This window comes from Actinospineispora spinosispora DSM 44797 (assembly GCF_000429025.1).
Taxonomy (GTDB): Bacteria; Actinomycetota; Actinomycetes; order Mycobacteriales; family Pseudonocardiaceae; genus Pseudonocardia; species Pseudonocardia spinosispora.
In genome coordinates this window covers 1-57,671 of the sequence record NZ_AUBB01000029.1, presented here as the reverse complement: position 1 = coordinate 57,671, position 57,671 = coordinate 1, and the positions used below count along the sequence as shown (strand labels likewise).

At 70.9% G+C, this 57,671-nt stretch carries 1 protein-coding gene (running past one end of the window); it reads right to left on the bottom strand.

All coding sequences use genetic code 11. The features are described from left to right. Positions 1–57,502, bottom strand: the 5' portion of a protein-coding gene (locus G406_RS46865) for an MFS transporter (protein WP_037076671.1). It extends 6,008 nt beyond the left edge of the window; the window shows 57,502 of its 63,510 coding nt (coding positions 1–57,502); its start codon is at positions 57,500–57,502; the stop codon falls past the left edge of the window. Positions 57,503–57,671 lie beyond the last annotated feature (169 nt).

The following is a 57,671-nucleotide window of genomic DNA, read 5'->3' as shown; positions in this document are numbered from 1 at the left end:
TCCGCAGGGTGTGTCCTCGGGCGGTCAGGCTGTAGACCTGCTGGCGGTTGTGCACGTCGGGGCTGGGGTCGCGGCGCTTGCGTACCAGCTCGGCTCTGATCAGCGTGCTGAGTCGCTCCCAGGTCATCTCGGCAGTGCTCTTGGTCAGCTCGACCAGATCCGAGCTTCGGTGTTCTCCCGGCGTGTCGGCGAGTGCATCGAGGAGCCCGATGATCGAGCTGTGCATCGCTTTCGTTTCAGCGGGCTTCCCCGTCGTCGGCAGTGTGTACAGCCAGCTGCGCGCGTGGGCGTGCGGGCGCGTGTCGGGTAGGCGATGCAGCACGCCGTCCCGCCACAGGACACGCAGAGCCTGCGCGGTGTCCTCGTACCGCCGCCCCGTTCGCGCCGCCACCTCGGCGACTGCCACCCCATCGGACAAGTTGGGCGAGGTGGTGACTGCTTCGAGCACGTTTCCGAGTACGAGCACTCCGCGCCGTCGGCCGTCCAGCACGGCTAATGCCTCATTGAGCAAGGACCGGATGTTGTCGGCATCGGTGTCCGGATCGGCGAGCAGGTGCCCGATGTGGGTTCGAATGCTGGGGCTCAGCACGCGTAGTGCCTGGTACAGGTGCGCGGAGCGCAGGGTCCATGAACGGTCGATGGTGTCCTTGACCTGGTAGTGGATGAGCTCGGTGCCCAGACGGGGCAGGCCTTCGCGGACGAACAGTTTCTGCGGCGTCCCGTGGCCCAGAACGAGATCGCCGCTGTCGGCGGCGCGCGACATGCGTGCCAGGTGCGACTGCAGCACCGCGAACGCTCTGCGCTGTTCCGCGTCGCTGACCCGGTTGGTGAACACCATGCCGTCCGGGCCGCGCAGCCAGGTGTCGGTGAACAGCGCGGGGAAGCGCCACTGGCCGGCGTAGCGCAGGTCGTCGTCGTGAGTGCGGCCGTCTCGGATGGCGGCGCCCTTGAGGTGGAAGGTGACCTCGTGGTTGAACACCTCGGCCCAGAAGCGGGGGTCGCGGTTGATGCGCAGCGACTCCGGGGACAGCACGGTGTGCGGTCCGGTGTCGTCGACCCAGGTGAACGCATCCAGCCCGGTGATCGGCCTGCCGAGCTTGCCGGTGGCCAGTCGCTTGAGCGTCCGGGAGGTCATCACCTCGACCCAGGGCGGCAGGTTCTCGGGCAGTGCCGCACGCTCGGTCCGCGTGACCGCGCGGCGCGGCAGCGTCGTGAACCGCAGGGCGAGCCAGTCGCGGTCCTCGGCGCGCAGCGGCGCCTCGGAGAACGCACCAGGGGAGTGCCCGTCCACCGGCGGGGTGCTTCGGGGCCTGACCATGTCGGCGACCAGCCAGGCGAGGGGCGCGACGGCGATGGCGAACTGGACCGTGCCGATATGGGCCTGGTGCTGCCAGACCGACCAGAGCACGGCCGAGCCGGTCAGCAAGGACACCGCGCGGGCGAGCGCGCGGGTGCGGCGGCCGAGCGTCGCGCTGATCCTGCTGCCTGCCACCGCGTATCCGACCAGTGCGCCGCTCACCGGCTGCATCAGGTCGACGAGGTTGGCGTGGTAGGTGGTGCCCGGAGCGGGGATGAAGTCGGTGACCACGTGGTCGGTCAGGTCGTCGCTGTGCGGTGGGGTCAGCGCCGTGCGCATGGCGACGAACTCGGTGTACAGCTCGCGGGCGGTCGCGGCCAGCTCGGCCGCTGAGGCGAGAACGGCGGCGGGGCCGCCCAGCGCGGCCACCAGCGCCGCGACGGCCCCGATACCGGTGACCCCGGCCAGGACGCCGAGCGAGACGGCACCGGCGTCGGTACCCGAGCCGTCCTCCGACCGGGCCACCTCCGTCGACGACGAGTCGATGCGCAGACGCCGCAACTCCCCGGCGAGCGGGCCGTACTCGGGGTGCCCGTCGACCCACCGGGCGAACCCGGACCAGTGTCCGTCACCCGGGAGCGGACGGGTGTACTCCACAGACGCCTCGGCGAACGCCAGTGCCGCTTTCAGCTGCCGCGCATCGAGCGTGCTGGCGAACACCCGCAGCTCGAAGGTGTCCGGATGCTGGATGTTGATCGCTTCATCGCGTTCGGCGTCGTACGGGTCGTTCAGATAGTGGTGCAGATCGTCGAGGTGGTGGTTGTCGAACTGGGCGTAGGTCGACGTGCGTCGGGCGAGTTCGGTCACCTGTTTCCGGTTGCCGTACACCAGCCGCATCCAGCGGACGGCGTGCTCGTCGGAGTCGAAGCCCGCCCGGCTGAGGTGAACGTGCAGGCCGAGTTCGACCGGAGACCCGCCGATGGCCGCCAGCTCGGCGAGCATCCGCCACGGGAAGTGCTCCACGGCCCAGGAGTAGCTCATCGGATGGGTCACGATCTCGAACCCGTGCCGGATCGAGCCGTCCCGCTCCAGGTAGCCCAGCGTTCCCAGGTGGCCGGCGACGAGCCTGGCGGTGCGGCCGTACCGGAACAGCCGGACGTTGATCTCCAGCTCCACACCGAGATGCAGCGGGCCCTCGCCGTGGAACACCGGCGCAGGTGGGGTCTCCGACTCGTGGAACACGTAGTGGCCGGGTGCGCTCCGCTGCCACGGCGGACCGTGCCGCCAGATCGCGTAGAGCAGCGCGGCGAGCATCGAACCGGCGAAGAACAGGACCGGTGCGATGTCGGAGACGGCCTTCGCCACGAGGGTGAACGGCACGGCGAGCAGCGACCCGAACACCGCGGTGCCCGTGGCGATGAACCCGGCGTCCCGTGAGGGCCGACGGTGGCCCTCGGCGACGGTGCGGCGGTAGTCCTCGATCCGGTCGCGTGCCTCCGGCCGCGCGGGTGACAGTCTCTCCACCAGCTGGACCCGGTATTCGGTGAGGAACTCGTCGCGGCGGGCGCCGGCGTCGAGCAGCCGGTCGTGCAGCTCGGTGAGCAGCCGCTGCACGGAGGCGTCGGCCGAACCGAAGAGCACGTCGCGCGGCAACGCGTCGAGCAAGCTGTGCAGCAGCGTGACCCGCTGGTCGAGCACCGACAACTCGACGACCTGAGCCGTGGTGATCTTGCCGTGCGCGCCGAGCTTCTGGTGGATGCGCACCGCCCGTGACTCCAGCCCGACCAGCTGGGTGTGCAGCGCCCAGGTGCCGCCGCGCCGCACCTCGCCGACCAGCTCACCCAGCAGGGCCACCGCCAGGTCCAGCTTCCACAGCCGGGACAGCACCGACTCCGGTTCCTTGGCGACCGCCTCGTCGACGAGGTGCGCTCCACCGATGAGCCGGTCCAGCTGATCGAGCCGGCCCTGGTGCTCCTCGACGGCCAGCCGCAGCCGAGCGGCCAACTGTTCGCCCGCCCACCACAGATCCTGGTAGTCCTTGGCCAGCGCCAGCTCGTCGCCCGGGTCGGGCAGCGCGAACGCCAGGCGCAGCACGGCGTCCCGCGCGGTGGCGTCCAGGTCGGTGGCGAGCGGCTCAGCCCTGATCGCGGCCTTCATCGCCAGGTCGAGGGTGTGCCTGGCCTCGGTCAGCTCAGTGGTCCCCGACGGGAGCCACTGGTCACGCAGCTGCGAACGTGCGTCGAGCAGCATCGAGTACGCCCGCGCCACCTTCTTCAACGGCTCGCGCAGCGCCACCGCGTCGGTGCCACCGGATTCGGGGAAGAACGACTCGTCGAGCGCCAGGACGGCGGTGATCCGGGCGACGGCGGGCTCTTCCCGGTCGGTGCCCACCTCCTGCCAGGTGTCCTTGCCGTTCTCCCCCTTCCGCCGCATCCGCAACGCGGTGACCAGCTGCTCGTAGGCGTGCAGCAGGCCGAGGGACGCGGGGGAGAGCCGGTCGGTGCCGGAGAACTCGAAGATCAGGTAGGTGAGCTGGTGACCGAGCGCGCTCGCCTCCAGGTGCCAGCGTTGCACGGGAGAGGGAACGGAGCTGGTCGGATCCAGCAGCCGCATGAGCCCCTGGGTGTCCCGGAACCAGTCGGGGTTGAGCTGTTCGAGGCGCTGCACCGTGTTCACCGTCTCGGCCCACCTGGCCAGCTCGGTCGCCAGCTCGTCGCTCTCCGCATGCAGCGCGGCGGCGCGCAGCGGTTCCACCGTCCGTCCGGCCGCCAGGTAGGTTTCGGCCAGCCGCTGTGTCCGGTCGGCGGGTGTCGGGTCTGCTGGTGTCGAGTCGCGATCGGCCGGGCCGAACGGCTCGCGCAGCCGCTGCAGCGCTGTGTGTACCGCGCGGCGGACCAGCGGGGCATGGCGTACGGCCAGGTAGCCGACCAGCAGCGCGGCGCCCACCGCACCGGCCGCCGCGACCAGCGACGACGGGCGGTCGATCGAGGACCCGTCGACGAACATCGGAAGGCGGATCATCTTCGCGCCGGGGAGTTCCCAGCTCGGTGTCGGATCGACCGACGCGGTCAGGTTCCGCCAGAGCCTGCCCGCGCCTCGGATGAGCCGGCTCATCAGGGTGCCCACGACCAGCCCGGTGCTGAGGAACACGACCAGGGCCGGGACCGTCTCGCGCAGCTGACGTGACACCCAGAGAGCCACCCTCGGCGGTGTCCTCACCGACGACCGGTAGGGGCGGGTCTCCCAGGCCGGGGCCAACCCCGCCACGATCCCGACCGGGGCGGCCAGCAGTGGCCACCAGCCGTGCCCGGACATCGCCAGCACCGCGGCGGCGACCAGCCCGGCGCCGTTCCCCACGATCCACGTCACGCCCGACGCCACGTCGGTGGCCCGCGCCTTCGGAATCCGTCGCCACTCGACGCCCGCGTCCAGCCTGCTGATGACCGCGGTCAGCGCGGCCACCCCGATCGCCGTCGCACCGAGGAAGGCCAGCGCGAACCCGGCCACCCGGACCGCGATCGGCAGGCTGTACCAGCCGGACTGCCCGGCAAGCCAGGTGATCGGCCCGCCGAGGCCGATCGCGGTGATCAGCGCAAGCGAGGCGCCACCTCGTTCGGTGGGCCGGTAGGCGGCCTGGACGCGGCTGGTCCAGCGACTCCACCGGCTCGGCGGGCTCGGCGCATCGGGGACCGTCTCGCCCACGAGCCCGAGCTCACCGAGGAGTTCGGTGACGCCCAGCTCGCGGGCCTGCTCGCCGACGATCCGCACCAGGTGGGCCGCGATACCCCGATCCCGCCACTCGTCGAGGACCTCGGTGGCGACCGCCGCGCGACCGTCGTCGGTCACGAGGAGGTGGAGAATGCCGATGGGCTGCCACCCGGTCCTGGTCTTCCGCTCGGCCACCAGCCCGATCCGGCCTCGGCTGTCGAGGTCGAGCAGCAGGCGCCGCCACGACTCGACCGGTCCGGTTTCGGCGAGATGGTGCAGGTAGCGGCCCGCTGCGGCCATACCGGCGAGTACCCGGTCCAGCGTCGGGCCGTCGTGGCGGCCCATCTCCCGGACCCGGATGCCCCGCCGCGGTCCGCGCCAGGTGCGCGCGCCGCGACCGGCCACCAACGTCACCTCGTCGCCGCGGCCCGCGATGATCAACGCCATGTTCGTCAGCGCGGGCGAACCCGGGCGGAAGTAACTCAGGTGCGGGTACTCGATCCCGAAGCGACCGCCGTAGCGTCCTCCGGTGCCGGCGTCGAACCTGACGGCGCCGAACCCGTGGTGGACCGGGTCGGCCCCGTGGACCGGGGTGACGCTGCCCAGGTGGTCACGCACGGCCGAGGCCACCCACAGCCGGGTGAGGGAGCCCAGCAGCAGGTCGGCGGTGTGCGCGGCGTTGATACCGGGGCTGCCCGCGACCACCCAGTCGGCGACGAGCCGCCGAACCAGGTCGGGATCCGAGGCGAAGGCGATGGCCAGCTCGTCGACGAGTCCCGGCGACACGGGGGTCATGGCGAACAGCGCGGCGCCGATCTGCGTGCCGTAGGAATGGGTGACCAGGCTGACGTGCACATCGGGGCGGCTGGTGGCGTGAATCCCCAGCAGGAAACGCAACAGCTTCGGGGCCGCCTGGTTCGCGTACAGCTTGAGCATCGCCTGAGGCAGGATCTGCGGCTCGTCGAAGCCCCAGTGCGCGATGACCGCGACACTGGGCTCGCCGGTGGCCACGATGGCGCGGTACAGGGCGTCCGCGCTGCGGATCCCGTCGCCGATCGAGGCCAGGCGGTTGCCCATGCCCGGCACGTACACCGCCACGTGGGCCGCGGTGCCCGGGTCGTCGCCGATCTCGATGATCGCGTGTCCTCGGCCGATCGTGTCGAAGCCGAGCAGATACGCCTTCGCGGAGGGGTCGCTCGCGACCTGGTCCAGACGTTGTTGCAGGGCGCGGATGCCGGTGAGCATCTCGTGGATCCGGGCCAGCTGCCTGGCTCGCCGACGGGTGTCGGGCCGCTCGTGCTCCGGCCGGGTTGGCGCGTCCGTCGCCAATGCCGGGCGGGTTGGTCCCCGGCGTCCGGCTGTGCCCCGGGGCCGCGACAGCCTGCGCTCCAGGCCGGTGAGCTCGTCGGCCGCCCGGGCCAGGGCGATCCGGTTCGCCTGGTCCCTGGTCGGCCTCGGCACACCGTCCAGCGCGCCGATGACCTTCGGTGAAGTCTCGAGGTATGCCTGGCGCTGTCCGTCGGACAGCGTGTCCCACCACGACCTGACCTGCTCCGGAGCGGCCTCGGTAGGCACCGAGGGCGGCCCCCTGGCGGTGATGACCGACCGGACCGGCTGATAGCCGGCGATGGCCAGTGCCGCGAGCGCGACCGCCCCGACAACCATCGGGCTGGTGAACAGCTCGGCCAACGCGCCACCGAGCGTGCGGTCGGTGCCTGCCGGGAGCGTGCCTAGCAGCCCGAACGCCGAGGTGGCCGCGAGCGTGACCGCGAGCAGGGCGGCGGGCGTGCCGTGGCCGCGGTCGTCCCTGGCGGTGCTCGGGCCGTCCGGCTTGTTGCGCCGATTGTAGTCGGTGAGCAGATCGTTCAGCCTGGTCCCGCTGACACCCAGCTCGGCGGCGAGCTCGTCGCGGCGGGTGCGCAGCAGCCGGTCGCGGTCGGCCACCGCTTCGTACAGCGCTGCGTTGACCGGGCCGAGCACCGGCTCGGGCCGGGTGGCCTGCTGGTAGGCCCAGTGCAGCAGATCGAGCAGCTGACGCTGAGCCAGCCGGTCCAGCAGGGCGCCCGCGAAGCGCCCCGGATGTGCAGTCTGGTCGGCGGTGTGATCCCGTTCGAGGCCCGAGCGGACCTGCTGCGCCCGCTCGAGCAACGCATCCGGGCCCGCGCCGTCGAGGAACGTCGCTCGGATCTCGGTGAGCAGGGTGATCCGGGAGTCGCGCCACAACAGGCCACGAGACGCCGAGGACACCTCCGTGAACCTGCCGAACAGCTCATCCTCCGCGCCGCGGATCAACCGCTGCAGGTGCTCGGCCGATTCGAGCAGTGCCGTACGGGCGTCGGGGGAATACACGAGGTCGAGTTCCAGCAGGGCCGCGATGAGGTTCCCGGCCGCGTCCCGCACCTCGCCACTGGTCGAACCGTGCGACTGGGAGGTGCGCAGCGCGGTCACCGCGGCGGCGAAGCCTGCCAGCTCGGCGCGCGGATGCAGCGCTCGCCCGCCCTGTTCGGTGTCGGTGAGGACAGCGACGATCTGACGCAGATAGTCCTCGTTGCGGTGCCACCGGGTGTCGACGCGGGTGAGACGCCGCAGCGCCTCGATCGCGGTGAGCCACGGCCTCGGATCCGCTCCGTACCGGGCGCCCAGCCCGGTGGCCAGCTGGGCAGCCGCGGACGTCCGCGCCATGGCCAGCAGCTCCGCGAGGGTGTCCTCGGTGGTGCGGACCGGCGCCCCGGCGGCCCGCATCCCGAACTCGGTGACCTCGACCGGCAGCTCGGCGCGCAACGCGGCCGTGAAGACCAGCGGGGCGGGGGCGTCGGTCAGGCCCGCCAGCTGCTCCAGGGTGATCCACCCGGCGTTGTCGGCCAGCGCGGACCGCAGCCGTCGGGTGACCTCGTCGACCAGCGCGGGCAGCTCGCCCGCCCTGGTGTAGAGCAGGTCGATGCGTGCCCTGAGCTTGGCCAGCTCGACCCTCGACTGCTCGTCGGAGTGCAGCGGTCGAGAGGCCAGACCGGCGAGTGCGCTACCGGCGGGGGCGAGCATCGAGGCCAGCGGGCTCAGCACGAACAACGCCTCGTTGAGCGCGTCCGGCATGGTTTCCCCGTCGGCTCGCTCGATCGAGGTGTACATCGTCTCGGCCCGCTCGACCAGCGCGCCGGCCCGGTGCAGTGTCTCGGCGAGGGAGGCGCGGGCCGCCGCGTCGAACCATTGCCGCAGCAACGCCGAGGCCACCGCCCTGGTCCGTTCGCCCTCGGGGTCGCCCTCGCGCAGGGTCAGCGCCTCGTCCCACCAGTCCTCCGGCAGCCAGCCCTGCTCCTGGTAGGCCTCCATCAGATGCAGGACCCAGCGGGGGACGACCACCGCACGGTCGTGCCCGAGGTCGGCGGCCAGCAGCGAGTTCATCGGCCAGAAGAACAGCAACATCGGTTCGAGGCGGCTGTTGACCCAGCCCAGCCCTCGTGTGTGCAGCTCATCGGCGGCGCTGTCGGTGTCCCACATCCACACCCCCAGCTCCGGGTCGATCTTGAGCAACCGGTGCTCGCGCAGCTGAGCGAGCAGCTCGTCGTCCACCTGCAGAATCCGCGCGTCGGCGTGCTCTCCGGCGATCAGCCCGCTGGGGCGCGGGAGGGTTGGCTCCTCGTTCGCCACGTACTCCGCGGCCTCCCGCAGCCGGGTCATCACCTCGACGTCCCCCGATGTCTCGCTGTGTGGTGTCTCGGTGTGTGGTGTCTCGGTGTGCGTCTCGGTGCCCGGCACCGACCGCCTGGCCAGCGCCACCGCGACGACAGCGACCACGACGGCACCGATGCTGACCAGCACGATCGTCGGCACCGCGCCGGCCACCACGGTGACGGAGCCCGCCACGGCGGCGGGCAGCGCGACCGAGGCCAGGAGGCCGACCGAGCCGTGACCGTGATCGGACCTCGACCGGCTCTCGGCGGCGATCCCCGGTGCCCGTGGTTCCAGCTCGCGGCGCGCGACACCGCTGTCGGTGCTGACGGTGGCCGCGCCACCACCGCCGGAAACGCGGTCAGCGGGCCGGTCAGCGGAGGACGAACGACGCGTGTACCGCTGGGACAGCCACAGGTCGAACCGGGACACCAGGTTCATCCCGATCATCCCGGCGATCACGATCAGGACCATCGTGGCGGTGTGCTGGGGCGACTGCGAGATCTCCCCGAAGGACAGCAGCGCGCCGTTGAGCAGCGCGTTGGCCGCCGCGCCCCGCCGGGGCGCGAGCCTGCCCATCTTGGCCTCGGCGATCAGCCCGAGGATGCTCAGGTAGCCGGAGGCCAGGGTGAGCGCCAGCGCCGGGATGATCATCGCGCTGGGCGTGACCCAACCGAACTGGATGGTCAGCAGCAGGTTCGCCACGGTGATCCACGGCAGCCCGACCAGGTGGTTGAGCTTGCGGAAGAACGGATGCGCGCCGATGTCGTAACCGGCCCATCCGGTGATGGCCGAGGCGAGGGCAGGCAGGCCGAGCAGCAGATCGGCAGGCGCGAACGCCGCGCTGAGCAGCGCGTGGTAGCCGCTGCCGGTGAGCGCACCGTCCAGATGGCCGACGAAGTTGACCACGAACGTCCCGGCCAGCGCCGTGTTGAGCAGCCTGCCCAGCAGCCCGCCGTGCGGGTTGAGCCCGTGGAAGGACTGGGCTTGGGTGCCCAGGTCGTTGCCGAGCGTGTCGAGCAGCCGGGAGAACAGCTGCAGCCAGGTCTCGTTGCGGGTCCGCGCGGTCTCACCGGGCTGCAGCTCCATGTTGATCAGCACCTGCGCGACGACCAGGAACTTCTCGGCGGACGCGTCGAAGTTCGCCAGCTGCTGCGGGGTGGCCCGGTCGAACACGGCGTACTTGCGGATGACCCGCAGCAGACGGCGGATCGTGTGCAGGTTGAACTGGCCGCGTTCCAAGGTGTACTCGACCATCACCCGCATCTGCTGGCTGTATCCGCCGCGCTGCAGGTTCAGCGCGCCGCGCACCTCGAACGCGGTGTAGATGGCGGTGGTGCTGGCCAGGGCCGACCACAACATCCAGCTCCCGGTGACGATCGCGCCGAGCGCCACCGTCGCCGAGATACCCGTCTTGATGAGCAGTCGCTTGCGCAGCCGCTTGACCTCCGCCTTGTCGGCGATGCGGCGCAGCTCCGACTCCTGGGTCATGCCCAGCACTCGCCCGGCCCACTCGTCGTCAGCGGCCAGCTTCGTCTGGTGCGCCGCGATCAGCGCTTCCACCGTGTACGGCCGGCCGTCGGGGTCGGAGAGGCCCAGACCGTGGACGTTGGTCCAGTAGTGCAGTGAGGAGCGCTTCGCCGCCTTACGGGCCTTGCGTTCCGCGTCGCGGTCCTCCTTCTGCTGGACGTGTTCGGCCCAGGATGCGCTCATCGCGTTGAACAGCAGCCGCAGCGACAGCCGCCGCCCGGACACGACCTCGGGGGTGACGGCGTTGTGCCAGCGCATCAGGCTGCGGAACTGGCGGTTGTCGCGCCAATTGAGCGTGGTGCCGTCGTCGAGGGTGTAGCTCGGTCCGGCCCCCGGCGCGGTCGCGGTCAGCCTGTTCTGTTGCGCATCGAACCAGTCAAGGACGATGCGGCGTCGGCCCGGGTTCATCAGTGCGAGCACTTCGTCCCATTCGGCGCGGCTGGCCGGGTCGCTCAGTTCGTTGAACACCCATTGCTGCACGTCGCGCTTGGCGTGGCTGAGGCGGACCTCCAGGTTCGCGTGCCGCACGTCGCGCAGCGCCTCGGGGCCGACCTCGTGCAGGATGCGGTTGAAGATCGGTTCCAGGTCGTTGTGGTGGCGGAAGTACTGCGGGTTGGACTCCGGTTTCACCGCGTCCGACCCGAAGATCGCCCAGCCTCGCCCGTAGCCGTGCTCGCGCGCGACGTCGCGGATGCGGCGGGTGCCCTGGTGCTTGCGGATCAGCTCGATGAAGCGGTCCTGGATCGGGGTGCTGCCGTCGGCCTCGACCTTCAGCAGCTGGCGGGCCACCTCGTTCCAGGAGATGTCGAAGTCGATGTGGTCGTAGCGGGAATCGGACAGGATGTGGTCGATCAGATCCAGGTGCCGCACGGACAGCTGGGTGAACTTCCCGACCCCCAGGTGCGCCAGGACGATCTTGGCGTCGGGGTATTCGGCGAGCAGCGCCAGCAGCGGCGCGCCGAACCGCTCGTCCGGAGTGACATCGGCGAACCGGCCGTTGCCCGCGACCCTGGCCAGCCCGAAGTCGTTGTGCAGCACGATCAGGTAGCCGGTCTCCGACGAGGCACGCAGCAGCTCGCGCAGGTGCGGGTTGAACATCGGCAGCTTGCCCGACGCCACCAGCTCGGCGGAGACTCCCAGCTCGGCCGACGACCTCGGGTGCCGGGCGGCGAGCACATCCGCCAGCGTTTCGATGCTTTCGGTCAGCGCGCCGACCAGCTCGATCGCGATCCGGTCCGGGTTCTCGTGCTCCTCGGTGGTGATGACCTCGATCAGCACCTCGGGCAGCGCGGACAGCGTCTCGGTCCTCAGCACACCCGCCTGGTGGTCCCTGCGCAGCAGCGTCGTGGCGTGCATCAGCTGCTGGACCAGCGCGACCCAGGCCGGGTTGAGGGTGCGCAATGCCTGCCCGCCCAGCAGCGTGGTCACGGCTTCCTTGGCGATCGTGGTCTCCCCGATCAACTCGGCGAGATCCGGGTTGAGGATTGCCATCAGCCGCAGGTAGCCGAGCGCGCCTGGCACGTCCATCCGGGCGCCGACGACACCCAGCACCGCGCGCCAGCGCAGCTCCTCTGGCAGCGCCCGGATCGCGTCCAGCAGCCGGACGTCGGGGAACTTGCCCCACATCTGCAGCATCGGCACGTTGAACACCAGCCCCAGCGCCTGCACCGGGGCGACCAGGTAGTAGAACGACCCGCCCAGCGTCGCCAACCCCATTCCGCGCTGCGGGATCGGGTGGAAGGTGATGACACCCTGGTGGCCGGCGTTGCGCAGCCGGGACAGGAACCCGTCGATGCTGGTGTTACGCGGGTCGTCGTAGCCGATGTGGTGGTAGTGCCCGTCGGTCACGTCATAGACCGGCATCCGGCCCCGGCCGATCAACGCCACCACCTGGCCGTCCACGAACATCGCCAGCTGGTAGCCGCGCCTGCCGTGGCCCAGTCTGCGCGCGAGCCCGCCCAGCTCGGCCAACGTCATCTGCTCGCCATTGGCCATGGTGACCATCTCGTTCGCCGGGTGCCGTCGGCCCCAGGCGCCGATCCACTTCTCGATCAGCCAGTCCACCCGCCGGGTGCGCTGCGCCGGATCGCCCTCCGGTCGCCGGGTGATCGCGCTGACCTGCTCGAAGCTCAACCCCGTCAACCGGGCGATCCGCCGGTTGAGCACACCGGCCTCGGAGGCGGCGAGCACCGAGGGACCGATCGCATGCAGGAACTGTGACCGGGCGAGGTCGCGCCACTCGACGGCCTGCGCGGCCAGGGCGTTCGACGCCGCCAGCTCGTCCCATGCCGCCGCCGACCGGTGCTGGAACGCTTCGATCATCCCACCGATCTCGTCCAGCGTCCGGGTGCGCACTTCCTTGTTGGCCGCGAGCAGCTCGTTGGTCGCCGCCTCGATCCGGGCCAGCACCTCGTCCTGGCCGGCGACCGATTGACGCAGTACCCGGCCCGCGCCCATCCTGCCCACCAGCCAGGGCGGGTCACGCCCGAAGTAGCCCTTCAGTGTGCGCAGCACCCGCGCGAACGCCACTGCCAACCGCCACATCGCGACCAGCAACGGCACCGCCGGGACCCGGCCGGTCAGTTCGGCCGGGGTGCTCGCCCGTTCCCCGGCGAGCAATGCCTTGATCCGCTTGGCGCTCAGCCCGGAGTAGCGGCTGAGCTCGGACATCGGAACCCCGTCCTTCTGGGCGTCCGCGATCGCGGCGCGGACCGCGCCCGCGTGTGACCTGAGCGTCGCGCGCCAGACGGTGATCGCGGACCGGACGCTCTTGGCCGAGTTCACCTGCTCGGCGCGCGCCTTGTCCAGCGCGGAGCGCACCAGCGCGAGCTGGCCCTCGAACGAGGTGAACCGCTTGAACCACACCTCCCGGTCCAGCCCGATGGCGGCCGGGACGTCGTAGACGATGCGGCGGTCCATGCTGATCGACTCCACCAACGCCAGCGGCAGCCTCAAGGAGTCGGCGATCCGCTGCGTCGCGTCGACGGGCAACGGGATCCGCTCGCCGTACGGCGTGTGGATCGGGGTGTTCAGCAGCCACACCACACCGGTCTCCACGAGCTTCCGGACCGCGATGCTCGCGTCCCGCTCCGCGTCGCGCTGCTGCGCCAGCCGCACCCGGGCAGCCTCGACGGCATTGCCGTTGATCCGGCTGACCAGCTTCTGCAGGACGGCCTCGGAGACGGACGCTCCCGACTCCAGCCAGTTGACGACCGGCGGGTTGCCCGTCGAGGCGATCAGCAGTTGCCTGGTCGGCCCGGTCAGCAGGGCGACCACCCCGACCGGCCTGCGTAGCTGCCGCGCGATCCGGCGGTCCGACACGCCGAGCCGAACCAGGTCCAGCACCACGTCGTCGAGCAGTTCGTCCACCACCCGGTGCGCCTGGTTCCTGGCCACGGTCGCCTCGAACACCTCGGCGGAGTCGGCAGGCTGATCGGCGAGCAGTTTCCGCAGCTTCGACTCGGCAGCCACCAGCGTGTCCAGCGCCTTGCGGGCCACCGGACGGGCGGCCTCGGCGGCGGCGACCACGTCCGGCCCCGGGGTGCTGCTCGGCCGGGAACGCAACGACGGGTCGACGGCCACCAGCTCGTCGAGCGCCGGTGAGCCGTCACGGGCCCCGAGCCTGCTCACGATCCGACCGATCGCGACCCAGCCGTACCTGGCCACCGAGCGGCGCTGCTCCCGGTCGACCCAGCTGGTCAGCGCGCGCACCGACCACAGCGCCGTGCTCCACACGGCGAGCACGGCCACCGCCCCGACCAGCCAGAAGCCCCACGGGTGGGTGGCCGCCTGGGTGTGCACTGAGGCAGACACCGAAGACGACACGGCGGCCGCGGTGTTCGCCAGCGGCCCGAGCGACAGCACCGCGGCGGCGGAGACGATGCCCACCGTCCTTAGGCCCGCCGCCCGTGCCACTGTGGTGCCGATCCTGCGCTGTCCCGCTGTCGGGCCACGCTTCGGTGCCACGTCCAGCGTGTGGTGTGCCGAGGGAGCCGCCCCGGTGAGGTCGCCGAGGGTCGCCGAGGCGACGGCGGACCCGAGCCCGGTCGCGGCCGGTGTCGCGGCCACCGCACCACCAGCGGTGCGGGAACCGGCGTCGCTGCGGTGTCCTGCCGGGTCGTCCGACGCGGTGGGTGCCTTCGCGGTGCGACCGCGCTGAGCGCTGGACGAGGCTCTGGGGGAGCGGCCGTGCCCGCTCGACCTCGGGACGCGCCGCGCGGCGGCGAGCTTGCTGGCTGCTCGCTCGACCCGCCGGTTGGCGCTGGTGAGCGCCGTGTGGTAGGTCACCGTCGAGGTGGTCCGGTTCTGCTTCAGCAGTGCGTGGCGGTGCAGCGCCGCCGCGTGCAGCTGCTGCTCGGTGCCGACCGGCGCCCAGCCCGACGAGTGCCGCAGCCAGGCCTCACCGTCCTCCGCCTCGTCCAGCACGGCGATCTGCTGGCGCGCCAGCCACTGGTCGAGCAGCATCGCGGCAGGCTCCTCGACGGTGAACGCGGTCGACGGCGCGAACGTCCCCCAGGCGATGTTCGTGCGCTGATCAGGGTAGGCGGTGGTGGGCGAATCGACGGCGGCCGAGATCACCTGGCGCAGCACCGACATCTCCGCCTGTCGTTCCAGCAGCAGCCACGCGGCCCTGGCCGGGCTGTCGTCGGGCAGGGCGCGCAGCCGGTCGATCCGGCGCTCCAGCGCGTCGAGGTCGCTCCATTCGGCGAGCGTGCCCGCGAACCGGGCGGTGTCGACCAGCAGATCGTGGTTCACCTGGGCGTACTCGACCTCGGCGCTCGGCTCGATGAGCTGGGTGGACAGCCGCGTGACGAGCTCGAAGACCTGCCGCCGGGCTCGGGTGTCGGCGACCTTCGGGTTGTCGAGCACGGCGTGCAGCGCGGTGTTGAACGCCGCCCGCCTGATGAACAGCGTCCTCGGTCGGAACTCGTCGGCGGTGCTGAACGCCAGGTTGCGGGCCTTGCGCAGGCCGGTCCAGTTCGTCAGCAGGTCCCGCCACAACCGCTGCGCCGGGTCGACAGACAGTTCGGGCTCGCTCGCCAGCAGCGCGAGCAGCTGCCTGCCGAGCATCGCCTCGGTGCTCGACGGAGCCAGCCGCGAGACGCGCTCGTGAGCACCTTGCGTCGTAACGAGCCTGCCGTGAGCTTCGGCCAACGCGCCGAACCCGGCGGAGCCGTTGGCGAGGCCCAGCAGCTCCCGCACCACCTCACCCAGCGCCGCCGCGGCCGGAGCCCAGGAGAGCGGATCGGAGGAGACCGGGTCGTCGGCGGAACGCCCGGTGACGATCAGCCTGACCACACCGGGGTCCTGCCGCCAGCGCGGATGCAGGTCGCTGAGCGTCTCCGCGTTCGTCGCCAGCGCGACCAGTAGCGGAAGGTGCGGCTCGGCGGCCAGGTTGGCGCGCAGCGCGTCGAGCACCAACTCGCGGGCGTCACGCAGCGGCTCGACCACTGTGCGTTCGACGTCGAGCGCCTGCTGGGCCAGCGACCGGCGGGCCTCGACGAGTTCGTCCGAAGCACCGGCGACGGCGTCGATCGCGTCGGCGGTCGCCCTGTCGTCCGCCAGAGCCCGGCTCACCGTGGCCACCAGCCCGCCCATCAGATCGCCGGGACGGTCCGGTATCCGCAGCCCGAACAGCTCCAGCGCGAGCGCGAACGGTTCGGACAGGAAGAGCGCGTCGTGCTGACCGGACCTGGTCCGGGGCAGCTCGACCAGGCTCATCCGGGCCACGATGTCGTTCGCCCACTGCTCCGAGCCGGTGAACGGGAGCAGCCGGTGGGCGATCGCCCGCCGAGGCAGCCACCTGATGACCCGGCCGCTGTCCGGCACCCGGACCCCGCCGCCGAGCGCGACGATCTGCTCGCCGTCGAGACCGCGTAGCGCGTCGTACAGCATGTCGCGCTCGGCCGGTTCGAGCTCTCGCCACGGTAGTGTGCCGAACCTGTTGCCGGTCGATGGCATGATCGGACCTTCCTCTGTTGCTGGTCTGGTTACCGGGGTGAACTCGGCCCGATGCGCGGCGGCGACCCGGTCCCGAGACGGGCCACGCCGCCGGATCGCGTAGCCCAGCGCGGCGATCCAGACACCGCCGAGCGCCACTACGGGCGCCAGGTTCGACCACCCGTGCGCGGCGGTACCCAGGCCGGCGGCGTGCGCGATTCCGGCGGCGGGGCCGAACGCGATGACCACGGCCAGCGCGGTCATCAGCGCGGCGCGGACCAGCCAGCGGATCGCGGCCCGACTGCCCCGGGCCGGATTCTTCGAGGTGTTCTCCGCATGATCATCGACAGCGTGATCGCCGACCGCGCGCGACAGCATCCGCAGCGCGACCAGCCCGGCCACGGCGGACGCGATGCCGCCGAGCCACAGCGGCGCGCGCCCGTCGTGCTCGCCGAGTACACCGAGCAGCGGCGCGATGATCGGGTTACCGCCCAGGTAGAGCACGGTGTGCAGGCCCATCACCGTGCCGAGCAACTCGGGTGTGGTCGTCTGCAGCACGTAGACCTTGGCGGTGACGGTGAACCGTTGGTTCAGCAGCCCGAGCGGCACCAGCACCAGCGCGGTGATGAACAGCGACGGCATCATCGCCGCGGCCACTTCGAGCAGGCCGAACACCAGCGCGGCACGCGCGATCGTCCTCGGCCCGAACAGGTCCGGTGAGGCACGGTTGCCGAGGCTGGCGACCAGCGCGCCGACCGCCAACGAGGTGGTCAGCACCCCGAGGCTCTGCGGCCCGCCGTGGAACACCTCACTGGCCAGCAGGGGGAGCGTCAACGAGAAGTTGATGCCCAGGGTGGAGACCACGAAGACCAGCCCGAGGACCGTGCGCAGCGACCGGTCTCCCCAGACGTAGCGCAGGGCCTGGCGCAGCTGGCCGCGTTTCTGGGCCGACTCCTGGACCGCCCCCTCATCGGGTTCCTGGATGGCCGGACGCTCCTCCCGGTGCAGCCGCGACGGATCGATGGCCCGCAACCCGAGGATCACCGCGACGTAGCTGGCCGCGTTGAGCAGGAACATCGTGCCGGTGTCGGTCAGGCCGATCAGCGCACCGGCCAGCGCGGGACCCACGATCCGGGCCGCGCTGGTGATCATCGAGTTGAGCTGCTGCGCGTTGGCCCGCTGTTCCTCGCGGACCAGCTGGGGCACGAACGCCGACTGGATCGGCTGCAGCAGCGCGTTGGTCGCGCCGGTGAGTAGCGCCAGCGCGAAGATGTGCCAGAGCTGCACGGCGCCGGTGACGTCGAGCAGACCCAGCGTCAGGGTGAGCACACCGGTCGCGGTGTTGATCCCGATGAGCAGCCACCGCTTGTCGAGCCGGTCGGCGAGCACCCCGCCGATCAGCGGCAGGATCAGCATCGGCGCGTACTGCAGCGCGGTGACGATGCCCAGCGCGGCGGCATCGGAGTGGGTGAGGGTCAGCACCAGCCAGTCCTGCGCGGTGACCTGCATCCAGTTGCCGAGCACCGACACGGTCAGCCCACCGGCGAACCGGCGGTGGTTGACCTCGCGCAGCGACTCGAACACACCCAGGTTCGACCGGCGGTGCTCGCCGCGCTGCCGGCCGGGCAGCCAGGAATCGACGGTGCGTGGACCGGCATGTGCGGCGACGGTGTGGCGGGTGGCCTTGTGCCGCGCGGGCGGGGCGTTGGCCTGACGCGGGGACCACCGGCGGGTCGACGTCTCGGCCCCGGTGTGCGTGGCCCGGCGCCCGGCGGAACGGTGGCGCGTGAGCTGGCGGGCCAGGCCCCCCAGCAGCCCGAGCCCACCGGCCAGCACGAGCGTCTCGCCCACTCCCGACACCACCCCGGTGAGCGCCGCCGCCACCAGCCCGCCCGTCGCGGCGACCGCGACCACGGTGACGACCGAAGAGTGGCCGTGTTCATCTCGCCGGTCGGCCCGGTCCTGCGCGGCGAGCCACTGCCTGACCAGCTCAGCGGTGCGACGCGCATCCCCTCTGGACTTGACCGACCCCAGGTGCCGGTGCACCTCGGCCCGCCATTCGGGCCGCAACCAGCCCTTGACCACGTACTGGTCGTGCACCGACGAGGGCGACCTGAGGATCGGCAGGATCCGCGCGGCGAGCTCGACATCCTGTGCGCTGGGGAACGCCGCCCGCAGCGTGATCAGCACACGGACGACCATCCGGCCGAGGACCACCCCGCCGGTGGCCGCGAGGAACACCGTCGCCATCCAGCGCAGCGCGATGTGCGACACCCCGGCGACTCCGGCGACGCTGAGCACCAGCGCACCGATGCCGGGGATCGCCGTCGCGCCGAGCAGCAGACCGAACCTGGTGTGACCGCGATCGTCGAAGCGGCCGGGGGCGGGCCGGGTGCGCTCCGTCCTCGGCGCGCTGTTCACTGTCCTGAGCGCCGGATGTTCCTTGGCGACGGCGGTGACCAGCGCGCGGGGCAGCGACGTCTCGGCGACCATCGTCGCTGCCGAGGCGAGACCGCCGTGCTTCGCCAGCCGCCGTGCCAGCAGCGTCCCGACCTGCGTCCGCACGGTGGGGTGCTGTGCCAGCACCCGGATCTGGGCGGCGAACTCCCGCGCCGTGGTGAACCGCAGCCGGCGCAGCGCCCGGTCGTCGTCGTGACCGCGAAGCTCGGTGGCCCGGGTCTTGACCAGCATGAGCAGTTCCTCGACGCGGCGGTAGCGCTCGCGCAGTTCGTCGGTGAGCCCGGTGCCCTCGTTCAGGTCGAGCGGGCGGGCGAGCAGCCGGATGGCCTCCTCCAGCGCGGCCCCGATCACCGCCCTGCGGTGGGCGTCGGACACCGCGGTGTAGGAGTCCAACGATCTGGTGAGCAGCATGGTGGCCCGCGCGGCGATCAGCCCACCCGCGACCAGCCCCGCCGCCTGCCAGACACCGGGGCCGATGATGCCGGTCGCGGCGGCCGCGACCAGCGTGCTGGTGACGAGCCCGACGCCCGCGACCAGGCCCACCGAGATCGAACCGGATTCCGAACGTGGCCCGGTGGTCGGCTGGGAGTCCAGCAGCTCGATCGCCTGGCGCAGGAAGACCAGGATCAGGGCCGGGGCGATCAGATGGTTCGTCCGGTCCTCGACGGTCGCCATGTGGGCGATGCCCGCGATCCGGCCGTCCTGGTCGATCGCCGGGCCGCCGGACGTCCCCTGACCGAGCAGCGCCCGGACCTGGATCTTGCCGCCTGCGCTGACCCGCACCCTCGCCTGGGTGGCCAGCCGATGTCCGCTGGGGTGTCCTTCGAGCAGCACCAGCTCACCCTGCTCGACCGGGGTGTCCCGGACCGTCAGCGCGGGCAGGTCCAGACCGTCGACCTCGACCAAGGCGAGGTCCAGGGTGGCGAGCGCGGCGTCGGAGCGGGCGTTGGTGATCTGGTGAATGGTGGCGGCCAGTTCGGTGAGGTAGCCGTACCGGTCGAGCGTGACGGTGACCCACCGACGGGACCGCCGTCCCTCGACGAGCACCCCGTCATCGGCGGCGCCGGTGACGGCGTGCAGCACGGTCAGCACCAGCGCCGGTCGGTTGCGGGTCGCCCGGCGGACCACCACGCCGCTGCCGAACCGGCCGTCGAGGTCCGCGACCTGGACGTGGACCACCGAAGCGGTGGGGCGCGCCGCCGAGAACCCGGGCCCGAGCGGCGCGTCCGGGGCCACCGCCCCGGCACCGAGCAGCAACTGGGTCCCGTCGTCGAGCCGCCAGGTGAGCAGTTCGAGCACGGTGCTCGTCCGGGTCCGCTCGGCGTCCAGATAGCCGATCGGTTCGCCCATCTCGACCCGGTGCATCAGCAGGTTCCCGGCGTGGGCCGTCGGTTCGTGCCCAGCGCCGCGCCAGCCTTCGGCGATCATCCGCCACACGGCGGCGGACCTGGCGACCGCATCGAAGGACAGCGACGGGTCGATCATCCATTCCGCCGCGTACCGCTCGAACAGGCTCACCAGGTAGGGGAGCGGTGCCTCACCGGTCGTCTTGCTGTCGGCACGCAGCTGACGGCCGTCCAGCCGCAGCTCGCCCGCCGGTCCGCTGAGCACCAGCGCCGGTCGACCGTTGCGCGGGGTGAACCGGAAGCCAGCTTCCACGGCCGCCTCCGGCGCGAGCCACACCGTGTCGCCGTCGGCGATCAGCAGCAGCTCCGGTGCCGTGGCGACGGCTCGGCGCACGTCGGTCTCGGTGATCCCGAGCGAGTGGGCGATGTCGCTGACCTGGCGCTCGTGCACCCCGTGCACGGTGAGGTTGGTGCGGATCTCCGGGCCTCGTCGCCGGTCGAGGATCCGATGGGGCAGCCAGGACCTGAGCGTGTGCGCGTCACCCGGCTCGACCGAGGTGAGCGAGGACAGCACCCGGTCCGCTTCGGCCGACCGTTCCCGCGCTTGCGCCAGCGCGCGTTCGGCAGAGGCCAGCTGCGCGTGGTATGCCGCGAGCCGCTCCTGGGTGCGTGCGTGGTCGGTGAGCCGTAGCTGCTCGACCAGGTGCGCCAGCAGCTCGTGCCGGGCCCGCGCGGCGACCGCGAGCCCCAGGTGCAGATCGTGCCCGGCCAGGACATCGGTGCTGGACCGGCCTGCCACGGCCGCCTCGAGCAACGCGAGCTCGTGCTCCAGCTCGGCCAGCACGATCCGCTGGTAGATGAGCTGACCGGTGTCATCGGCCGCGACGGTGGACAGCTCGTTCCGCGCGGAGACGACCGCGTCGAGCACGTTGTCGCGGCGGGCGGCCAACGCCGAATCCTCGGTCGCCTCGGCGCTGCCCAGGGTGCGCACCGCCCGGTGCAGCCACCCGAACCGCCGCGCCGTGCCGGTGTCCGTGTCGCTGTCGAGATCGCCGTCGGTGTCGTGTTCTCGGTAGGCCAGTTCGTCGCGCAGCATGACGAGCAGTCGCTGGGCCTGCGTCCACGGCCGCTGGTAGACCTCGGCCAGCTCGCGTTCCCGGCGAGGCGTGATCAGCTGGTCGGCCAGCGTCCGCGCGAAGTCGAGCATGACCTGCTCGGTCTCGGTGAACGGCCGCGCCGCGGCCCTCGGCCCGTCGAGCACGGCGGTCAGCGCCGCGTCGAACGCCGCGCGCCGCTTCCGGATTTCGTGGGCGGCGAGGCCGCGCCGCTCGGTGTGCAGCACGGCCCGGTAGTCGACCAGGCTTCGGTGCGCGTCGAGCAGCGCGTGCACCTCGGCGCGCCGCGCCGGGCCGAGGTCGGCCGCCAGCGCCTCGATCACGCTGAGCCGCGGCTGTTCGCCCTGGTACGGGTCGGATCGGAGGGTGGCGTCCCGGTCGGTCAGTGCCTCGATCAACCGTGCGTGTGCGACCCGCAGCGCGGGGTTGAGCTCCCCAGCGTCGGCGGCCAACAGCGCGGCGATCGTCGCACCCAGCTCGGCCGCTGCCAGGTACCTCGGGTCGTCGTGGTGCGGGCCCGACGGGTCGGCCAACCGGATGATGACGGCGAGAGTCAACAACCAGCCGTCGTCCTTGGCGGCCAGACGATCGAACTCGGCCTGGTAATCGACCATGTCGAGCTCGTCGAGCTTCGCGATCAGCTCCTCGATGCGGTGCCACCGGGCCCGCTGTTCCTCGGCGACGATCTCGGCGTGCTGCGCCGCCGCGCGGACCGGCTCCAGAGACTGCCCGGTCGCGGCCTCGGCCAGCGCGCGTTCCCGGACGGCCACCTGCCGGTGCGCCGCCGCCAACTCGTCCAACGCCTCAGCCAGCGGCCCGTGTGCCGCGCGGGCGTCGTGCAGCCGTCGCGCCAGCAGGTGCTCGCGCGCCGACCGCCCGGCCGAGGCGGGCTCGTCCGCCGGGTAGCTGCGGGCGTGTTCGAGCACGTCGTCGAGCAGCCCGAACAGTGACAGTTCCCGCTCGGTGGTGTCGACGAGCAGCTCCCGCCGGTGACCGGCGTCGTCCCGCCAGGCCAGCGCGGTCAACGACGCGAGAACCCTGGCGGCGTCCCGGTCACCGAGCAGCAGGGTCAGCCGCTCGCGCAACACCTGGTCTGGCAGCAGCACCGTGGTGCGCGTCCCGTCCTCGCGGACCTGGCCGCCCAAAGCGCCCACCAGCTCGTCGGGCAGGCCCCGCACGGCGCGCAACACCGCCCGCCGGTCCTGCTCGCTGAGCACCCGGCGGGCCGGTGACCCGGTGAGCAACCCTCGGGTGAGCATCCCGGCGGTGGTGAGCGCCGCCGTGCCGCCACCGACGACCAGCGCGACGAACGGTGTGGTCACGATGCTGAGTGCGACCAGCCCGACCACCGCGGCACCGACGCCGGCCAGGACGCCGAGCTGGGCGTGACCGGACTCGCCACGCCCGCCCCGGTCCGTCGTCTTCGGTGCCGCTACCGGGACATCCACCGAGACATCCACCGCCGTGAGGTCGTCGAAGGTTCGCACGGTCCGCAGCGGAGACAGCACCAGCACCAGCGACGCCGCCCAGCTCAGCGCGAGCAGACCGGCCGAGGTGGGCCGCATGCCCAGCACGGTGGCCACCGCGCCGCCGCCGAGCGCACCGAACGGGACGCCCAGATTGCTGATGAACATCTGGGCCGCGAACACGGCGGGCATCGAACCGCGCTCGACGGTGCTCTGGACGTAGACCACGGTGACCGGGATCCGGAGCCGGGTCACCACCGAGATGGCGGTCAACGTCACCCCGGCCAGGACGAAACCGGCCACGCCGGCCGGGGCGAACGGATAGGCCAGCAGCAGCGGCCCGGCCAGCACCGGCGTCAACCACAGCACTCGCCCGGCCGAGGAGTCCGGCCTGCTCAGCATCGACGTCGCACGCAGCGCGCTGAGGAACCCGCTGAGCACCGTGGCCGCGCTGATCGCGCCGATCACCCAGGCCGGGGCGTGCAGCACCCGCACCAGATACACCACCTGGGTGGCGAAGATCGCGGCGAACAGCGTCCTGGTCAGCCCGTCGTACAAGGCGAGCGGACGCAGGACCCGGTGGCCGCCGATCACCTTCAGCCCGTCGAACACCGAGGAGGTCTGCTTCTTCGGCTGGGCCGACCCGGAACCCGCGGCCTGGGGCCCTTGCGTCGGCTCCTGGGTCCGGAGCCGGGTGAGGAAACCGGCCGCCGCCAGGTCGGACAGCGCGTCCAGCACCATGCTGAACGGGCCGCCCACCAGCCCGACCAGCGCGGCGCCGAAGCCGGCCCCCGCGCTCTGCGCCCCCACCGAACCCGATTCCAGCCGGGCGCTGCGCTGGGCCACCTCGTTCTTGGGCGATACCTCGGGCAGGTAGCTCTTGGCGGCGATGGTGTGCACCAGGAACAGCCCGCCGAGCATGCCCGCCACCACATACAGCTGGCCCAGGGTGAGCAGTCCGGCGGCCCAGGCGATCGGGATTGACAGGATCAGCACCGGCCGCGCCAGGTGGATTCCGATCATCAACCGGCGTTTGTCGGTCTTCGCCACCCACCGGCCCGCGTGCAGGCTGATCAGCAGGCTCACCCCGTACTGCAGGGAGTTCAGCAGCGAGGTCTGCAACGTCGAGGCGTGCAGGCTTTCGGTGGCGATGATCGGCAACGCCACCGACGTCACGGCGGTCCCGCCGTCGTTGATCACCCTGGCCGCCCAGAGCAGCCGGAAGTCCCGACCGAGGTCGCGCCACGTCGTGCGGGGCCGCTCGGCCTGCTCGCCGGCCTGCTCGCCGGGCTTGCGGTTGCGCCAAGGCAGCCACAACAGCCCCATCATGGCGCCGCCCTGGGCGGCCTCGCCGTGTCCGGTGCGCAGCGCGACGGCCACCGAGGCGGTGATCAGGACAGCGACCACCGTGGTGACGACCCGGCGGGTCCGGGTCTCGGTGAGCAGCGTCCACGCCGCGCCGGACAGCTCGCGGGCGGTGTCGATCAGCAGCTGGGTCTTCGGCGGGGCACGCGCCCTCGGCCGGTCGGCCGCGCCGTGCGCGGCCGGGCCGCCGCCGTGCCGGTGCAGGCGCGGCGCCAATACCACCGCGGCGGTGACCGCAGCGGCGACCGTGGCGACGGTCGGGTTCGTGCCGTAGGCGAGCGCGCCCAGCATCCCGAACGCCACACTGACCGCAAGCGAGGTCACCGACGTGCTGTGGCCGTGTTCGCCCCGGTGACCACGCCCGGTGTCGCGCAGCTGCGCCAGCCGGTGGGTCAGCACGGTCAACGCCGGGACCAGATGCGACGGGGTGTCGTGCTCGACGCTCAGCTCAGCGGCCAGGTAGTCGAGCAACCCGGCGGGCATCGAGCCGTCCCGCCAGCCCGTCAGCGCCTGCCCCAGCGTGACCGCCCGGTCGGCGGGCAGCACGCTCAGCAGGCTGGTCACCGCGCCGTCCAGCGCACGGAGCTGATCGTCGAAGCCCGCCGTCGGCGCGCCTGCCTTCGCCGCGAGCAGCTGATGGAGCGTGGCGAACCGCGCCGGACCGACGGCGAGGTGCAACCGCCAGCCGGTGGGCCGCGCCATGGCGAACGCGACGACGTCGAGCCCGTCGAGCAGCGCCCGCGCCTCGACGGCGGTCAGCGAGTCGTCTCTGGACCACGCGGCGCTCCAGCGCAGGACCAGTGCCTCGGCGGCCGAGGGCGGGTTACCGGAGTAGCGGTCGCCGCCTCGCGCGGACCACCGGTGCGCCAGCGCGATCAGATTTGTGGGGGCGGCGCCCTCCACGGTCAATCGGGCGGCGGCGCGGTCGAGCAGCTGCTCGACCAGCCTCAGGTCGGTGTCGGTCGCGGTGAGGTGACGTTCGATGAGCGTCGACAGTGCGGCGCTGCTGTGTCCCCCGGCGGTCTCGATCAGCCCGTTCACCGACCGGAACCCGGGATGCGCCGTGGCGATGGCCACGACCAGGTCGACCGGCAGGGACAGCTCGGCGGCCAGTGCGTCCGCCGCCGCGATGCCGTCGGCGCGGTCGAGCAGGGCACTCAGCAGGCCGCCGACCTCCCGCAGCACGCGACGATCAGAGACCATCGTGTCGAGCAGCAGCCGAACCCGCCGCACCGACGCACGCAGCCCCTCGTCGACCGGTGTCGCCCGATCGGTCAGCCGCCGCAGGCGGGCTTCGGCCAGCAGCACCTGCTCCTGGATCGGGCCGTACTTCGCGCGCAGCGCGTCGAGGCCGCCGACGGTGGTCGCCATCACGGTGAACTCGTCGTGCAGATCGTTGGCTCTGGCCTGCGCTCGCCACACGCTTTCCCCGGTCAGCGTATCCACCAGGCGGGCCACCGGCCCCCGCAGCGCGACCGCGACCAGCAGCGCGGGCGCCACCCACTGCGTCATCGCGTGCACCACACCGGCGGGCGGTACCGGCAGGAACAGGTGACCGGCGGCGAGCAGCAGCACACCCGCCGACCCGGTCACGCCGAGCAGGACACCGATCCGGGCGGACCCGGCGTCATCGCGCCGGTCGGGCCGGCCGGAGCCGGCGGGGCGCTGGTCGTAGTCGGCGAGCAGCGCGTCCAGCTCGGCAGGTGAGATGCCCAGCTCGGCGGCCAGCTCGACGCGCCGCTCGGTGAGCAGCCGGTCCCGGTCCGCGAGCGCGGTCTCCCACGCCTCGGTGACCGCGTCGAGGAAGCGGGCCGGATCCCCGTCGGCGGCGTCCTCGACCTCGAACAGGGTCTCGGCCAGGTGCGACAGCGTCGCGCGCTCCAGCAGAACCCTGGCGAACCGTCCCGGAGGCAGCGCCAGGTCGGTGCTGTTCGCGTCGAGCGCCGCGCGGATCCGGTCGGTCCGGTCGGTGAACTCGTCCTCGTCGAGGCGTGCGGTGAGCTCGGCCCGGACCTCGGCGAGCAGGTCGGCGGCGGCGACGTGGTGCAGCAGCTGACGCAGCGTGGAGCGGTGCACGCCGTCGTCGAGCTGCTGCCCGTCCTCCGCCGCGCGCGACAGCGTGACCAACTGCTCGGCCGCCGCGATCACCGCTCTGTGCGACTCGAACAGCTCACGCTCCTCGGTCGAGGTGAGCATGCGTCGCTCGTCGGCGGCGGCCAGGATCGGCGCCCACGGACCGTCGGTCGCGGTGGAACCCGCGATCGCGGCGGCCAGCGCCGCGTCGAAGGCCACGCGCGCGAGGACGATCTCGTTGGTCTCGTGCCCCCGAGGCCGGTCGCGCAGCACGAGCAGGTCGTGGTGCCTGGCCAGCACCGAGGACCACAGCGACCGGCCGGGGGTGGACTCGGCGGTGGTGTCGAGGACGGTCCTGATCGCGCTGAGCAGAACGCTCTCGTCCCGCGTCGAGTCGAGCGAGTGCAGGTAGTCGTGTTTCTGCATCGCGAGGTCCAGCGCCCGCAACAGGCCGTCCAGCTCGACGCTCATCGAGCCGTGCTGCCCGGAACCGGGGCGCAGCGCGTCCAGCGCGGCGGCGAACGCGGCGGGCTCGACAGGGGAGTCCCGCTCCACCCGGGCACCGGGCGCGGCGATCCGTCGTAGGAGGTCGATGTCGTGGGTCCACCACGAGGTGTGTGCCGCCAGCCGGTTGCGGGCGTCGATCGCGGTGTTCCACAGCCGTAGGTCGGCGCCGTAGCGGGCGCGCAGCTCGGCGGCCAGACGCACCTGCTCGGCCGTCCTGGCCAGCGCCACCACCGCGGCGAGCGTGTCCTCGTCGGTCCACGGCGTCCCGGTGGCCCACACCTGGAACGTGGTGAGGTCGATGTCCAGCCCAGCCCACGCGACCGCCACGTACACCAGCGACACCGGGGTGTCGGTCAGCTGCGACAGCTGCTCGAAGGTGATCGGGCCCTCGGCGTCGTCCAGTGCGGAGTTCACCCGGTGGGTCGCCTCGATGAGCAGCTCCGGCAGCCCCCCGGCCCCGGTGTACAGCGCGTCGATGCGCAACCGCAGCGTGCGCAGCCGCTCGCGCACCGCGCGGTCACCCCGCACCCGCGAGATCGCCACCTCGTCGAGGGTGAGAGCCACGGTGGAGGCCAGCTCGGTCAGCGCGGTCAGGGTGAACAGCGCGTCGTTGAGCACACTCGCGGTGACCGTGTTCTTGTCCCCGCCGTTCTTGTCCCCGCCGTTCTTGTCTTCGCCCTTGCCGTCAAGCAGCGCGAACGCCCGCTCGGCCTGGACGAGGAGTGCTTCGGCGCGGTGCAGCGCGGCGGCGGCCTCCGCGCGTCGCTGCGCGTCGAACCATTCCTTGACCAAGCCCTCAGCCGTGGCGATGCGCTCGTCGCCCAGGTCGTTACCGGCCAACCGGAAACGCCATTCGTAGTCCGAGGCCCTGAGCCACCAGGTGTTCGACAGCCTGCCCTCGCGCTGATGTTCGATGACCCGGTTGACGACCCACCGGGGGGCGACCATGACATTGCGTTCCGCCCAGCCGAACAGCAGCAGCGGCGCATCGCGGTCGTTGACCCAGCCCAGCCCCCGAGTGCGCAGGCGCTCGTCGGCGTCATCGGTGTGCCACACCTCGACCTCGACCCGCGCATGCCTGACGGTGGGCAGCTCGTCGCCGTGCGGGACGACCAGACGGCCTTCGCTCCGCTCGCGGCGCAGCCCGGCCGTGAGCTGCTCGACGCGCCGGTCGGACTCGGTCGTCTGCTCGCCCGCGAACAACATGCCGCTGGCCGGGGTCGCGCGCAGCGCCGCGATCCGGTGGCTCAGCGCGGTCAGCAGCCCGACGAGGTGAGCCGGGGTGTCCCGCTCGACGGCGATGGCGCCAGCCAGGTAGGTGAGCAGCCCGTCCGAGGGCCGTTCGGCATCGACCCAGAGCGTCAGCACCCGGTGCACGTCGGCCGCCTGATGGGCGGGGAGGTGGTCGAGCAGCCCGGTGAACGCCGCGTGCAATGCCCGCAGCTGGTTCTCGATGCTCGCCGACGGCACACCGGCCCGGTTTGCCAGCAGCCGGTGGACCTCGACGAACTGTGCCGGGTCGACGGTGAGATCGGTGCGCAGCCGGTGGTCGACGACCGGTGCCCGCGCCAGTCCCACCGCGACGTCGTAGAGCCCGTCGAGCAGCTCCCAGGCCCGCGCGGGAGCCAGCGCGTCGATGTCCGCCGAGGTCGCGGCGCGCCAGGCGGTGGCGCGATCCAGGCGGATCGGGTGGATGGCGAGCAACCGCCAGCCCCCGGCGATCCGCTCGACCTCCACCAGCACCCGGTCGGACCTGATGTCCTCGGCCGGGATGTTGCTGGGCAGCTGGATGGCGACCTCGACGGACAGCGTCGTGCCGAGTGTCGTGCTCGACGTCGCGGCGTTCGAGGAAGCGGGCGCCGACCAGAGCCTCTGGATCTCATCGAGCAACGTCGTCCAGTAGCCCTGACGCAGCACGGTCGGCAGCCCCGGCAGCAACCAGTACCCGCTCTGTTCGGTGATGTCGTCCCGGGCCCGGTCCGGGACGACCAGTGTCTCCGCACTGCCCGTGGTGACCGTGCTGATCTTTCCGTTCTTCGACCGCAACCCCGGGTGCCGCTCGGCGACCGACTCGACCAGCCACAGTGGCAGGAACAGGTCAGCAGCAAGCGTGGCCACCGGGACGGCGTAGCCGCGCCTGCCCAGCAGGTTGATCAGCCGTGATCCGACCGAGGCCACGGCCGGTTCCGTCAACAGCGCGTCCAGCTGCGCGTCGAGCTGGGCGGCCACCCGCCGCGCTGCCGACCGTAGCTGCGCGTCGCCCGGCGCCGCGCGTCGCTTCAGCTGGCGCAACCCGTCCTCGAGGTAGGACAACAGGCCGAGGAGCATCGTGTAGTGCAGCTGCACCGGTGCGGTGATCCCGACGGTGGTGCCCTGCTCGGGGCGTGCCGCCAGCAGCCGTTCGATCTCCCGCAGCGTGATCGACACCTGGTCGCGGGTCTCCACGTCGAGCCACTGCCGGACGAGCGCCGAGGCGACCGCCACGTCCGGTGCATCCAGGTCCAGCTGCTCGCGTGCCTTGTCGAGCCATGCCGAGGGGAGCTTGCGCAGAAGCGGGTGGCCGTCGTCGGTCGTGAGCTCGTCGACGATCCCGGCCAGCCGCGCGGCCAGCTCGATGTCCTCGCGGCTCGGCGAGGCGCTGACGGCACCGGCACCCGACCGGGCCCGGTGGTTCGCCCTGATCAGCACGCCGACGACGACGAGCGCCGCGACGCCGAGCCGGAACGTCGAGGTGTCGATCTGGAACCAGAGGATCGACACCGCCCCGGTGACCGCGACCCCGGCCAGCAGACGGACCGAGCTGAAACCGGCTTCGTCGGAACCGGTCTCGCGGGGGCCGGCGTCGCTGGAACCGACGCCGGACCCGTCGTGGAAGACCAACCGGGCGCCGCTGATCGTGATGACGTCGCCGTCGCGCAGTGCCGAGGGCAAGCCGATCCGGCGGCCGGACAACTGTGTTCCGTGAACCGAACCGAGGTCGCGCAGGTACCAGCCGTCACCGTAGTTGAACAGGACCGCGTGCACGGGGGAGACCCGGCCGGTCCCGCCGATGACGACGTCGTTGTGCGGGTGGCCACCGATCAAGGCGGTGCGGCCGGTGATTCGCATGGTCGTCTGTTGGGCGCCGTCCCCGCTGGTCAGCGTGGCGGAGGGCGGCGTGCCAGTGCCGTGCGGACCAGCGTGCTTGGCGACGAGCTTTCCGTCGCCGGAGTGCACCAGCTCACCGGAGATCAACGCGGCCAGCAGCACCTGGCTCTCGCTGAGGGAGAACCGCGCGGCCAGCGCGCTGGTCTCGGCCCATCCCTGACCACGCACCTGGGCCACGATCGGTTGGGCGAGACGCAACAGCTCCGGGTGGTTCTCGTGCTCGGCGAAAACCTGAGCGAGCCGCGAAACGGTGTCATCCGCCGCGGTCCGGGTGACGGTGATGGCGGAGTCGGGTGTCTTCGGGGAGTACAGGTAGTCGTAGCCGGTGTGCAGCGGGTAGCTCACCGGGGCGTTCGCCGGCGAGTCGAAACCGGTGCTCGGGCGCCACTGTGCCAACAGCTCACCGAACTGGGCGACCAGCCGCCGCGCGGCGGTCCGCTGGGCCGGTGAGCCGGATCCGAGAAGCAGCGTGGCCCGCAGCATCCTCGCCACCAGGTGCTGGACCTCGAAGGCGTTGCGTTCGGATCGATGGATGCCGACCTGCTCGAAGTCGGCTTCGTGCACCCACTCGTGTAGCAGCAGGGTCGCGGTCTCGATGAGTTGTTCGGCGCGCACCGAAGGATCGTCGGAGAACCAGAACCGCTTCTCCGGGAAGTACAGCCCACCGTGCGTGCGTCCCCGGAATGCGTCCGGCAGGGTGGAATCTCCGCCGTTGGCCCGGTTGGCCTCGGCGAACTGTTCGGCGTCGAGCAGCCGAGTCCGAAGTCGATACGGCGTGCCGAGGTGCTCGTCGTGGCGGGTGGTGTGTCGGTGCAGCGCCCCAGCGACACCGCTGTGCCGCAGCAGGTCATAGACGGCCTGGACACCGTGGCGGATCTCGAGGGCCAGCGTGGCCCAGTTCTCGATGTCGAAGACCTCGAGGAGATCCGCCGGCAGAGCGTCCGTGTGGTCGGTGACGTTCGAACTCGGTGGGAGGACCGAGTCAGCCACTCGGTCGCGCCGCCGTGGGCGCAGGTCATCGTGGCGGATCGGGAGTCGGCGCAGCCACAGCGCCACCGGGGGAGCGAGCGCCGCGCCGAGGAGCGCCACATCGACCCACAGGTAGTCATGCCACGCGAGGCCCGGCAGCAGGGCGGGCTTGAGGATCACGAAGAGGGTGAAGAGATCCCGCATGGTGGATCGCCAGGTGATCCACCTGTCCGGGGACACCCGCAGCGAGACCTGGGTGAGCCGCCAGCTGATCGTCGACAGCAGAGCGGGTGCCCTCGACAGCCCCGCGCCGAGTGCATCGCGCAGCGCCCCCAGATCCGGCATCGTCGTCGACGTGGGTGCGACCCTGACCTGGACCCGGGTTCTGGTGAAGTCGGCCAGGCGCAGGCTCACCTGGTCGATCAGGGCCAGCACCGCGGCCTGGTCGAGCGCGCCGCCGCGCAGGGCCGCGAGGGTCGCCGTGTCGGTGTAGATGATGCCGTCGTCGTGCAGGTAGAACACGACGTCGCCGGGGCCACCCCTGGCGCGGATACGACGGTTGAACCCGTCGATCGCGCACAGCCCACGACACCCGCCCGCACCCAGCGACGGGTGCTCGGCCAACCCGGCGAGCCCGGCGACGGCAGCCAGATCGAGCAGGTCCGAGGTGGTGCCGAGGTGGATCACCCGGCCAAGCAGGTATCGATCCCGCTCGGCCGTCGCCGCCCCGGAGACCCGGATCAGCACGCCGGCGGGCCGGCGGGCGCTCGACATCAGGCCATCCGGGAATGACCCCCGCATCCAGCTGTTGGTGGCCCGGGTGATGGCAACGGCGACACCGATCCCGGCCGCCAGCGTGAGGGCGTTCGACGGCCAGCCATCCCGCCAGTGGGCCAACCAGACGTAGGCGGGTGACGGGGTGACCGATGCCAGCACCGCGAGCACCGTGGCGGCGCCGAGGAGACCGCGCGCGGCGGCCAGCGCGAGAGCCCAGCCGGTGCTGTTCCGGCCGAGGTGGATGAAGGGGCTGGCGAACAGCATCCCGGCCACGACCACCGAGGCCCCCACCCAGAGCGGCAGCTGCGCGGGTGAACTCTGACCGGTGGCGATACCGGCGGGCGCCGCGACGGCTGGCAGAGCGGACACCACGAGCAGCCCGCCGGCGGTCGCGGTGATCAGCACGACCCGCGTGAACGCCCGACGCAGTGTGCCACGCGGTCCGGGGGACGGACTGGTGCTCGTCGCCTCGGCGAAGGGGGTGACCTGTGTGCCCGACTGGTGGATGCCGGTCGGAGCGGCGGGCGGCGGTCCGCGCGGGCCACCGCCGTTGCCGAACCACGAGAGCAGACCCCGGACCGCCACGGCACCCACGACGAGCAGCACCGACCCGAGGACGGCGGTCCGGGGGGACAGCAACAACCCGGCACCGGCGACGCCACTACCCACCGCCCCGGCCGCGAGCATCAGCGCCGGTGTGGCGCTGCCTCGGTCGTTGCGCTGTGCCCACCAGTGCGAGGCCGCCGCCCTCCGGTCCCTCGTCGGCAGCTCCGGCTGGCCCCGCGCCAGGTTCGGAAGCTCCGTGCGGTCCAACGGGCGGGAGCCCGCTTCCAACCTGTCGATCTCAGGCTGCATCCGGACCTGCCCCTCGTGGCCGGACATGTTCGCCACGACTGTTCCACCGTCGGGCACCCCGGTGACGGTGGGTTCGACGAGCAGCGCACCCCGGTTCTGCAGCAGGTAGTCGACGCCGGCGTAGACGTCATCCTCGGACTGGGGGAGGTCCTCCTCGCCGTGGATCGCGTCGATTCCACGCAGCGCGGCCCAGAACCCCAGGTCGCCCTGGATCATGTTCGCGATGTCGGCCGGGAGTGTCTCGCCGAAATCGGCCAGGTCCTGGGTGCGCAGCGCGATGGCGTCGTCGAAGCTCATGACCACGGCATCGCGGTGCAGGTAGCCGGCGATCAGTTCACCCTCGGTGGGCCGGCCGGCCTCGTCCTCCTTGGTGAAGACGGCGAGTGCACGGTGCCGGTGCGTGGTCAGGTTCGTCCCCGAACCTTCGAGGACCTCAGCGAGACCGACGTAGACGACGTCGCCGGTGCGGAACTGCTCGGCGTGCGCCGCGGCGCCCGGACCGCGGAGTCCCCGGTAGACCGGGATGTGACCGGCCGCGATCAGCGCGGCGCGATCGGCGGGGTCGGCCGGTGCCGGACGAGCGTCGAAGCCCTGCTCCGCCCACACCTCCTGGATGGCCGCGCCCAGTCTGCCCAGGAGCGCGGCGAACCTCCGCAGCTCGGCGTCGGTCCAGTGGTCCAGAGCGGTCCTGCGTGCCCGGGGCGAGCCCGGCCCGGCCTCGGCGACCACGGTCGTCTCCTGCATTCGCCGGAAGTCCTCGAGCCACCGTTCGACGGCCTCGGTCAGCTCGACGATCAGCGGTGTCCTCGGCAAGTCGGTGAGCTGAGAGAGCATCGACGCCAGACCGTCGATTCCCGAACGGGGGTCCTGGTCGTACTCGTCGGCCAACCACTCAGCGCGAGCCCGTGGGTCGTCATCGGCGTCCTCGAACATCAGCTCGTAGCCCTCCACGGTCTGCTCGATGCGCCAGACCGTGTTGCGCTGCGCGAAGTCCAGACCCTCATAGGCGTTCAGCAGTCCGGTGACCTCCGCACGCAGGCCGCGTATCGCGGCGAACCGGGCGCTGGTGGCCAGGTGCCGATGCCGCAGCTCGTCCAGCTGGGCGCTCGGCCCGTCCACGTGCTGGAGGAAGACCGTGACCGAGTCGAGGTGCTTCTCGGCCTGGTTCAGTGCCGCGACGGCGGTTTCCAGCACGTCGCGGGGCGTGTCCTCGAACTCGGTGAGGTGAGGTTCGAAACTGCCGAGGATCATTTCGACCCAGCCCGTCTGACCCAGCATCAGGCCGGTGAACGTCGCGGTGGCGTCGCTGCCGAGCCACAGCTGTTCCGCGCTGGAACCCGGCTCTGTCAGCCACCGCGCCACGACCGGTTCCAGCTCGGCAAGCGCAGGGCGGGTGTCGCCTCGATCCAGGACGGAGGCGCTGAACCGCGTACCGGCCAGCACCCGCGCGGCCGACGGGTCGAGCAGGTAGACGACGGTGACCGACTCCAGACCGAACGTCGCCAGCAGCTGGTCAAGCGCGGTGTCGTACTGGTGCAGTTCGTAGGTCATGTTCGGGTCGGCCTGGAGCCACAGACCGTTCGGGCTGACCCTGCCCAGCGCCAGCTCGTTCCAATCGACCTCGGACCGTGGCGTGCCGGCGACCAGCTCAGACAGCGCGGCCAACGCCGGGGGAGCGAACGTGACCGGCCGCCCGTGCTGATCGAAAGCGATCGCCGCGACACGAGTAGGCGCGGTGGTCCGGCGTGGCGCGGCGGACCCGTTCGGCTCGGTGGGCAGATGGTCGTGGAAGTCCGGTAGCGGGTAGCTGATCGGGCTGTTCGCCGTCGAATCCGCGGAGGTGCTCGGGCGCCACTGCGCCGCCAGCCGGTCGAGGTCGGTGACCAGCCGCCGCGCGGCATCGCGGTGGGTGGGCGGGCCGCGACCGAGCAGCAGGCTCGCCAGCAGCATCCGCCGCACCAGGTCCGCGACCTCGAAGGCGTTGGCTTCGGTCTGGGTGCGGCTGATCTCCCGGACGCGCGTCGTATCGGACTGGTGCACCCATTCGTGCAGCAGCGTCGCGGCGGCGGAGATGAGCTGCTCGTTACGCACGCGCGGCGCGGTGGAGAAACGGAACTGGTCGGCCCGCAGGTGCAGCTCTCCGTCCTTGGTGGTGAAGGCGTTCGGCAGAGTACCTGTTCCGTAGGCGTCCGCGAACGCGGTCGGCGAGAGCAACCGCACCACGACGCGCCGCCGTTCGTCGCCGTGCAGGTGGAGCTGCTTGGCCATCGCGATGTTCCGCAGCAGCGCGTACACCTCAAGGAAGTTCCGGGTGACCGTGCCGTCCAGCTCGTCCCAGCCGGGGATGTCGAAGACGTGCCCAGGGTCGGCCGGGAGAGCGGACAGCCCGTCGACGACGCTCGACTCGCGCGGCGCGAGCACCGGCTCGTTGCCCCAGGTCGGCTGCATGTCCCGGCGCCGGATGGGCAGCGTGGACGGCCGTCGGGCGAACAGCGGACGCATCCAGCCGGGTCCCGCGCGCAGGCCGACGCCGACCGAGGCACTCAGCGGCCCCAGCCGCGGCATGGGCGTGCTGAACTCCGGGGGCGACGCGGTGGTGAAGGTGGCCAGCTTCGCGGCGGCCAGGTCGAGCAGCGCGCCGAACTCGGCGGGGTCGAGCGTGCCCGCCCGCAGCGCGGCGAGTGTCGCGGTGTCGGTGTAGGCCATCCCGTCGCTGTGCAGGTAGAACACCGCGTCGTCCGGTCCGCCGCGCATCCGGATGCCGCGGTGGAACCCGTCGATCGCGCACAACCCTCGGCAGCGGGTCTGTTCGAGGCCGCTGTGGTCGTCCAGCCCGGCGAGCTGGGCGAGGTCGGTGCGGGTCAACACGGCGGAGGTGGTGCCGCGACCGATCTCTCTGGCGAACAGATACCGGTCACGGTCGGTGGTGGGCGGACCGGAGATGCGGATCAGCTCTCCGCGCAGCGGCTGCGTCGTGGTCCGCAGACGGCTCGGGCGGTGCCCGAAGCGCTTGTCCTCGTCGGTCGCCACCCAGCGCGCCCCGAACACGGTGGCGCCGGCGAGCAGAGTCGACGCCATGGCCCACCGGATCGTGCTGCTGCCCGACGTCATCACGGTCAGAGCGGTGTACAGCGCGACGGCACCGGTGGTCGACACCGGGGCCCAGAACGACCGGACCGTTGCCCGCTCCCCGACGTACACGGCCTTCTTCATGAGCGCCAGCCACGCGGCCAGTGCTCCGACTCCCGCGACGACGGCGACGGCGATGCTTGGGCCGACGAGGGAGACGAGCAGCCCGCCCGCACCCAGCAGACCGGCCGCGCCGAGCACGACGCCGGGCGACGCACGGCCCGATTCGTCGTCTGATCCGCCGTCCGGTGAACCTCGGACGGTGGCGCGACCGAACAGTGTGTTCGCGCGCTTCGACAGCGGCGTCCAGAAGTAGAGGACGGTCGCGCTGGCGATCATGCCGACGCCGAAGATGAAGATCTGCCAGGACACGCCTTCCCACCCGGCGGGCAGCGGAGTCCGGCCGGCCATGGTGAGTCCCGCGGTGTAGGCGCCGAGGAGCTGGGCCGCCGCCTTGGCCTGCTGGGCAGCGTTGTTGGCGCGGTCGCGCGCCTGGTCGTCCGCGATGTGGTTCTTCAGCAGCGCGTTGACCGCCATGATCATGCCAACGGAACCGGCCTCGCCGAGGAATGCGTTGATCCCGATGCCGATCGCGGGGGCACCGAGGAGCACCTGGGAGACCCAGACCGAGGCGGCGCCGGTGGCCATGACGGTCGCCAGTGCGAGAGAGAGCACCCGCGCGTTCTCCCGCACGATGTCCCGGTCCGGGACGCCGCTGGTCTTGTCGCGCTTGGCGTTCCGCACGTCGCCGATCATCGCGGCACCCACGACGAAGATCTCACCGCTGATCAGCCCGTAGTTGAGGAATGCGATGAGCAGCGGCGGCGTGAGTACCAGCGCCAACGCCAGCGGCCAGAGCCCGTCGAAGGAACCGAGCATCGCCGAGGAGAACGAGTAGGTGGCGACGATTGCGAGGACCAGGCCGCGCAGCGCACGCATCGGGCCGAAGAACACCTCGGCGGCCCAGCCCCGCAGGGTGAACGGCTGTGGCTCGGTGTGCTCGGCCGGGGTGGTGAGGTACATGGCGAGCGCCGCGAGGCCGAGCACACCGGACACGGTCAGCGCCGCGGTGGCGATGCCGAAGTGCAGCAGCATCGCTTGCACGACCAGGATCGTGGACAGCGAGAACGCCAGGCCGAAACCGACCATGGCGACCGTGGTCGCGGGCCACTTGACCGTCCGGCCCGCGTCCCGCCGCGCCTGGGTGTCCTTGTCGATCCAGTGGTCGAACTGGTTGAACAGCTTGATCCACGGCGCTGAGGCGACACCCAGGAACAACGCGGCCAGGTGGAACATGAGCGAACCGGAGACCAGCGCGAACGCGGCGTAACCGACGGCGCTGAGCAAGATCGCGCCGATGATGCGGACCCGCTGTGGCAGGTACTGCCACAGCGGCGCCAAGGTGAAGATGCCGATCACGTTGCCGATCAGGGCCATCACGAACAGCGTGTTGCCGTGCAGGCCGGCCGGTTCGGTGAACTCGCGGACCGCGTAGATCCCGGACAGCACGATGCCGGTGGTGAGGGAACCGATCACCAGGTTCGCCCTGCGCATCCCGGCCGTCTGGGCCTCACGCGTCTGCGCGGTGCGTGCCCGGGGAGTGCCGACCAGACGGTTGGTGTGCCGCGCACCTAGACCGTGCCCGGTGGCGCCCCGCGCCGCTTCCTCACGCAGCGCGGCCAGCTCGTCGGCGGCGAGCCTGGTCGGGTCGGTGCCTTCGGGAGCGGTCCACATGCTCCATGCCCGGACCACCGTCTCGCCGACCAGGGTGAACCGTTCGCTGAGCGCGAGCCGCGCCTCGATCTTCGCGGTGCGCCTGTTGTGCCTGCCGTGGCCGAGGTCGGCCAGCGGCACGCTGATCGCGGTGTTCGCGCGCATCAGCCGGTGGATGCGGTACTCGGTGCGCCACAGCCCGATCTCGGTGGCGGCCGCGCGGGCGTGGGCGAGGACGTGGCGCGAACCGGCGATCAGACCCAGCACATCGGCGAGCGCCCCGCCGACCTCGCGGATCCACTCGCGGGGATGGGCGAGTTCGAGCAGGTCGATGTCGCGGCCGGTGGTGACGTGCAGACCCATCAGCGTGATGACCGCGGCGATCGCCACCGTGCCGGCGGTGTCGGACAGGACCGTCGGTACACCCAGCATGGCGAGCACCCCGCCGAGGATGACCATGCCGGAGCCGATCGCGTCGCCGAGCGCGTGTGTGAGGTTGGCCTCGCCGATCTCGCCGGGGATCGCCCGGAACAGGCCGACCGTGCCGAGGTTGCCGACGATGCCGGCCACCCCGGCGACCATCACGACCCAGCCCGGCCCGGTCAGTTCGTGGCCCGCTCCGGTGATCGCCTCCTGGCCGAGCAGCACACCGGACACGACGATCGCCAGGCCGATGACCCGGTTGGCCAGGCCGTCGAAGCGGCTGGAGGCGACCCGGGCGCCGAGGATGGCCAGCGCGCCGGGAACCAGGTCGAACAGGTTGTGCAGCCCGTCGGCGGTGGCCGATCCGGAGTTCGTGAGCGCACCCAGCCACAGCTGCACACCGCTGGCCGCGCCCATGATGAGCAGCGAGTACCAGGCGGCCTTCGCGGCCTTGAGCCGGTTGATCTGGTTCTCCACCGAGGTGCCATGGACCGGTGCCGGTGTGGGGGCCGGGGGAGTGGCCCGGGGTGTGCCGTCCCCGTCCGGTCCGGCCCTGCGGTCGATGACGTGCATCAGGACCGCGAGAGCCGCGAGCGTCGCGGTGGTGACCACGGGTGGGGCGACGAGGTGCTCCGTCCACAGCAGGTAGAGGCCGTACGTGGCCAGGGAGAGACCCGCGGTGTTGGCGGGGCTGAGGAAGGTGAGGGGGTTCCTGCCCGCCCATGGATTGCGCAGCAGCCCGGTGCGCTGGGCCCACCTCTCGCCTCGGTCGCCCAGTGAGGTGGTGACCAGGGTGTTGCGCAGCAGGTGTCCGAGCGCAGTGATCGGCGCGCCGAGCAGGGCGGCGGGGTTCCACCGGGTCCACGGGTTGCCCAACAGTCCGCTGCGCTCGCCCAGCGGGGTGGCGGCCAGTGAGTTCTGGGTGAGGTAGAGGAATGCGGCGGTGAGCGTCGCGATCGGGATTGTGGCGAGGCCGGGCCCGGTGATGAAACCGAGCTGGACGCCGAGCAACCCGGCGGCGGTGGTGATGGTCGGGGTGAACAGCCAGCCTGCCCAGCGGGTGGCCTGGTTGTTCGGTGCGTGCCCGCCGACGAGGGTCTTCAGCAGGGCGGGCAGCGCGTTGGTCAGCACGAGAACCTCCGCCGCCGCGAACAGTCCGGCGACGACGGCGGCCAACCCGGTGTTGGTGAACGCGGCGGGCAGGTGCACGGACAGGTTGACCAGCCAGCTGAGCACCACGACGGCCTGCAGGCTCTTCTTCAGCCAGGTCGGCGTGTTCGGGTAGCGGGCCAGCAGCACGTTGACGATGCCTCGGACGGCGAACGCGACCAGTGGGCCGATGACGTAGTAGCCGGGGATCGGGCCCACCGCGATGGTGACGATCACCCCGGTCGCGGCCAGCAGCACACCGAGCGTGGTCCGCCCCTTCGGGCTGACCAGCGCCTGCACCGCTCGGCGCGGTGTCATCCTGGTCGTCGGCGGGGCGTGCCGGTTGATCACGTGCATGAGCAGCAGCGGCGGACCGAGGATGCCGATCGCGGCGCCGATCAGGACCGGGGTGTTGGGCAGCAGGTACACGGCGGTGTAGATGCCGAGCGACACCGCCGAGGCCTTCGTCCACACCCGCTGCTGGGCGGCACGCTTGGTCAGGGCGAGCGGCTTACGGCTCTTCGAGTCGTGCCACAACGCGAAGATCGACTCGCCCGCCCAGGCCAGGTAGGTGCTCCAGATCAGCAGGAACTGGGCGGGCGGAAGGTGGTAGGCCGGTTCGGTGAGCTGGATGCCCATCAGCGGGACCGCCACCAGGATGTTGAGGAACGCGAAGACGTTCGCGCCGCGCACGAAGTAGCCCCACCAGGTGACCGTCTCGGCCGGGTTCGGCCTGCCCAGCCAGGATGCGTTCGCCGCGACGATGCCGCCGGTCGCGAACGCCGCGTTGGCCATGGCGAAGGTGGCGTTGACCCACCAGTCGACGCTGCCGGTCGGCATGCCCAGCATGCCAAGCGACAGCATGAGCACGTTGACCAGCTGGCTGGCCGGGCGCAGCGTCTTGATCACCGACATCAGGCGCGGGTCGCTGCCGTCGGCGCGCGGGGCGAGCAGCGGGCTGGCCATGAACCACGAGCTGGCCGGGATGTAGTTCAGCGGGAGGCGCACCCCGAAGGCGACGATCCCGGCCCAGGCAGGCAGCGGCCAGTGCTGCACAGCCAGGTAGCTCAGCGTCAGTCCGGCGACGTTGGCGATCGTCAACAGCCCGGTCCGGCTGGTCACCCAGCCGCGCAGGGCGGACACCCCGAACTGGTTGACCGCGGCCCACACCCCGATGACCACGGTGCGCACGGCCAGGTCGGCGATGCCGTGCGTGGCCGTGGTGTGCCCGAGAACGATCTGCAGCGTGCTCACCGCGGCCGCCGCGACGGTGGCCAGCACCGCCATGCCGTGCGGGCTGGCACTCCACTGGTGAAGACGGTTCACCAGCGGAGAGGTGTTGTGCGCGACGACCGCGACTCCCGCGATCACCGCGGCGCCGTACCCGAAGGCGGTGATCGCCGTCACCGGCGGCACGCCCGCGAACAGCGCCTGGCCGAGGCTCACCCCGCCGTAGACGAGGGTGCCCATCATGGCCAGAACGGTCGGGTTGCGTAGCTGCTCGCGCAGCGGTGTCGCCGGGTTCTCCGCGTGCGCCCCGGCCAGCCAGCCGCCGACCGAGCCCAAACCGATGCCGGCAGCGGCGGCCAGCGCGACCCACACCGCGGTGCTCGGGCGCACCGGCAGGGCCGTGCCTTGCACGAACGTGTCCAGCTTCAGCGCCGTCACCACGACGACGGCGGTACCGATGGCCTTACCGAGCCACCTCAGTGCCGCGCGCAGCCACGGCGGGCCTCGATTACGTTCCAGCTCGATCCCGGTGTTCGGGGTACCAGCGGACTCTCGGGTGTCTTCGGTCCCGGTGTCCGGGGTGGCCGGCTCGGTCTGTGCGGGCGGTGTCGCCTTGGCGTTCCCGCCACCGCCACGGTTCTCGCCGGTGGCGGCGCCGCCCGCGGTGTCGCGGCCGTCGGTGCTCTTTCCGGCCGTCTCGTCGGTCTTGGCCGCGTCGCCGTTCCCGGGCGCGTCGCCGTTCCCGGGCGCGTCGTTGTTCTCGGCCGCGTCGTTGGTCGTAGCCGGGGGAGCCGGGGCGGGGATCTTCAGCTCGGCGGCGATCCGGCGCAGGCGCGCCATCGCGGCCGGGTCCTCGCGTGAGCTGTCCTTCCAGGTCAGGTACCCGAGCAGCGTGGCGAGGCGCTCGCGGGCCACGGTCAGCGACTGCGCGGGGTCGCGGTGCCTGCCCTCGGAGTCCGCCGGGACACCCTCGAAATGTCCGGCGACGGACAGCCGTACCTGCGTGCCGGCGGCATCCGGGACCCCGACCACGACCTGGCCCGGCTCGATGACCTCACCGTCCACGACCACCCTCGGCCGCACGGTCTCGATCACGATCGGCCTCATGTCCTCGGTGAGGGCGATGCCGTTGATGTGCGATACCGGCTCCTCACGGACCACCCGCATCGAGGCATCGGGTGTCCACCCGGTCCCGTCGCTGAGCTCCACACCGGCTTGGCGCAACCAGGCGAGGACCTCGCCCAGCCTGCCGGCCGTGTACTTGCTGGTCCCGAACGACGCCGACCACAGCTCGATGGCGATCGAGGCGATGACGCTGGGTGCCGGTCGCTCCAAGGCGGGAAGTGCAGTAGCGGACTCGGCGCGGTTCGGCGCCGGGGTGTTCAGCGAGACGGCGATCCGGTCGAGGCGCTGCACCTGGGCCGGAACCTCGCGCGAGCTGTGCTCCCCGTTCAGGTGCCCCAACAGCGTCGCCAGGCGCTCCCGGGCCACCGCCAAGGATCGGACGGGGTCGAGATGCTCGTTGTCGTCAGACCTGGCGATACCTTGATCGCGCGCCGCGATGCGCAGCGTCAACACTGCGCCGTCCGCGTTCGGTATTCCGACCACGACCTGGCCCGGCTCGATGACCTCACCGTCCACGACCACGGTCGGTCGCTCGGTCCGGATGACGATCGGCGCGGTGATCGGCCGGCCGTTGACGCTGGAGACCTGCACCTGCCGCACCACCACCACCGGGGAGTCCGCGGTCAGCTCCCAGCCGGTCCAGTCGGTCAGCTCAACGCCGGCATGACGCAACCAGGCGAGCACGCTGTGCAGCGACCGAGCCGTCTGCTCGCTGACCTGCAGCGACACTGCCCACAGCCCGATCGCCACGGAGGCGAGCCGCCGCGACGTCGGCCGCCCCACAGCACCGGGGTTGACCGCCGCGTCCGCTGCTGCCGGGGCGCCGTGCCACGCGGTGACCCGGGCGTTCAGCAAGTACAGCGCGCCAAGCCTGGCCTGCGGTCCTGCGCCCCTCAGCCCAGCAGGTCCGACACCGGCGAACGCGACGAGCACACCGAAGTAGACGCTGTCATCGAAGTCGGCCAGCGCGTCCAACCGCGTTCCGAGCGCCGCCTGATCCTTGGTGAGCAGGTTCAGCCCGGCCATCGCCCTGAGCCTGTCCAGCAGCTCGGCGGTGATCGGCGCGTCCGGTGCCGGCAGCGGACGCCCGACCGCCAGCGACAGCGCGTTCGCCAGCTCCCGGTCACCCCAGTCGTCGCGGGCCGCCAGCTCAGCGCGCGCTCGACGTTCGGCGGCGACCGGCGTGAGCGGCTCCGGCAGGTCGGTGAAGAACGGCAGCGGCTCGCGCAGCGTGCGAATCTGTTTCAGGGTGAGCCCCGTGGCGAGGAGATCGTCGGTGTGCGCGTCGGCCAGCTGGTTGATCGAGGTGATCCCGGCGGCCACCAGCTCCTGGTACAGCACGTCGCGCTGGTCGGCGGGCAGCTGGTCGAGCAGCTGCTCGATCCAGTCCTCGCTTCGGACGAACAGCTCACGTTCGACCGGAGTAACTCCGGCAGTGAGTTCGGTCAGGCGCCGCAGGACCTTCCGCCATGCGCCCGGTGCGTTCAGGTCGAGCGATTCGGTGATCTGGGTGCGCAGGTCTTGTTCGGTGAGAACACCCCGGCCGTGCGCCGGGTCGGCGAGCTGGACGATGGCGGACCGGAGGATGTCGCTGACCGTTGCGCCATCGACGTGCAGCTCGTCGGCGATCCGCGCCAGCGTCGCACCGCCGACGTACCTGATCAGCACGGACAGCTCGACGTGGGTCAACCCGGCCACCCGCAGGCCGGTGGCCGCTTCGATGGCAGCCTCGACGGCCTCGGTGCCTGCCTCGGTGCCGTCCGCCGCGGCGAGCAGCTGCCGGGCCACCGCGATCGTGCGGGCCAGCTCGACCGGGTCCGTGTCCAGCGTCCGTGCCAGCGAGGCAGCCTGCAGGTAGGCGTTCGCGGCCAGCTCCAGCGCTTCCCGGTGCTGCTGGTTGCGCTGGGTCCGTTCCGAGCGGACCTGGTCGGCGAGTTCGGTCGGCAGGGTGGCCAACAGCGCGGCGAGACGGTCGAACGTGGCGTTCGCGGCGAGCGCTGGGGTCGTCGCGCCGTTGTTGTCCTTGACCAGCGCCTCGCGGTACAGCACCGCGAGCCCGAAGCGCGCCTCGCTCAGCGTCCAGCCGACGCCACCCCAGGCGCCCGGGTGCAGCAGCTGCACCTTCGCGGTGTCCGAGACTATCCGGTTCAGCGTCGCCATGGCGCCGTCCAGGTCCCCGGCCCGTACCTGCTCCCGGACCTGTTCCACGCTCGACTGGTCCAGATGCACCGTCGCGGCGTCAGCGCTGTGCGGCGCGGCCGGGCCCGAAATCCCCACACCGGAGTTCCCCGATCCTGGGGTGGTGACGGCTGGGGGCCCAGTCGGGGCCTCGGCGACGGTTTCGGTGTTCGGTGTCTGGGCACCCGCTGTCGTGGGGGCCGGTGTCGCGGCACCCGTGGTCACTGGGCTTGCCATGCCGCTGGTCTGACCGGCGGTGGCGGTGCTCGGGGCGAGGGTCCGGTTCTGGTCGAGCAGGCTGTGGTAGGCGGCGTGGGCCTCGGTCAGCTGCAGTTGTGCGGCACACAGGTCGAGGCAGGCGCCCGCGAGGCCGCCGGTGACCGGGCCGGCACCGAGCCCACCATGCGCCTTGAGATTCTCGATCGCGGCGAGCATCCGGGTGTTGGCCGCTCGCGCCGACGCGGCCGCCTTCGCGGTCTGCTTGACTCCGTGGGTCACGCCCCTGCTGTCGTGTGCCGGGAGCTTGCCCGCGAACTGCTCCGCGACCGTCGAGACCTTGTCCGAGACGTGGTCGACGACCCGAGCGGGGGTCAGCTTGCCCCTGAAGGTCTTCTTGAGCTGCGTCCCGACGAACTTCTCTGCCCGGTTCTGAGCAGCATCGACCAGTTTGTTCGCCTGTACCAGAGCCCGGTCGCCACCGTTCTCGACGAACTTCTTCAGCAGCAGCTGTTCGACGGAGCTGAGGTGTGCGAGGAGCACCCTGTCGTCCAGCGAGAGCATCTCCTGCCCGTCACCGGGCTGACCTTCGCGGGCGGCACGCCCGAAGGCCTGCTGCAGCCCGCGCCTGGAGTCGAACATGTTCAGCACCTTGACCTGCATGCCGCCCAGGTCGATGAGTTCGGCGAGCGCGGCCTGATCACCGGCGCCGAGCTTGATGTCGGTGCCCCTGGCGAACATCGCGGTCGCCACCGTCACCGCACCCTTGCCACCGGCCTTGGCCTTCACCGCAGCCTCGTGCAGCTCCCGCTTCGTCTGGGCGTTGACGACGTGCACCTCGATGTTCTTGCCGCCTGCCTCCTTGCCGGCGATCAGCGCGGCGAGCTTCTCCGAGCTCCTGATGTCCAGCACCAGCAGCAGCGTGGGCCGCAGGTTCCCCTCTTGATGAGCCTTGGCGATCTGCTCGGCGACCTCGGCGAACTTCGCGTCGCGGCTGAGGAACAGCTCACGGGGCAGCACCGTCAGCTTCTTCACCTCGTGGGCCGGAACCTGGACCACGTCGAGCTTGAAGATCTCGCGGAACAGCTTCTCCGAAGCCTTGGCCGTACCGGTGACGCCGCGCAGGGAACGCTGCGCGTCCACGAACTGCTTCACCGTCTTCGTGGACGTGGTCGTCAGCGGGGCCTTGATGATCACCCCGGAGTCGGCCTCGGCCCGTGAATGCACGTCGCCCTCATAGCGTTGCTTCCGGTTCGCCCGACCGGTCTGTGGGTTGACGACCACGACCTCGTCGCCGTCCGTGAAGTGCTCGCGGCCTTCGACCCGCTGTTGCACCTGCTTCTTCAGGTTGTCGACCAGCAGCTTGTCCATGGTGGCCAGCCCGAGCCTCTTCTCGAGCGCGCGAGTCTGCTTGGCCGTGATCCGGACCTTGCCCGACTTGATCGTGAAGTCCGTGCCCGGCATCAGCTGGTCGGCCAGCTTCGAGACGTCGTACAGGAGCTGTTCCTCGGCCGAGGAGATCGCGCCTGGCGTGCCCCGCCGGTAGGCGGTACGGCCCTCGTCGATGAGGATCATGTCGATCTCGTCGAGGTACAGGTGGAACTTGGGTAGCCCCGATCCACCCTCGTTCTCCAGGGCGCGCTGCCAGTCCGGGATGACGTCACCGATCGAGACGTAGATGACGTCGGCGTCCTGGTAGAGCTTGACCGGGTCGCCCTCCGCCTCCGGGCCCCGGTAGGCCACCTTCACGCCGAGCTTCTCCGCCACCGGCACCGCCTGCGCGGCGCCCTCCTTGGCCAGGGTGGAGTTGTGCGTGATGACCAGGACCTTCTCGCCGCTGGTGCGGGCCTTCACGATCGCGGCCAGCCGCAGGATCAGGGTCTTGCCGCCGCCGGTGCTCATCTCGACGACGACACCGGAGTCCAGCTGCAGCGCGGCCTGGACCTGTTCTTTCCACGGCGTCTCCTCGGCGGGTGAACCGTCCGCGTTGAGTGCGTGGCGAGCGTTCAGCTCACCGGCCAGCGCGTAGTTCTGGGCGTCGGTGAGGTCCTTGGGGTCCTTGTTCGACAGCTGTGTCAGCAGCTCGTCGGAGCCGGCCTCCCGCTCATCGCGCAACCGGTTCTGCAGCGTGAGCGTTTCCGCCACCTTCGCCTTCGCCGCAGGTGGCGTCCTGGCGACGATCAGATCGTTCTCGGCGTGGCGCACCGCGAGCTTGGCGTCTGCCAGCTCCTTCCGCAGGGCGACGGACTTCTCGTGGTCCTTGGGCAGAGCAGCGGCCTTCTTGGCGTCCTTGGGCAGCCAGACGAGCTTCTTCTCGAGCTTCTTGACGTTGTTCTTGGCGTCCTTGAGCTTCTTCTTCGCGTCCTTGACGGTCATGGTCGAGGCGTCGGGCGCGGAGGTTTCCGTGCTCGTCCCGGTCTCGTCCGTCGCGGCACCGTCGCCGGTGTGCTTGGTGGTACCGGAGGGCTCGGCCTCGGGGGCCGCTCCGGCGGTGTCGCCCTTCGGCGCTGTGCCGTCGGGTGTATCGGCGTTCGGCTCGTCGCCGAGCCCAGCCGGGTGTCCGGTGTTGCTGCCCTGGTGGGCGTCCAGCTGCGTGCCGGACTCATCGGGGAACTGCGTGGATTCGGGTGCTGCCTGGGTGTGCTCCTTGATCGAGTCATGGCCGGTCGAGTCGTGGCCGGTCGAGTCGTGGGCGGGCAGGTCGGTTCCGTCAGCGGCGGGGCTCTTGGTCGAGCCGGTGCCGTGGGCGCCCTGGGCAGGGTCGCCGGTCGCCGGGGCGTTCTCCGGCGTATGGGGGATGCTCGCGGTGCCCGGTGGGTCTGTACCGGAGTCGTGCTTGGAGTGGTCGAGAGGACGTTGTTTCGAACCGCTGGTGGTCAACGCGGTGCCGTCGGGGTCGGCATGGCCGCCGGGACCGCCGTCGCCGCCGGGGGTACCGCCGGAGTTCTTGTCCCCACCGGGCTCTCCGCGAGTGGCGTTCGCCTGGTTGGAGGAGGACTGTGGCGGCAGGGCCGGTGGCTGCTGACCGGGTGTCGAGGGCTGATCCGGCGCGCTGGGCTCTTGTGGTGCGTCACCGGAGTGACCGGTACTCGCACTACCGGTCGGCTGCTTCACCGACCCGGCTCCCGCGCTGGTCGCGCTGGGGTGTCCGCCGTTGGTACCGGTACCGGATGCATCCGACGAACCCGACTGGCCCGATGCTGAGAAACCGGTCGTCGAGGTCTCCCCGGGTACCGCCTCGGTGCCGTGCGGGGTCGGAGCGACGCCGCCGGTCTGGGCGACCGAACCGGGCTGTGCGATCGGGCCGGTCTGACCGGCCGGGCCGGCTTGCGCGGTGGTACCGAGCGGTGGGAGTCCGGTGCTCGGCTGCCCCGGGGCACCTGGCTGAGCATGTGTCGGGTCGCCAGGGGCCGCCGGCTGGGCACCCGCGGCCGGCTGGATGCCCATCGCCTCGGAGGACCGCGGGACCGTGCCCTGCTGGATCGGTCCGGTCTGCGTGTGCGCGACCGGAGTCTGGCCGGTCGGGGTCTGCCCGGCGACCGTGGAACTCTGTTGGACGGGTTGCTGCCCGGCCGCCGCCTGGGCGGCTGCCGTCGAGGTCTGCACGTCTGGCATGCCCGGGCTGTCGGCGACGCCCGCGCCGGTCTTCTCCGCGGCGGCCGCTCCGCCTGGAACGGTGTCCTTCTCGGCCGCGGCCGGGTGCGGCCCGCCGATGGTCGGCTCACCCGGCTTCACCGCATGGTCATCACCCGTGATCGCCGCCGGATGTTCCTCAGCAACGGCAGTGGAGTGACCGGCCGGGTTCGACGATGGTGAGTCGGACGACGGGTCGACGTCCTTCGGCGGCTGTCCGACCCCCTCTGAGGTGGGACCGTCGTGGTCCGCGGTGTGGACGGACCCGGTCGTGCCCGCGGGGTCTTCCTTGGCAGCGGAATTCGCCTTCTCCGCATGGCCAGCGGGTGCGGGGACATCCGGAAGCGTCTCGTGGTGCGGTATGCCCTCGGTCGGCGTGTCCGGCATCGCGTCAGACCGGGGCTTCTTGCCGGTGAAGGTCATCCCTCCGAACTTGGCGCCGCCGTCGGCCGCGACCTGGCTCTTGATGTGTTGCTTGATCGCGTGTAGGCCCGCTCCACCGACGAAGAGGCCGATTCCGAGGTTGCTCCAGATGGCCTTGTCCGTTGCGGGGCTGACGTTGCCCAGGGTCTCGACGGCGGTCTTGAGCCCCTCCGCGCCCTGGACGACGAAGGCAGCGTTGCCCAGGACGGTCGCCCCGGTGCCCAGCGCCTTCATCCCCGTGGCCGCCACGGAACCGACGGTCATCTTGCCGAGCGAGGGGAGTGCGTTCTTGCTGACCGCACCGAGGGCACCGGCGGTCCCCAGCTTGAGGGCGCCCTTACCGAGCAAAGCCGAACCACCCCTGAACACGCCGCCGGTGCCGATCAGCCCGGTGCCCGCGATGGTCAGCCAGTCGCTGCGCGCCGCGGGATCGGAGAAGCTAATGCTCTGGTTGTGGGCCTTCCTGACCGTGAGATCCTTGCCCGCCGTCGCCGCGTAGGCGATACCACTGCCGACGAACAGACCGGTCGCAAGGCCAGACGTGCCTCCGGAGGGGACGAACAAGAGAGCAGCCCCGCCGAGCAACAAGCCGGTGCCGACGCCATTCCCGACCTTCTTCCAGGTCGGATCCTTGTGCCCGTCCTGGATGGCGAACTTGCCAGTGCTTCCCGGCTTGGCCATGACATCCGTCGGCAGCATGAGGTTCTGGTCGTCCGGCAGCCCATTGTGCTGTTGGAAGTCCTTGAAGTTCTGGTAAACCCCGCCGGTCTGGTCGACCAGGACGGTGGTGGAGCCGTTGGTCACCTGGAACAGCAGCATCTTCGAGTCGAGCGAGTAGTTGCTCTTCGAGTCGTATGCGTAGGCGCCGGTGCCGTCGTCGTAGGGATCCTGCAGGTAGACCGGGATCGACGCGACCTTGCCGTTGTCGCCGGCCGCCTTGGCGAGTGCGGCCAGCGCCTCGGCGGTCTTCTTCTTGTCGTCGCCGTTGAACTGGTTGAGCAGATCCGTCTGCTGCTGCACGTTGACGCTCTGGATCGTGGAGAGCTGACCCTCCTTCTCCGAGGCGGTCATCTGCGAGGCCCAATGCGACAGCGTGCCCTGGTCTCCGACATTGATCGACTTGAAGATCTCGCCCAGCTTGCCGGGGTAGTTCAGGTATCCCGGACCGTTCATTGCCGAGTTGAGCACGGACACCATGTCCGTCTTTCCGGTGGAGGGCATCGAGATCAGCATCTGGTGCGTGGTGTCGGCGACCTCGTCGCCCGGTAGCGCGTTGGCATCGGTGTCGGGGATCGCCGGGTTCGCGATCAACCCGCTGTTCAGATCACGGAACGCGAGGTCGTTGGCCAGCGTGTCGTAGGTCAGCGCGGACAGGTTGGCGATCGAACCGACGGTCGGCGCGAGCTTCTTCTGTGCCGGATCCTTGGAGCTCGCCAGTGCGTTGGCGAGTGTGCTCGCCTGGGTCGACAACGCGTCGAAGTCACGCATGTCGGCGGCGACCTTGGCGTTGCCCGAGCCCGCCATGAGCCCGATGTCGTACTTGTGCATCGAGCCCGCCGTCGTGCCCGGCAGCTTCGGCAGCGCGCCCAAGGTCTTGTTGGTCGACTTGATGCCGTTCTCGATGGCGGTGAGCGGCGCCAGCTTGCTGTTGTAGGCGTTGACCTTCGCGTTGTAGACGCCCACCTTGGCGTTGTAGGCGTCCACATCGGACTGCGTCGCCTTGTGCTGTTTCTGCAGCGCATCGAACGCCGCCTTGCTCTTCTCGAACGCCGTCTTCTCCTTGAGGAAGCTCGCCTGCGCGTCGAGGGCGCCGGGCAGCAGCCTGTTGTACTGCTCGGTCTGGCCGATCATGCTGAGTTTGGCCAGGCGCGTGGCGTCCGCCTGCGCCCTCTGGTCAGCGGTCAGCGTGACCGGCTTACCCGATGCATCGGTCGGGGCGAGCGGATTGAGCTTGTTGTCGACAGCAAGGCCCTTCTGCAGCCCCCAGTTGACCTCGCGCAGCGAATCGGCCCCGACCTCGGCCAGCAGCTTCGAGGAGGCGCCCATCTTCTGCTGCTTCGGGCCGATGAAGGGCTTCTGCGTGTCCGCCTGCTTGAGGGCGTCGATGATCGCGCGGTTCTGCGACAACCGGTTGATCGTCGGGGCCCACTTCTCGACCAGCTTGACCTCGTCCGTCAGCTTCTTCGGATCGAAGGTCCCGCTCTTCTTGGCCTTATCGATCTTGTTGATCGCCGCCTGAAGAGCGCCCTTCGCCGGGAGCACAGCCTTGACGTCCTCGCGCGAGTCGGCCTCCGCGTTGGCCGCGCGGGACGAAGCGACATCCTTCTGCAGATCGGTCAGCTCGGGCAGCGCGGCGTCGTAGGTGGCCTTGTCCTTCGCACTCTGCTTGTCGTAGGTGGCCTTGTCCCACGGCGGCAGCTTGCCGTCCTTACCCACGAACTTGCCGAGATAGCCGGCCAGCTTCTTGTCGGTCGCGTTGCCGGTGCTCGGCCGCTTGTAGGACGGGTCGATCCAGAGCATTGAGCTCGGGTCCACCTTGCCGTGGCCTTCGACGTGGCTGTCCAGGTCGGTGGTGCCGCAGCCGTTGGCCCCGGCGCCCTTGCCGCAGGTCCAGCCGTCGTTGGTGCCGTACTTCGGCCGGTCGGTGTCGTTCGGGTAGAGCAGCACCATCGGGTCACACTGGCTGCTGCCCTGGCAGGTCAGCGAGTCGATCGTGTCATCGCTCTTGTTCTTGGTGCCCTTCGTGTCGAGGGTGTCGCCCAGGCAGGTCCCGCCGTTCGGGTTGCAGACCAGGGAGCCGCCGTTGCCCTTGGCGTCGGAGTAGATCTGGGTGAACCGGCAGCCTGCGCCCTTGCACAGTGCCGCATCGCCCTGGTCGGTGAAGTTGGTGACCTGGCCGTCCTCGAGCATCTTGACCTGGAAGTTGCCGTTGGGAGTCAGACCGCCGTTGCCGGGCATCTGCTCGTGCATCAGGCACTTCGCGGTGCAGCTCGTGACCGACGGCTTCGGCTGACCGGTCGACTGGGTCGCCGACGGTGTACAGACCTGGGCACAACCGTCCAGTGTCATCTTGGAGTTAGCGGGGTTGGTCTTCTCGCACACGCCCTGGCAGTCGAAGGTCTTGAGGTTGCCCTTGGTGTCGGTCTTCACCACGATCTGGTCACCCAGGTTGGACGGCGGCGGCTCGCAATCCCCACTCGGGCAGTGGTCCGCGATCTTGCTGAGATCGGAGAGATAGAACTTCTTCGTCTTGTCCTTGATCTCGATCTTCTTACCGTTGGCCAGCTGGATGTAGCCGGTCTGGCCGTACACCGCGAAGAAGCCGTCGCTGTGGGCGCCGGGGGTCTGGATGACCGTGGTGTTCATCTTGGCGATGCTCTTGGCCAGCAGCGGGCCGTTCGCCGAGGACGTTGTCGTGACCCCGTCGCCGTTGGCCACGGTCTTGATGCCCTCGAAGGTCGTGAAGGTGCCGGCGCCCTTCCAGCTGGCCAGCGCCGGGTTGTCGAACTTGTCCCTGGCCTTCAGCACCGCGTTCGTTCCGGGCTTGCCCGTCGGGCCGCCGATGTCGAAGGTGTCGGACTTCTTGCCGTTGCTCAGCAGACCCTTGCAGCCGGCGTCGCAGGTGGTGGTGAACGTCGTGCCGTTCTTCGACCCGAACGTGGCGTAGTTCTTGCCGCCGTTCTTGCCCACACCCTTGAAGGTGACCTTGCTGCCGCTGTAGCCGTCGGTGATGGTGCCCTGTGAAGCCACCCACGCGCTGCCCTCGCCCTTGTCGTTGCGGTAGGTCCCGGCGGCCTTCGGGTCGGTGGCGGTGTCGTACTTCTTGCCACCGACCTCGGTCGGGTTCTTCACCCCCACGGTGCCGTCGGCGTCCACCTTGACCGTCTGCCCGCTCTTCCCGGGCAGGGTGCAGGGGGCGGTGCACGTCTTCGACGTGGCCTTGCCCTTGTCACCGGGATCCCTGACCGACAGGTTGCAGGTCTTCGTCGCGTCACAGCTGCCCTCACCGCCGTGGATGGCGCCGGTGAGCTTCTTCTGGGTCAGTACGTGGCCTTCCTTGTCGAGCTTCAGACCGGCGGCCTCGGCCTGCGCGCGAAGTGACGGCACTGTCGCCACGAAGTGGCTCGATCCGCCCTGGCTGAAGTTCGAGCAGTTGCCGGTGCACTCGGCCTTGCCGCCGGACTTGGCGCCGGGGATCGCATAGGCGGTGACCCCGCAGCCGCCACTACCGCTGCCGCTGCACTTGCCCCACTTGCTGGCCTTCGAGTAACCACCGGCCTTGTCCAGGGTCGGCTGGACGGCCTGCTCGGCGGAATCGTGGGCGTAGGCCGAGTAGTGGGTCTTCGAGCAGTCGGCATTACCGGAGCAGGTGGCGGACGCCTCGGCATGGTTGCCCTTGGCGAACGCCGAGGCGGACACCGCCACCCCGCCGCTGCCCTGCTTCTTGCCTCCGCCGACACCGTGTGCGTATGCCTTGGCCCAGGAACCGCTGGCCTTGTCCTTCGCCGAAGCCGACCGGGTCGCCTCGTAGTGGTAGCTGCACTTCACCCCGCCGGTTCCGGTGCAGGACGCCGAGGCCTGCGCGGTGTTGCCGCTGGACTCGGCCGTCGCGCTGGTCATTACCTGGCCGCCGCCGACGGTGCCCTTCTGGTAGCCGACCGCGTTCGCCTTCGCCCCGGAGGCCTTGGCCCGGCTCTCCGCCCGGTAGCTGAACGAGCATGCCGAACCCTTGGTCGCCAGGCAGGACGCGCCGGCCTGCGCACCGAGCTTGCTGGCCCCGGCCTGGCTGGAACCGGCGCACTGACCGTTCTTACCCGCGGTGCAGCCGGACTGCCCGACGGCCTTGTTCATCCCGCGCTTGTTCTTCGCGTACGCGGCGGCGTCGGTGTGGATCGAGCATCCGGTCCCGACACAGCTGGCGGTGGTCTCGATCAGGTCCTTCGCGGCGAACGCGCCGGTCGCCGCCTGGCAGGCACCGCTCTTCGCGCATGCCGCCGAGGACTTGCCCTTGACCTTGGCCGCACCGATGCCACCTGAGACGCTCGACCCTCGGATGGCGCAGCCGGCCTTGCTGCCGTTGTCGCAGGCCACGCCGACGAAGCTGTCGGTGGCGGCGAACTGCTTGTCCTTCTTGGTGCCCTGCGCGGCGATGGTCACGCTCGAGCCGACCGCAACCGTCGCCTCACACTTGGCGGACTTTCCGGTGCACTGCGTGGCACCGGAGGCGACGCTGCGGCTCCGCTGCGTGCTCTTCCCAGCCGCCGCGTTCGTCTTCCCGCTCAACCAGCCGACACAACCGGCGCTGACACAGTTCAGGCTGACGTTGCTGCTGTTGGCGAACTGCTGGCCGGACTTGGCCGTCGGCTTGGTGACCGACACGCTGGAGCCCGCACCGATCGCCACTTCACACTGAGCGACCCCGGTGCACTTACCGCTGCCGGTGGCGACGATCTGGCCCTTCTTCCCGACCAGCCCCGCTGTGGCGGAGGACTTGCCGATCACCCAACCGGTACAGCCGACGGTCACACAGCTGACACCGGCGTTGCTCCCGGTGGTGAACTGCTGACCGGACGTGGACTCGGTGGCGGTCTTGGCGGTCACGGTGGTGACCGCGACACTGGCGCCGACACCGAGGCCGATCTCGCACTTGCCCGACGGGCCGCACTTCGCGCCGCTTGAGGTAGAGCTGTAGCCGATGTGTTTGCCCAGCCCCGCATTCGCCGAGGACTTGCCGGTCACCCAGCCGCCGCAGCCGGCGAGGGAGCAGCTGACGTTGATGTTGCTGCCGACGGAGAACAATCTCTCCATCTCTGTCTTGCTGCCGGCCTTGGTCTTCGTCTTGGTGGTTGTCGTGGCGATCGCGACGGTGGAACCCGCGCTGATCCCCACTTCACACTGAGCGGCGCCGGTGCACTTCGCGCCACCCGCTGCCGAGCTGGAGCCCTTGTTCCCTCCCGGACCGGCCATCCCCGACGACTTGCCACTCACCGAACCGGTGCAGCCGGCGGTGAGACAGTTCAGGTTCACACTGCTGCTGGTGGCGAACAGCTTCCCGGTTGCGGCGGTGACGCCGGTCTTCGTCGTGGACTTCGCGCTTGTCTCGGCGATCGAGACGCTGGAACCGGCGCTGATCGCCGCCGCGCACTTGACGCTGCCGTCACACGCCGCGGTGCCGACGGCCGAGCTGGAGCCCTTGTGCCCGGCCGGCCCGGCCGAGGCGGCGGACTTGCCGTGCAGCGTCCCGGTGCACCCCGCCTCCGGGCAGTTCAGCTGAGACACGGTCTGACCGGTACCGGAGATGCCGGGGAGGTTCTTGGCGTTCTTCTTCTTGCTGCTCGGCTGCCCGGAGTCGGTGCTGGTGGTGGCGGTGGCGTCCGAGCCGACCGAGCAACCCTTCGCGGCGGGGGAGCAGGTGGCCTCGGTGTGCGTGGTGCCGGCGTTCCCGGTGGTGTCGCCGGTGGTCCTGGCGGTGCAGTCCGCGCTCGCGCACTGGGTGCCGGCGCTGGACTGGGTCAGCGTGGCCGGCGGGTTGGCGACCGGCGTCCTGGCGTCCTTGGCGGCCTGGTCGGCCGCCTTCTTCGCCTCGGCCGCCGCCTTCTTCGCGACGGTGGCGGCCTTGACGTCCTCGGCGTCGGCGCCCGGCAGGGCGGCCTTCTCGCTCAGTTCGTCGGCGGTCTTCTGGAGAGCGTCGTAGTTCTTGGCGGTGTCGGTGACGGACTTGGTCTTCTGCTCGGTGAGCATGTCCTTGACGACCTGGCCGCTGCCGGTGCTGGAGTCGGACCGGCCGGCACAGGCGGAGTCGCCCGCGGTGCAGCTGCTGGAGGTCTTGGCGGTGCCCTGCGGGGGGCCTCGGGAGCCGGTGCCGCCCGTGACGTTGTTGGGGCCGTCGGTGCCCGCGCCGGAGGTGCTGGCGGTGCCGGTGCAGCTCGCGCCGCCGCCGTTGCAGTCGATGGTGGCCGATGCGGAGGACCACGAGGAGGCGCCCGCGACGGTCGGCGTGCCGCCGGCCGCGCTGGAACCGGGAGCGACGGGGTCCGGCGGGGTGGACTTCTTGTCCTGCCCCTCGGGGTCGGCGCCCTGGCTCTGGTCGTTCTGCTCGTCGCCGGTGCGCTTCTCGGTGACGGTGGCGTTGTCGGTGGAACGCATCTTCATCATCGGGGCGATGCTGGAGGCGTCGGGTCCGGTGGAGGCACCGGAGTTGGTGACCGCCTGGCACACCCCGTTCGACACCCCGGTGCAGCTGCCGGTGCTGGTGGAGCCGCGCACGTTCGGCGACACGGCCGGGTTGAGGCCGTTCGCCGAGGAGGTCACGCTGCCGGTGCAGTTGCTCTGCCCTTCGCAGGTGAGCACACCGCCGGAGGCAGAGGCGGCTGACGGGCCGGCGACCAGGCGCAGCGGGTCGATGCCCTTGGCGCCGGCCAGGTCCTGGGCCGCACCGGAACCGGTGGAGGCGGTCGAGGTGGAGGCAATCTGGCAGTTCCCGCCGGTGCACGAGGCCGACCCGGTGGAGACGCGGGCCTTCCCCCCGCTGACCGCGCCGTCGAACGCCGCAGAGGAGGTCTTGACGGTGCCGGAGCAACCACCGGACTTGCAGGTCAGGCCCGCGGTGGAGGTCGAGGCGCTGGACGGGCCGGTCAGCGGCTGGCCCTTCAGCGGCGCGCCGGAGGCATCGGTCTTGACGTGGTCCGGGGCGGTGGAGCCGTGCGAGGTGGCGCGGCCTTCGCAGCCGCCGCCGTTGACGGTGCAGGCCGCTGTGGTGGAGCTTCCGCGCCACTTCGGCGAGACCGTGGTGTCCAGGCCGCTGGTCGACGCGGTCGCGGTTCCGCCGCAGGTGGTGGAGTCGGTGCAGCGGACCTGGGAGTCGACCGCCGAGACCGCCACCGGGCCGGTGACCGGCTTGACCCCGACCGGCAGGTTCTGGTTCTCCGGGCTGTCCGCGGCGCGGTCGGTGACCTCGGTGTTGCTGGTGGAGGTGCAGGACCCGCCGTCGCCTCGGGCGGCGCAGCCGGCGGTGCCGTTGCTGCCCTTGACCCCGTTGACGTCACCGGCGGCCGAGCCGGTGGTGACCGACTTGCTGAATCCGGTGCAGGCCGCGCTGGCGCAGTCGATGGTCGAGCGGGCGTCGCTGCCGGCGGTCAGTGTCGTCTTGCCCGCGACGGTGGCGCCGATGGCCGGGTCGAAGCCGGCGTCGGTGGTGGTCATCCCGGTGCGGGAGCGGGACTCGGAGGTGCAGGCACCGGAGGTGACGGTGCAGCTGTCGCCGCCGCCGGTGGTGCGCACGGCCGGCTTCGTGCCCGGGGTGGTGACCGAGGTGATCGACGCCTTCGTGGTCGTCGTGGCGTTGCCGGTGCAGCCGCTGCAGGAGACGGTGGCCTTGGCTTCCGGCTTGCCGTCCGACAGCCCCTCGTCGGCGGTGGTGCCAGTGCTGCTCGAGGTCGTGCAACCGCTGGTCTTTGCCGCGCAGCGGGAGGCCGCGACGGCCTGACCGGTCGCGCTGCCGGCGGGCGAGGTCTCGCTCTTCGCGGCCGAGCCGTTGTGCGCGCCCGTGCTCCGGGTGTCGCAGGTGCCGTTGCTCGTCCGGCAGTCGGCACCGGCCCGCTCGGCGCCCGCGCTGGTGGAGATCGCGCAGTCGCGGGTGCAGCTGGCGTCACCGTGCGAGGCAGGCGGAAGCTTCTTGCCGCTCTGCTTACCGGGGGTCGTGCTGGTCGCGGAGCACCCGTTGACGGCCTGGCAGGTGGTCGACGACCCGCTCGGGTCCGCGGTGGAACCGGTCAGGCAGTTCCCGGCTCCGCACTTGGTGGACGAGGTCTGCTTCCCGACCGCGGCGGTGGTGGCGCAACCGGACACCCCGCATGACCCGGACGCGGTCGAGGCACCCGAGGTCGAGGTGGTGGCGCAGCCGGACACTCCGGACAGACCGGAGCAGGAATGCGCGGTGCTGTCACCGGTCTTGGTGTCGACCGCTGATGAGCTGCACGAGGTGAACGCCCCGGAGGAACCACAGGAGGCGCCTGCGCCGTTCTCCCCGGTGTCGACCCGCACGTTCTGGTCGTGTCCGGTCGCGGCGGCCAGCTGCTCGGTCTGCGTCTCGACGGTGGCCTTGTACCTGTTGTAGGCAGCGACGTTGTTCTTGTAGGTCTGGGTCGACATCTTCCCCGCCGCAACGAGCTTGCGCTGCTGCTGCAGGTACTTCTTGCCCGACTCGACCTTGCCCTGACCGGTGACGACGTCGTCGATGAGCTTGTTGCCCTCTGTGGAGAGCCCCTTCGACTTCTCACCCACCGACTTGACCAGCTGGGCGTGGGTCTTGGCGTGCTGGTCGTAGGTCTTCTTGCTCAGCTTGCCCGTGGCGACGAGCCGCTTCTCCTGAGCCAGCTTGTCCGAGCTCTGCTTGATCTTGATCTTGCCGTTGAGGACCTCGTCGGTGTCCTTCTCGGAGTCACCTGAGGTGTTGTAGCCGTCGTTGTCGGAGTCGTCCAGCAGGCCCGGGGGATCGCGGGAACCCAGACCGGTCACGTCCTTACCGGAGATCCTGCCCTTGCTGTCCGTGCAGCCCGTGGCACTGATGCAGCCACCGTCGCCGGTCTTGCCGGTCCCGGTGAGGTCCTTCGAACCGGTGAGCTTGCCGCCCGAACCCTCGTCCAGGCTGGAGCCGTCACCCTTGCTCGGCAGCAGCCCCAGCTTGCCCAGCGCGGTCTTCGCGGCGGCCTTACGCGCCGCGTCCAACGCACCGCGCACCGTGTCAGCGATCTTCGACAGCGTGTCGTGGACCTGCTTGCCCGCCTTCTCCCCGCCGAGCCGGGTGACCAGCCTGGTGGTCGAGTCCACCACGCCGGACAGTGTCTTACGCGTGTTCTTGTCCGCGGCGACGAGCCTGGAGTCGACCAGCTTCAGAGCCTGCCCGATGGCCTTGTCCTTCGCCGCGCGCGGTGTCCTGTCGTCGGTGACCTTCGAGACCAGCTCGTTGAGCTGCTTCCTGTCGGTCAGCCTCGTGACGACGTCAAGGTTCTTCTCTCCGGTCAGCTTCTTACGAAGCTCCGGGTCCGTGCTGATCCGGGACACGAGCCGGTCCAGCTCAGCCTTGCTCGGGGAGTGCTTGCCGCCGGTGAGCTTCTCGACCAGGTCGGACGTGGACTCCGTGACCAGCTTGGTCAGCGTGTCCTGATCGACAGGGGAGTTCTTCGTGCCGGTGGTCTGGGGCAGGTTCTTCAGTACCGAGTCGAGGATCTTC